This window comes from Cellulomonas sp. NPDC058312, assembly GCF_042880135.1.
Lineage (GTDB): Bacteria > Actinomycetota > Actinomycetes > Actinomycetales > Cellulomonadaceae > Cellulomonas.
Window position 1 is genome coordinate 576642 of the sequence record NZ_JBHVZE010000001.1, and the last position, 55717, is coordinate 632358.

A 55717-nucleotide genomic window follows, 5' to 3' on the forward strand; every position below is an offset into this window, starting at 1 on the left:
TCGTTCTGGGGACGACGCCCGGGCGCGTGCGGGCCACGGGTGCACGGTGGGCCGCATGCCGATCACCGACCGCGTCCCGGTCCCCGCCCCCACCGCCGGACCCGACCAGCCCGACCAGCCCGACCAACCCGACCAACCCGACCAGGTGCGGCTCCGCCCGGCCCTCGCGCTGCTCGACCTCGTCCTGCCGGTGACCTGCGCCGGCTGCGGGAGGCCCGGGCCCGCGCTGTGCCCACGCTGCCTCGGCCGCTGGTCCGGGCCGCCCCGGCGCTGCGAGCACGGCGCCGCGCGCCTCGACCGGATGGACGGCACGGTGCTCCCGGTGTGGGCGCTCGCGGCCAACGACGGGCCGGTGCGCCGGGCGGTGGTCGCCTGGAAGGACGGCGGGCGGGCGGACGTGACCCCGTGGTTCGCAGAGCTCGCGGGCCGGGCGGCGCGATGGCTCGTGGCCGGTGCCCCGGGCTCGGGCGTCGATCCAGCCGGCGGGGCGTTGCGCGGCCCGGTCGTCGTGGTGCCCGCCCCGCCGTCCCGTCGCGGGCACGCGGCGCGCGGCGAGGACCTGGTGGCGGCGCTCGCCCGAGCGTGCGCCGCCCGCGCGTCGCCGGGCTCGACGACGTCGCGCGCGCTGCGGCTCGCCGGGCGGGGGCGGGACCAGGTCGGGCTGGGGCTGCGCGCCCGCGCGGCCAACCTCGACGGCCGGGTCCGCGTGCGTCCGCGGGTCCGCGCGGCGCTCGTCGGGGCCCGCGTCCTGGTGGTCGACGACGTGCTGACGACGGGCGCGACCCTCGCCGCCTGCCGCACCGCCCTGGAGCGGGTGGGTGCGCAGGTCGCGGGCGGTCTGGTGCTCGCCGTCACCCGTCCGCCCGGCTCGCCGACCGCCTGGTTGGTCCGCGCGACGGACCCGGGCTAGCGTGGGGTCCCAGAGCAGTCGGGCGGCACTGTCGTCGCCCCGCTACGAGCACTCGGTGGGCCTGCGCCCGCACGAGGAGGTGGTGCCGGCAGTCCGCCCCACGAGGGCGTGAACAGCATGCTGCCGGGCGGGCAGGGTCCCGCCCCCGGACCTCCAGGAGGTATCCCATGGAGATCGTCGTCGCAGGTCGTCACACCGACGTCCCCGAGCGGTTCCGACGCCACGTCGAGGACAAGCTCGCCAAGCTCGAGCAGCTGGCGCCCCGCGCCCAGCGCATCGACGTCGAGGTGACCCACGAGCCCAACCCCCGGCAGGCCGCGGCCGCCGAGAAGGTGGAGCTGACCGTGGTCGGCAAGGGACCGGTGATCCGGGCCGAGGCGTGCGCGGACGACCGCTACGGGGCTTTCGACCTGGCGATCGACAAGCTGTCGGAGCGGCTGCGCCGAGCGCGCGACCGCCGCAAGAACCACCGCCGCACCCCGGTGCCGCCCACCGAGGCGCTGCCGCCGCTTCCGGAGCCGGAGCCCGAGGTCGAGCCCGCACCGCAGCGCTCCGAGGACGGCGTGCTGGAGACCACGCTCGGCGACTCGCCGGTCGTGATCCGCGAGAAGATCCACCTCGCCGAGCCGATGACCATCGACGACGCGCTCTACGAGATGGAGCTCGTCGGCCACGACTTCTTCCTGTTCGTCGACGCCGAGACGGCCCAGCCGTCCGTCGCGTACCGGCGCCGCGGCTGGAGCTACGGCGTCATCAAGCTCGACGCCGCCGTCACGACGACCGGCGGCACCGGCGGGGCCGCACCAGCGGGGGCCGCGGCCCAGCGCTGACCACCTGACCCGTGGGCCCTGCCCCACGGGCGCCGCGCCCGTCGACCCCCGTGGTCGGCGGGCGTGGTCGCGCGTGGACCCGCGCGCCGGCGGGCCGGTGCGTGTCGGTGCCCCGGTGCACGATGGGGCGATGACCAGCAGCCCTGTCGTCGCGCGGACCGGCACCGCGCACCGTCCCGCGGGCACCCTGTCGCTCGCCCAGGCGCGGCGGGTCGCCCTGCGCGCCCAGGGCCTGGACCGCCCGCGCGCGGAGCGACGCGGCCCCGCCACGATGCGGCACCTCCAGCAGGTGGTCGACCGCGTCGGGCTGCTGCAGATCGACTCGGTCAACGTGGCCGCACGCGCGCACCTCATGCCGACGTTCTCGCGGGTCGGCCCCTACGACCCGGCCCTGCTCGCCCGGGCGTCCGGCACGGCACCCCGGCGGCTCGTCGAGACCTGGGCGCACGAGGCCTCGTACGTCCCCCCGGAGACCTACGCGCTGCTGGGCTGGCGCCGGCGCGCCTACCGCGAGCACGCGTGGGGGGTGATCCGCGACGTCCCGCTGCGGCACTCGCCGCTGGTGGACGACGTGCTGGCGATGATCGCCGAGGACGGCCCACTCACCGCCAGCGAGGTGCACGCGCGCGTCGAAGGGCCGCAACCCCGGGACCGGACCGAGTGGGGCTGGAACTGGACCGCGGCGAAGCGGGTCCTGGAGTACCTGTTCTTCACCGGCCAGGTCGCCTCCGCTCGGCGGAACGCGCAGTTCGAACGCTGCTACGACCTCGTCGAGCGCGTGCTGCCCGCGCACGTGCTGGCGGCGCCGGAGCCCGACGACGACGACGCCCTGCGTGAGCTGCTGCGGATCGCGGCGCGCGCGCACGGCGTCGCCACGGAACGCTGCCTGCTCGACTACTTCCGGCTGCGCGGCCCGCGTGCGAAGGGGCTCGTGGCGGACCTCGTCGAGGAAGGCACGCTCGTGCCGGTCGCGGTCGCCGGGTGGGACCGACCCGCGTACCTGCACGCGGCGGCGGACCTCCCGCGCCGGGCCACGGGCCGTGCGCTCCTCAGCCCCTTCGACCCCCTCGTGTTCGAGCGGCGCCGGTTGGAGGAGCTGTTCGGGCTGCGGTACCGGATCGAGATCTACGTGCCCGAGGCGCAGCGGGTCCACGGGTACTACGTGCTGCCGTTCCTCCGCGGGGAGCAGGTCGCCGCCCTGGTCGACCTCAAGGCCGACCGCCGGGCCGGCGTGCTGCGCGTGCACGCCGCGCACCTGCCCGACGCCGTCGGCGGCGCGCGGGGCGCCGGGGACGGGACTCCCGCCGAGGTCGCACGGGACCTCGCGGCCGAGCTGCGCCTGATGGCCGGGTGGCTGGCCCTGGACGACGTCGTCGTCGGGGACAGGGGCGGGCTGCCGCGCGGGACGCTCGCACCGGATCTCGCCTCGGCGCTCGCCGCGGGCTGACTGCGCACCGGGCCGGACCGACAACGGGGCGCCGCGCACCGCCCGGGTACCTACCTGGGTGTCCACGGCCACCGTGGCTCACCTACGATGGTCCGGGCTCGGCTGTGCGGTCGGGCTGCCAGGACGACGCACGTGGCCACGTGCGGCGCAGCGAGTCGGGAGTGCACGTGCCTGCGATCCTCGAGAAGGTCCTCCGCCTGGGCGAGGGACGGATCCTCAAGAAGCTGTCGGGCATCGCCCAGCAGGTGAACGCGCTGGAGGACAGCTTCACCTCGCTGTCGGACGCCGAGCTGCGCGAGGAGACCGACCGGTTCCGGGCCCGCCTCGAGGACGGCGAGAAGCTCGACGACATCATGGCCGAGGCGTTCGCCGCGGTCCGCGAGGCCGCACGACGCACCCTCGGTCAGCGTCACTTCGACGTCCAGCTCATGGGCGGCGCGGCGCTGCACCTCGGCAACATCGCCGAGATGAAGACCGGTGAGGGCAAGACGCTGGTCGCCACCGCCCCGGCCTACCTCAACGCGCTCACCGGCAAGGGCGTCCACGTCGTCACGGTCAACGACTACCTGGCGAGCTACCAGGCCGACCTCATGGGTCGCGTCTACCGGTTCCTCGGCCTGACCACGGGCGTCATCGTCAGCGGGCAGACGCCCGCCGAGCGCCGCGTGCAGTACGCCGCCGACATCACCTACGGCACGAACAACGAGTTCGGCTTCGACTTCCTGCGCGACAACATGGCGTGGAGCACCGACGAGCTCGTGCAGCGCGGCCACCACTTCGCGATCGTGGACGAGGTCGACTCGATCCTCATCGACGAGGCCCGCACGCCGCTCATCATCTCCGGCCCCGCGTCGGGCGACGCGAACCGCTGGTACGCCGAGTTCGCCAAGGTCGTGCGCCGGCTGCAGCCCGAGCGCGACTACGAGGTCGACGAGAAGAAGCGCACCATCGGCGTCCTCGAGCCCGGCATCGAGCGCGTCGAGGACTACCTCGGCATCGAGAACCTCTACGAGTCCCTCAACACCCCGCTGATCGGCTTCCTCAACAACGCCATCAAGGCGAAGGAGCTGTTCAAGCGCGACAAGGACTACATCGTCGACAAGGGCGAGGTGCTCATCGTCGACGAGCACACCGGCCGCGTCCTGCCGGGCCGCCGCTACAACGAGGGCATGCACCAGGCCATCGAGGCGAAGGAGGGCGTGACGATCAAGGCGGAGAACCAGACGCTCGCCACGATCACGCTCCAGAACTACTTCCGCCTGTACGACAAGCTCTCCGGGATGACCGGTACCGCCGAGACCGAGGCCGCCGAGTTCCAGGGCACCTACAAGCTCGGCGTGGTCCCGATCCACCCGAACCGCGGCATGCAGCGCATCGACCAGCCGGACCTCGTCTACAAGGCGGAGGAGGGCAAGTTCGACGCGGTCGTCGCGGACATCGTCGAGCGGCACGCGAACGGCCAGCCCGTCCTGGTCGGCACCACCAGCGTCGAGAAGTCCGAGCTGCTGTCCCGCAAGCTCCGCAAGGCGGGCGTCCCGCACGAGGTCCTCAACGCCAAGCAGCACGCCCGTGAGGCGTCGATCGTCGCGCAGGCCGGCCGCAAGGGCGCCGTCACGGTCGCCACCAACATGGCCGGCCGTGGCACCGACATCATGCTCGGCGGCAACGCCGAGTTCATGGCGGTCGCCGAGATGGCCTCGCGCGGGCTGGACGCGAAGGAGAACCCCGAGGAGTACGAGGCCGCCTGGCCGGAGGTCCTCGAGAAGGCCAAGGCCGCCGTCGCCGCGGAGCACGAGGAGGTCACCGAGCTCGGCGGTCTGTACGTGCTCGGCACCGAGCGGCACGAGTCCCGCCGGATCGACAACCAGCTCCGCGGCCGCTCCGGCCGTCAGGGCGACCCAGGCGAGTCCCGGTTCTACCTGTCGCTCCAGGACGACCTCATGCGCCTGTTCAACTCGGGTCTCGCCGAGTCGATGATGACCCGCGCGGGCTTCCCCGACGACATGCCGCTCGAGTCGAAGATCGTCACCCGCGGCATCCGGTCCGCGCAGTCGCAGGTCGAGTCCCGCAACTTCGAGATCCGCAAGAACGTGCTCAAGTACGACGACGTGCTGTCCCGGCAGCGCGAGGTCATCTACGAGCAGCGTCGCCGCGTCCTCGAGGGCGAGAACATGCAGGACCAGGTCGGGCACTTCCTGGACGACGTGCTGGACGACTACGTCACCGCGGCGACCGCGGGCGGGCACCCGGAGGACTGGGACCTCGAGCAGCTCTGGACCACGCTGAAGACGGTCTACCCGGTGTCCATCGAGGTCGACGAGGTCGTGGAGCAGGCCGGCGGCATCGGCCGGCTCACCCCCGAGCTGCTGAAGACCGAGCTGCTGTCCGACGCCCGCATCGCCTACGCGGAGCGGGAGGCGTCGCTCGGCGAGGACAACATGCGCCAGCTCGAGCGCCGCGTCGTGCTCTCGGTCCTGGACCGAAAGTGGCGTGAGCACCTCTACGAGATGGACTACCTCAAGGAGGGCATCGGCCTGCGCGCGATGGCCCAGCGCGACCCGCTGATCGAGTACCAGCGCGAGGGCTACCAGCTGTTCCAGGCGATGACGGACTCCATCAAGGAGGAGGCCGTCGGCTACCTGTACAACCTCGAGGTCAAGGTCGCCGACCCGGCAGCCGCCCAGGCCGAGGGCGCCGCCCCCGTCGCCGGGGGTGCGGCCGACGGCGGTCCGGTGCTCGTCGCGAAGGGGATCGACGGCCCGGAGCGGAAGGTCCCGCTGCAGTACTCCGCGCCCAGCGTGGACGGGGACGCCGGCACGACGGTGAGCCGGAGCGGCCGTCGTGCCGCTGCGCCCACCGGTGGTGCGGCGCCCGTCGCCGGTACGTCGGGTGAGGACGGCGCCGTCGAGGACGCCGGCAACCGCGAGGCGCGCCGCAAGGCCGCCAAGCAGCGCCGCCGCGACTGACGACCGCCGCCGCGGACTACGGCGCCCGTCCCTGCTCCGCGGGGACGGGCGCCGCTGCCGTGCGCGGCCGGACAGCACCGGCGGCTCGAGACAGCGCCGCCACGCCGAGACCGGCCGCCACGCCGAGACGGGGCCGTTGCGCCGAGACCGGACTCCCGCGGGCCCTGCCTCGGTGCGCAGGCCCTGCGTCGGCGGCCGACTGCGGGCGGCGGGACGCCTCAGCCGACGACGAGCGCGGCGGCGCGCCACCGCCCGCTGGCTCGGGTGAGCCGGACGGCCACGGCCCGCACACGGTCCAGGTGCGCGACGACCACCGACGCCTCGACGGCGTGCTCGTCGACCGGGCACGTGCGCAGGCGGCGCACGCTGGGCCTGCGAGGCCCGGAGCGTGCGGCCACGGCTCCGTCGCCGTCCGACGTCCCGGGTCGGGCGAGCGGGACGGACGCAGGGTCCCGTGGCGCGGCGAGCGCAGCGCGTCGGCTCAGGGAGTCGTAGACCTCCGGCGTCACCCAGCGCGCCAGCTGGGCGAGCGGGCGCGTCCCGGCGAGCACCTCGACCGCGGCGATCGCCACCATGCAGCACGCCTGCCGGACGTCGAGGGTGCCGGCGCCGCCCGGGGCGGTCCCCGGCGGCAGCGCCGGGAGCGGGACCGGAGCGCGGACGTCGCCCATCTCGGGCGCCGCGTGGCTGTACGCCGCGAGCCTGGCCGTACCGAGTCGCACGACCTCGGGGGCGCAGGCGCCGACCCCGGCGTCGACCGCGAGAGCGGTGGGACGCGCGCGACGCGCGGGCCGGGGGCGCACGCGGGGGCCCGGCGGCGACGCGCTCCCGGGTGCCACCCTGCGCGGGTCGCCCTCGGGCGAGGGGGCACGCACGGGCGCCACGGCGGCGGGCCGTGCGGGTTCGGCCGGCAGCACGGCACCGGGCAGCACGGCACCGGCCAGAACGGGCTCGGGCAGCACGGGCGCCGGCACCTTGGGCGCCGGCACCACGCGGACGTCCACCGCGGTGCTCATCGGCGGGTGCGCGGGTTCGGGGGCGGCAGGTGGGGGGTCCTCATGGTGTCCTCCGTCGTCGGGTGGTCCGCAAGCGTGGGGCTGGTCTACCGGTCCCGCACCCGTCCGTCCAGACCGACTTCGTCGCCTGTGGACGACGCTCGGCGTGTCTCGCTGCGACCTACGGAGATCGCCCCGGTTGGTCCCGAAGTGCGCCGATGGCATCGCCGACCGGGCACACTGGACCCGTGCGCCTCTACCTGCCTGCGACCCTGGACGAGCTCGACGACCTGCTGCGCGACCGCGCGCCCCTCGCCGCGCCTCGACGCGCGCACGCGGTGACCCCCGCGCTCGTCGCGCTGCTGCCCGAGGAGGACGAGGAGGGCGTCGAGTTCGCCGCCCAGCTGATGGCCGCCGACGACGCCCTGGTGCTGCTGGCCTCTCGTCCCGACGCGCCCGGCCTGCGCCTGGTCGTCACGGTCGAGGTGCCGGACGACGCCGTGGGGGAGGCCGTGGCCGACGACGGCGGCGACGTGGACGACGAGCCCGCGACCCTGGTCACGCTCACGGCCCCGGTGACCCGTGCCGAGGTCGTCTGCGCGCACGTGGACGAGCCCGAGGCGCGGGCCGAGGTCGCCCGGGCGCTCGACGGGGACGACGCCGCGCTCGACGCGCTGGCCGAGCGCGACCTGCTCTGGTACGACGCGACCGAGCTGGACCGCATCCCGCGCTGACGTGGACGGCCGCCCGGCGGTCAGGCCTCCAGCAGCGGATCCAGCGCCTGGAGCGCCGCGTGGTGCAGGAGGCCGTTGGAGACCAGCGCGGACCCGCCGAACGGACCGTCCACGCCCTGCACCGAGGTGAACCGGCCGCCGGCCTCGGTCACGATCGGCACCAGCGCGGCCATGTCGTGCAGCGCGAGCTCGGGCTCGGCCGCCAGGTCCACGGCGCCCTCGGCGACCAGCACGTACGACCAGAAGTCGCCGTATCCGCGGGTGCGCCAGACCCGGCGGGTCAGGTCGAGGAAGTGGTCGAGCCGGCCGCGCTCCTCCCAGCCGCTCAGGCTGGAGTAGGACAGCGACGCGTCCTGCAGCCGGCCCACCTCGGAGACCTGGAGCCGGGTCGCGGCCGCGAGCGACCGCCCGGTCCACGCGCCGGAGCCCTGGGCCGCCCACCAGCGCCGCCCGAGCGCGGGGGCGCTGACCAGGCCGACGACCACCTCGTCGCCGTCGAGCAGCGCGATCAGCGTGGCCCACACGGGCACGCCGCGCACGAAGTTCTTGGTCCCGTCGATCGGGTCGACCACCCAGCGGCGCGGGCCGTGGCCGGTGTCCGCCATCTCCTCGCCGTGCACCGCGTCACGCGGGCGGGCGCGCGCCAGCTGGCCGCGGATCAGCTCCTCGGCGGCGCGGTCCGCGTCCGAGACGGGCGTGAGGTCGGGCTTGGTCTCGACGCGCAGGTCCTGCGCCTTGAACCGCGACATCGTCAGGTTGTCGACCTGGTCGGCGATCACGTGGGCGAGGCGCAGGTCGTCGTCGTACCGGGTCATGGGCACCAACCTAGCGTCGCCGTTCGGCCTCCGAGGCCTCGGCCACCGGGTCGGCGGCCCCCGTGCGGCTGACCAGCAGCCGCCGGAACGAGTCGAGCCGCGCGGACCGGGCCTCGCGGGTCACGTCGTCCTGGGCGGCCCGGACCCAGTCGTCGAGCGCGCAGTCGGGGGCGTCGGAGGCGTGCGTGCAGCCGCGGGGGCACTCCTCGGCGACCTCCGCGAGGTCCGCGAACGCCCCGAGCAGGTGGTCCGGGTCGACGTGCGCCAGGCCGAACGACCGCACGCCGGGCGTGTCGATCACCCAGGTCCCCGGCGGGCCCGGGACGCGCAGCGCGACCGCGGACGTCGAGGTGTGCCGGCCGCGCCCGGTGACGTCGTTGACGACCCCGGTGGCGCGGTAGGCGTCCGGGACCAGGGCGTTGACCAGGGTGGACTTGCCGACGCCCGAGTGCCCGACGAGCACGGACGTGCGGCCGGCGAGGGCGTCGCGCAGGGTCTCGAGCCCGTCGATGCCCTCGGGTGCGCCGCCGCTCGCCGCGCCGTCCGCCGCCCAGCGGGTGACCACGACGCGCACGCCGATCGGCTCGTACATCTCCCGCAGCTCGGCGGGGTCGGCGAGGTCGGCCTTGGTGAGCGCGAGCAGCACCTGCATGCCGGCGTCGTAGGCGGCGACGACGCAGCGGTCGATCATCCGGGTCCGCGGTTCCGGGTCGGCGAGCGCCGTGACGACCACCAGCTGCTCGGCGTTGGCGACGATGACGCGCTCGACGGGGTCGGTGTCGTCCGCGGTCCGGCGCAGGACGGTGCTCCGGTCGGTGATCCGGACGATCCGCGACAGCGAGCCCGTCGACCCCGAGGTGTCGCCCACCAGGTCCACGAGGTCGCCGGGCACGACGCGCTCGCGCCCGAGCTCGCGGGCCTTCATGGCGATCGCCACGCGCTCGTCGGGCCCGTCGGGGTCGACCAGGACCGTGTAGCGGCCGCGGTCCACACCGGTGACCAGCGCGCGGTCGGCGTCGGCGTGCTCGGGCCGGGTCTTGGTGCGGGGTCGCGAGCCCCGGCGGGTGGGCCGGACCCGGATGTCCGACTCGTCGAGCGCCCGGCGCGCCACCGTCAGCGCCGCCCGGTCATGCGAGCATCCCGGACCACAGGCCGACGAAGTCGGGGATGGTCTTGGCGGTCGTCGCGACGTCCTCGACGAGCACGCCCGGCACCGCGAGCCCGATCATCGCCCCGAACGTGGCCATCCGGTGGTCGGCGTACGTCCGCACGGTCCCGCCGTGCAGCGGGCGCGGGGTGATGACGAGGCCGTCGGCGGTCTGCTCGGCCTGGCCGCCGAGCCGGGTGATCTCGGCCGACAGCGCGGCGAGGCGGTCGGTCTCGTGCCCGCGCAGGTGCGCGATGCCGCGCAGGCGGGTGGGGGAGTCCGCGAGGGCCGCGAGGGCCGCGACCGTCGGGGCGAGCTCGCCCGCGGCGTGCAGGTCGAGGTCGACGCCGCGGACCGAACCGGTCCCGGTGACGGACAGCACGTCGCCGTCGAGCCGCGTGGTCGCGCCCATCCGCTCGAGGATCCCCGGCAGCAGGCCGCCCGGCTGGGTGGTCGCGGCGGGCCACCCGGGAACGCGCACGGTGCCCCCCGCGATCAGCGCGGCGCACAGGAACGGGGCCGCGTTCGACAGGTCGGGCTCGACGCGGACGTCGCGCGCGGCGACGGGCCCCGGCTCGACCTGCCAGATCGTCGGCCGCGAGTCGTCGACCTCGACGCCAGCGGCCCGCAGCAGCGCGACGGTCATCTCGATGTGCGGCAGGCTCGGCAGCGTCGGGCCGGTGTGCCGGACGGTCAGCCCGCGCTCGAACCGCGCGGCGGCGAGCAGCAGGCCGGACACGAACTGCGACGAGCCGGACGCGTCCACGTCGACGGTGCCGCCCGCGACCGCGCCGGTGCCGGTGACCGTGAACGGCAGGTGCCCCGGCTCGCCGTGCTCGGCGACGTCGACGTCGAGCGCGCGCAGCGCCGTCAGGACCGGTCCCATCGGGCGGACCCGGGCGCCGGCGTCGCCGTCGAACCGCACGGCCCCGTCGGACAGCGCGGCGACGGCCGGCAGGAACCGCATCACGGTGCCGGCGAGCCCGCAGTCGACCGTCACGGGACCGGCGGCCGTCCCCGGGGTGACCAGCCAGTCGCCGGGGGCGGCGGGGTCGTCCTCGATGCGGGTGCCCAGCGCCCGCAGCGCGCGTGCCATCAGCAGGGTGTCCCGCGACCGCAGCGCGCCACGCAGGCGACCGGGCCCGTCGGCGAGCGCGGCCAGCACCAGGTACCGGTTGGTGAGCGACTTGGAGCCGGGCACCTCGACGGTCGCGTCGAGCGGCCCGTCGGCGGTGGGGGCGGGCCAGTCGGGGGCGGCGTCCGGCACGGCGACGTCGGGGGAGGTCATGCCCACCAGGTTATCGGCCCGGCCCGCACGCCCGCGGCGGCGTCCAGGGCGCGCGGGTGGTGCGTGACCGGCTCAGTGCACGGCGTCGGTGAGCTTCTGCTTCGCCGACCGCTGCGCCGCGGCAGCCGTCGCGGCAGCCGACGAGGCGGCGGCTGCCGCGGCCCGGGTCGCCCGGGCGTGCTCGACGCGCCACCGCATCCCGGGTCGCCCGGCGGTGTCGGCGGCGGCGATCAGCGCGCCGCCGGACAGGGACAGCCCGCGCAGGAACCGCGCCTTGCGGTCCTTCTTCTCCTGCTCGGTGAGGTGCGCCTTCTCGGAGCGCGACGGCGGGGCGTCGGCAGCGGCGAGCGGGAGCGTGAGCGCGGCGAGGGCGAGCGCACCCGTCCGCGGTGCCCGGCCGGTGGCGAGCAGCAGCGCCGCCAGCGCGGTCGCGCCGCCGTGCACGCGCACGACGAGCCGGAGCTGGGAGTCCGAGGGGTGCCGGTACGCGTCGAGCGCCCCGCCGAGCGCCCCCGCGGGCACCCGTGCCTCCAGGCGGCCGATCGCGTCGCGCGCGACGGCGACGTGCGGGGCGGGGCGGCGCAGGGCGTCGACGCCCTGGGTCAGGAACCACGACGCGAACAGCGGTCGGGCGATGCGGCGCAGCAGCATGACGTCCTCCTCGGGGTCGTCCGCGACGTGCGGACACCTGCGGATCAACCTAGCGGGGCGTGCCCGCCGCGTCCTGCCCGGGCGCTCTCGGGGCTCGACCGGGAATGCGCCGGGGGCCGGGCCGTGTTGGGACGACCATGAGCTGTTCCACCCTCGAGCGGCCGCTCGCCCCGGCCGCCTCCGTCGCCGTGCTGCCCCCACGGGCCGCCGGCGGCGCACCGCCCGTGCTCGGACTAGGCTCGGGGGTGATGAGCGAGGACACGACACGCGCCCCGGAGTCCGAGGACGACGCGGCGCGCAGCGAGCGGTTCGAGGCCGAGGCGCTGGTCTACCTGGACCAGCTGTACGGCGCCGCCCTGCGCATGACGCGCAACCCCTCGGACGCCGAGGACCTGGTCCAGGAGACGTTCGCGAAGGCGTTCGCCGCGTTCCACCAGTACCGCCCGGGGACCAACCTCAAGGCGTGGCTGTACCGGATCCTCACGAACACGTTCATCAACACGTACCGCAAGAAGCAGCGCGAGCCGCAGCAGTCCCAGGCCGACGACATCGAGGACTGGCAGATCGCCCGCGCCGAGTCGCACACGTCGACCGGCCTGCGGTCGGCCGAGGCCGAGGCGCTGGACCACCTGCCGGACTCCGACGTGAAGGACGCGCTCGCGCGGCTGCCCGAGGACTTCCGGATGGCGGTGTACCTCGCGGACGTCGAGGGCTTCGCCTACAAGGAGATCGCCGAGATCATGGGCACGCCGATCGGGACGGTGATGTCCCGGCTGCACCGCGGGCGCGGGCAGCTCCGGGACATGCTGGCCGACTACGCCCGCGACCGCGGGCTCGTCGCGGCGACGCCGTCGGCACGGGAGCAGGGCACGGGAAGCGCAGGGGGGACGCGATGAAGGGGGACGACGCGGCAGCGGTGGCGCCGGGAGCCGAGGCGGGCTGCGGCCCGAACTGCGAGCAGGCCCTCGGCCGGCTCTTCGCCTACGTGGACAGCGAGCTGCCCGCCGACGACGCCGCCCAGGTGCGCGCGCACGTCGAGGACTGCCGGCCCTGCCTGGACGAGATGGCCGTCGAGACGATGCTCAAGGAGCTCGTGAAGCGGTGCTGCCAGGAGCAGGCGCCCGCGGACCTGCGGCTGAAGATCCACGCGCGGCTCACGGAGATCCGGGTCACCCGGACGGTCTGACGCCGCGGACGCGGACACGGCTGCGGACACGAGGAAGGGCCCGGTGCAGGTGCACCGGGCCCTTCGTCGTCGCTACGGCTGCGCCGGTGACGGTCAGGCGTTGGGACGCTTGCCGTGGTTGGCGGAGCTCCCGGCGCGGGAACGGCGCTTGCGGCCACGCTTGCTCATCGATCTCTCCCTGGTCAGGCTTCCGGCCGGACGGAGGATGCCCCGACGGCCCAGTGACTCCCCATCGTCCCACATCCGGGCGGGGTCGCCCGCACCGGTGCCTCAAGGACGGCCGCGTTCCGGCCGATGGGAGAGGGGTGACCGACCAGCCGCAGTCCGTGGTGCCCCTCCTGCACGCCCTCTCCCAGGCGGGCGGGTCCGACCTGCACGTGAAGGTCGGCTCCGAGCCGCGCGTGCGCGTCGACGGCCGCCTCCGCCGCCTCCAGGTGCCCAGCCTGACGCCGCGCGACACCGAGCACATGCTCGGCGAGGTGCTGCCCGACGAGCTCACGGAGACGTTCGTCCGCACCCACGAGGCGGACTTCGCGTTCTCGCTGTCGGGCGTCGGCCGGTTCCGCGTGAACGCCTACCAGGCCCGCGGCACCTACGGCATGGTGTTCCGCCTGGTCGCGATGGGCGCCGAGTCGCTCGCGGAGCTGGGCCTGCCCGAGGTGCTGGGCGAGCTGGCGCTGGAGCCCCGCGGCCTGGTGCTCGTCACCGGCCCGACCGGCTCGGGCAAGACGACCACGCTGGCGTCGATGATCGACCTGATCAACACGACGCGCGAGGCCAACATCGTCACGATCGAGGACCCCATCGAGGTCCTGCACCACGACAAGCGGGGGATCGTCTCGCAGCGCGAGGTCCGGCAGGACACGGCGGACTTCACCGTCGCGCTCCGCGCCGCGCTGCGCCAGGACCCGGACGTGATCCTGGTCGGCGAGATGCGTGACCTGGAGACCGTGCGGGCTGCGATGTCGGCCGCGGAGACCGGGCACCTCGTGCTGTCGACGCTGCACACGATCGACGCCGCGGAGTCCGTGAACCGGATCGTCGACTTCTTCCCGCCGCACGAGCAGCAGCAGATCCGTGTCGCGCTCGCGCAGTCGCTGCGGGGCATCGTCTCGCAGCGCCTGGCCCGTCGCGCCGACGGCCAGGGGCGGATCGCGGTGGTCGAGGTGCTCGTCAACACCGGGCGGACCGCGGAGGCGATCCTCGACCCCTCGAGCAGCGAGCCGCTGATCGACCTGATCCGCCAGGGCGACTACTACAAGATGCAGACCTTCGACCAGCACCTCGTCCGGCTCGTCGTGGACGGCACGGTGACGTTCGACGAGGCGCTCGCCGTGGCCACCAACCCGCAGGACCTCACGGTCGAGCTGCGGTCGGTCGGCCTCGTGTCCTGACGCCCGGGCCACGCCCGTGGGCGCCGGTCCCCTCGGGGGTCCGGCGCCCTTGTGCTGCCCGGGGCGGCGACGTACGGTGTCGGGACGCGATATATCTCGACACGGAGGAGCGCGGCATGGCCACGGAGTCTTGGGTCGTCCTCGGCCCGCAGGTGATCGACGTCGACGACGTGCGCTCGGTGCGCGTCCAGGTGAACGGCGGGCGGGTGGACGTCGTGGCGCACGAGGACCCTGCGCGGACCGACGTGCGGATCGAGGTGCACCGGGTCGACGGGCTGCCGCTGGAGGTCACCTACGCCGACGGGGCGCTGTGGGCGGGGGTGCGGTCGGTGACGGGGCTCGACGGCTTCCTCGACCGGCTCCGCGGCCCCCGACAGCGTGACGGCGTCGACGTGCACCTGGCGGTCCCGCGCGCGGTCGCCGCGTCGATCTCCTCGGTGAACGCCGACCTGCTGCTGACCGGGGTCCAGCAGGACGCGTCGGTGTCGACGGTCGGCGGGAGCGTGCTCGTCGACGGGACCCGGGGCGCGCTGACGGCCAAGAGCGTGTCGTCCGACGTCGTCGTGCGGGACCACGCGGGCGACCTGAACGTCGCCACCGTGTCGGGGGCGGCGACCGCAGCCGGGGCCCTGTCCCGGGTCACGGTCACGACCGTGTCGGGCGAGGTCACGCTGGACTGCCTCGCCGCGACGTCGGTGTGCCACGCACGCACCGTCTCGGGCGACGTCGCCGTGCGGCTCCCCGCAGGGCACGGCGTCGCCATCGAGGCGCGCAGCGTGTCGGGCCGGGTCGTGGTCGACGGGGTGGAGCACGGCGACCGGCGCCCCGGGCGGACCAGCCTCGACCTGCGCGACCCGCAGGCGACCTGCTACGTCTACGCCCAGACGGTCTCCGGGCACCTCACCGTGCTGCACGGTGCGCCCCTGGCCGAGCCGGTCGTGCCGCCCGCCGCGGGCTGATGGCGGTCTTCGGGCACGGGCAGCTGCGGCTCTACCTGCTCTCGCTGCTCGCGACCGGACCGCGGCACGGGTACGAGCTCATCACCGCGCTGTCGGACCGGTTCGGCGGCACGTACCGGCCGAGCGCGGGGACGATCTACCCCCGGCTGGCCCGCCTCGAGGAGGAGGGCCTGGTCGAGCGGACCGCGGCCGGGCGCAAGACGCTCTACGCGCTCACCGAGCGAGGGCACCGGGAGCTCGCCGACCACGGCGAGGAGCTGACGCTCCTGGAGCGCGAGCTCGCGGCCACCGTGCGGGACCTCGCCGCACGGGTGCGCGCCGAGGTGGCGGGGTCGATGGCGGGGATGCGCGCCGACGTCGCCGCGGCCGCCCAGCAGGCGCGGGCCGTGGCTGCCCAGCAGGCGCGGTCGGACGAGGGTCACGCGGGGGAGACCCCGACCGCGCGTGCGCGGCGCCGGTCGCAGTCGCGCGACCGTCGGGTGCAGGTCGAGACCGAGCTGGCGACGTTCCGAGCGGAGGTGCGCGCCGCGCTCCGCGAGGCCGACGCGCGCGGGGAGGTCCCGGCGCTGACCGTGGACACCGTGCGGACCGTGCTCGCCAGCGCCCGGTCGGCCATCACGGCGACCCTGCCCCGCTGAGCCGGGTGCTGCCGCGCGGGGCCGGGTGCTGCCGTGCCAGGCCGTCAGACCACGTCCTCCGGCAGGCCGAGCCAGGCGTTCCAGTGCGAGTGCAGGACCAGCCACGCCATCAGCCCGTAGCCGGCCTGGCCGGGGAGCGACCCGTCGCCCGCGGCGAGGTCGGCGAGCCACTGCTCGTGCCCGGCGAGCGGGCTGAACGTGTCGACGTAGGGCACGCGGCGCCGGGTCGTGACGTCGGCGAACGCGGCGGACAGGTCGGCGAGCACCGTGGGGTCGACGCCGGCGCCGGGCGGCGGGCCGACGACGAACGCGGGCACGCGGCGCTGCTCGGCGGCGTCGAGGATGTTCGCGAGGTTGAGCCGGCTGCGGGCCAGCGAGAGCCCGGTCAGCGCGTCGGCGCGGCCGAGGGCGACGACGAGGCGCGTGTCGGCCTCGGGGGAGACGCGACGCAGGACCTCGTCCTCCCACCGGGCGGACAGGCCGGAGGTCGACTCGCCCGGCACCGCGAGGGTGAGGACCGTCGGCGGCACGGGGGTCGTCGTGCGGGCTGCGACCCGGCCCACCCACCCGAGCGCCCGGGGGTCTCCGGCTCCCGCGGCCAGCTCGTCGCCGACCACCACCAGCCGCAGCGGCAGCTCGCCCACCTCGGTACCTCGTCCCTCGTCCGTCGTGCGTGCGGCGCGGCCCGGCGGGAGCGCCCGGCCCAGTGTCGCAGGGCCGTGCCGCCGACGCGCAGCCGCCCCGCCGTGCGGGTGGCGAGCGGACGGGTTCAGCGGAGGTACGCGTCGGTGTCCTCGGTCCAGTCGTGGTGCGAGGCGGGTGGGCGGCGGGTGCCGGCGCCGTCGAGCCGGATCCAGTCGGCGAGGCGTGCGGCGAGCCACACGGTGAGGGTCAGCAGGGCCAGGGCGATCAGGAGTGCGGTCATGGCAGAAATCATGTGCCGGTCGAATACGCGCCACGAGTGGCAGGACAGCCGCACCCCATCGAGATCCCGCCAGTTCCGTGGCAGACTGCCCAGATGCTGCAACGCGTCGCCGCCATCGCGGTCCCCGGGGTGTCCGCCTTCGAGCTCGGGCTCGTGTGCGAGGTCTTCGGCATCGACCGGTCGGGCACGGGCGGGCCGACGTTCGACTTCACGCTCTGCACCCCCGAGCCCGGCCCGTTGCCGATGGACCCGGGTGGCCTGACCATCGAGATCGCCGCCGGGCTCGAGGCCGCGGCCGACGCGGACCTCGTCGTCGCCCTGCCGTTCAAGGCGCCCTACGTGCTGCCCGACGGCGTGGTGGACGCCCTGCAGGCCGCGCACGCACGCGGTGCCTGGGTGATGAGCATCTGCTCCGGGACGTTCGCGCTGGGGGAGGCCGGACTGCTCGACGGTCGTCGGTGCACCACCCACTGGATGTACGCCGACGACCTCGCCCGCCGGTTCCCGACCGCCGAGGTCGACCCCGCGGTGCTCTACGTCGAGGACCGCGGGGTGATCAGCAGCGCCGGAACGGCGGCGGGCATCGACGCCTGCCTGCACCTGATCCGCCGCGAGCTCGGGGCCCAGCAGGCCGCCGCCGTCGCCCGGCGGATGGTCGTGCCCCCGCACCGGGACGGCGGCCAGGCGCAGTACGTCGACACGCCGCTGCCCTGCGACGCCGACACCCTCGCGCCGCTGCTGGCGTGGATGACCGACCACCTCGACGAGGAGCTGACGGTCCCGGACCTCGCGTCGCGGGCGCTGATGTCCGAGCGGACGTTCGCCCGGCGGTTCCGCGCCGAGACCGGCACCACGCCCGCGGCCTGGGTGACCCGGCAGCGGCTCGTGCGCGCGCAGGAGATGCTCGAGCGCACCACCGTCGGCGTCGACGAGATCGCCCGCGCCAGCGGGTTCGGCAGCGCGGCGATCCTGCGGCACCACTTCAGCCGGGTCCTGGGCACCAGCCCGCAGGCGTACCGCCGCCAGTTCACCTGCGCGGACGACCCGGCCACGACTTCGGTCGCCTGACCCGCGCGCCGTCCAGCAGGCGCCGTCGCGCGCACCGAGACAGGACCGCCGCGCCGAGACAGGACTCCCGAAGGTCCTGACTCGACGCGGCGGTCCTGTCTCGGCGGGGCCGGCGAGGCCGGGTGGGGCCGGCGGGGTCGACGCCCCGCCGTCAGCGCTCGAACGCCGCCCGCAGCAGCTCGGCCTGCTCGGCCTGGTGCGCCTTCGCGGAGCCGGCGGCGGTGGACGCCGACGCCGGGCGGGACACCGCGCGGACCGGGGCGCCGACGACCTGCGGCATCGCGAGCGACACGTAGCCCCACGGGCCCTGGTTGCGGGGCTCGTCCTGCACCCACACCAGGTCGGCCCCGTCGAACGGCGCGAGCGCCGCCCGCAGGCCCTCGTGGTCGAGCGGGTACAGCTGCTCGAGCCGGACGATGGCCGTGCGGTCGTCGCCGAGCTTGTCCCTCTGGGCGACCAGGTCCCAGTAGAGCTTGCCGGAGCAGAGCAGCACCCGGTCCACGCGTCCGGCGTGCTCGGAGGCCACGGGGTCGCCGACCACCGGGCGGAACGTGCCGGAGGTGAACTCCTCGACCTTCGACGCGCCGGCCTTGAGGCGGAGCATCGACTTCGGGGTGAACACGACCAGCGGGCGCCGCGGTCGGGTGTAGGCCTGGCGGCGGAGCAGGTGGAAGTACGACGCGGGCGTGGTCGGCTGCGCGACCGTCATGTTGCCCTCGGCGCACATCTGCAGGAACCGCTCGATGCGGGCCGACGAGTGGTCCGGCCCCTGGCCCTCGTAGCCGTGCGGCAGCAGCAGCACGACGGAGGAGTGCTGGCCCCACTTCTGCTCGGCGGAGCTGATGAACTCGTCGATGACGGTCTGGGCGCCGTTGACGAAGTCGCCGAACTGCGCCTCCCAGAGCACCAGGGCGTCCGGGCGCTCGACGGAGTAGCCGTACTCGAACCCGAGCGCGGCGTACTCCGACAGCGACGAGTCGTAGACCCAGAACTTCGCCTGGTCCGCCGACAGGTAGAGCAGCGGCGTCCACTCGGCGCCGGTCTCCCGGTCGTGCAGGACGGCGTGCCGCTGCACGAACGTCCCGCGCCGGGAGTCCTGCCCGGCGAGCCGCACCGGGGTGCCCTCGATCAGCAGGGAGCCGAACGCGAGGATCTCGCCGAAGCCCCAGTCGATGCCGCCCTCGCGGGACATCTGCTCCCGCTTGGCCAGCAGCTGCGCGAGCTTCGGGTGGATGGTGAAGCCCTCGGGGGCGCGCACGTGCGCGGCCCCGATCCGCTCCAGCACCTTGCCGGGCACCGCGGTCTGCCAGCCGATGATGACGCCGGCGTCCTCGCGCTGGGACTCCGGGCGCTCCAGGCCGGCGACGGGCTCCGCGTCCGGGGACGGCGGCGTCCAGCCCTCCTCGCGGGTCTCCGCGAACACCCGCTCGAGCTGCGCCTGGTAGTCGCGCAGCACGTGCTCGGCCTCCTCCAGCGTGATGTCCCCGCGGGACACCAGCGCCTCGGTGTAGAGCTTGCGGACGGACCGCTTGGCCTCGATGAGGTTGTACATCAGCGGCTGGGTCATCGAGGGGTCGTCACCCTCGTTGTGCCCGCGGCGGCGGTAGCAGACCATGTCGATGATGACGTCGCGGTCGAACTGCTCGCGGTACTCGAACGCCAGCTCCGCGACCCGGACGCACGCCTCGGGGTCGTCCCCGTTGACGTGGAACACGGGCACCTGCAGGCCCTTGGCGATGTCGGTCGCGTACTGCGACGACCGCGAGGACGACGGGCCGGTGGTGAACCCGACCTGGTTGTTGATGACCAGGTGGATCGTGCCGCCGGTGCGGTAGCCGCGCAGCTGCGCGAGGTTGAGCGTCTCGAACACCACGCCCTGCCCCGCGAACGCCGCGTCGCCGTGCAGCAGGATCGGCAGCACGGAGAACCCGTCGCCGCCGAGGTCGATCCGGTCCTGCTTGGCGCGGACGATGCCCTCGAGCACCGGGTCCACGGCCTCCAGGTGCGACGGGTTGGCCGCCAGGTACACGCGGGTGCTGGCGCCCGACTCGGCGGTGAAGACGCCCTCGGTGCCGAGGTGGTACTTCACGTCGCCGGAGCCCTGCACCGACTTCGGGTCCTGGTTGCCCTCGAACTCGCTGAAGATCTGCCCGTAGGACTTGCCGGCGATGTTCGCGAGCACGTTCAGCCGGCCGCGGTGCGCCATGCCGATCGCGACCTCGTCCAGACCGCCCTCGGCCGCCCGGGACAGGATGGCGTCGAGCAGGGGGATCGCCGACTCGCCGCCCTCCAGGGAGAACCGCTTCTGCCCGACGTACTTGGTCTGCAGGAAGGTCTCGAACGCCTCGGCGGCGTTGAGGCGGCGCAGGATGCGCAGCTGGTCCTCGCGCGGGGTGGGGGCGTAGCCGGCCTCCAGCCGCTCCTGGAGCCAGCGGCGCTGGCGCGGGTCCTGCAGGTGCATGTACTCGATGCCGGTGGTGCGGCAGTAGGAGTCGCGCAGCAGCGCGAGCACCTGGCGCAGCGTGGCGCGCGGCTTGCCGGTGAACCCGCCGGTCGGGAACGTGCGGTCCAGGTCCCACAGCGACAGGCCGTGCGTCTGGACGTCCAGGTCCGGGTGCTTGCGCAGCCGGTAGGCCAGCGGGTCGGTGTCGGCCATGAGGTGGCCGCGCGACCGGTAGGCGTGGATGAGCTCGGCGATCCGGGCCGGCTTGATCGCCTCGGCGTCGGGGTCGTGCGACGCCTCCTTGACCCAGCGGATCGGCTCGTAGGGGACCCGCAGCGAGGCGAACACCCGGTCGTAGAAGCCGTCCTCGCCCAGGAGCTTGCGGGACAGGATGCGCAGGAAGTCGCCGGACTGGGCGCCCTGGATGACGCGGTGGTCGTAGGTCGACGTCACCGTCAGGACCTTCGACACGCCCATCCGGTTCAGCTGCTCGTCGGACGTGCCCTGGAACTCGGCGGGGTAGTCCATCGCGCCGACGCCGATGATCGTGCCCTGGCCCTGCATCAGGCGCGGGACGGAGTGCACGGTGCCGATGGTGCCGGGGTTGGTCAGCGACAGGGTGGTGCCGGCGAAGTCGTCCACGCCGAGCTTGCCGCCGCGGGCGCGCCGGACGACGTCCTCGTAGGCGGTCCAGAACTGCGCGAAGTCGAGCGTCTCGGCCTGCTTGATGCTCGGCACCAGCAGCTGGCGGGTGCCGTCGGGCTTGGCGAGGTCGATCGCCAGGCCGAGGTTGACGTGCGCCGGCGTGACGTAGCCGGGCTTGCCGTCGACGAGCGTGTAGGCGCTGTTCATCGCGGGCATCTCACCGACCGCCTCGACCAGCGCGAAGCCGATCAGGTGGGTGAACGAGATCTTCCCGCCCCGGCCGCGGGCCAGGTGGTTGTTGATGACGATGCGGTTGTCCACCAGCAGCTTCGCGGGGATCGCGCGCACCGACGTCGCGGTGGGGACCTCGAGGCTGGCCTCCATGTTGGTGACCACCCGGGCGGCGGGGCCGCGCAGGCGCTGCACCTGGTCCTCGCCGGTGGGGACCTGCTGCTCGGCCTCGCGCGCCGCCTTCGCCGCGGGGGCGTAGGGCGCGGTCGCGGGCTGGGCGGTCGCCACGGGCGACGCGGCCGGCACGGCCTGCTCGGGGTCGCGCGGGGCGGGCTGCTCCTGGGGTCGACCCGACTGCGGGGTCGGCGCCGGGGGGACCGGGTCGCCGGGCGCGGTGTGCGCGGGGCGCTCGGCCGCCGCCGGGGCGGGTGCCGTGACCGCCGGGGCGGAGGCAGCCGCGGGGGCGGCCGGCGCGGGGGGCGTCGGTGCGGGCGCAGCGGGTGGCGTCGCGGCCGCCCCGTCGTTCCCGGGTGCGCCGTCGCTCCCGGCGGCTCCGTCGGTCGCCACCGCGCCGTCGCCGCCCGGTGCGCCCGAGGTCGTCGCCGCGGGGTTCGACGGCTTGTAGCCCTCGAAGAAGTCCCACCACGCGGGGTCGACCGCGGTCTTGTCCTGGAGGTACTGCTCGTACAGCTCGTCCACCAACCACGCGTTCGCGCCGAAGTCGGCCCGGTTCACGTCTGGCTCCGCATGCTGGGACACGCGAGGATCGCCCACTTCCTCCGCGGCCGTGACCGCGTCTTCGCCGGATCAGTACGCGCCCAACCCTACGTCCTGACCGGACGTCATCTCCCCTCGGGAGCGGCGCGCCGCGGGTGGTTCACACGGTTGTCACACGACGGGTCGCCGGGGGGTGTCCCGCGTCCCATCTGCACGTCTACCCCGGGCATGGATCTGACCAACTCGGTCATGGCGGGGTCTGCGGGGCCCGGCGCCGGACGACGACGCCCCCGCCACCGGACCCGCGCGGGGTGGTGACGGGGGCGTGCGTCGACGGGCCGGGCGCTCAGGTGATGTCGCGCTTCAGCGTGGTCAGCCGGCCGAGCAGGGCCAGCAGCAGCGCGTAGCCGACGAGCACCGCGGCGCCCGCGACCGGACCGAGGATGTCCCCGGCGCCGCTCGCGGAGTAGAACGACCCGCCGCTGACGGCCTCGCCCGCCGCGCCGGGCAGGAACTTGGCGATCGGCGCGGTCGCGTCGCTCAGGGCCAGGCCCACGCGGGCGATCGGCTCGACGAACTGCGTGAACGCCAGGACCACCACGATCGCGACGACCTGGTTCGGCATCGCGAACCCGAGGCCGACGCCGAGCACGCACCAGACGGTCAGCGCGAGCGCGGTCCGGGCGATGATCGCCCAGATGCTCCCGTCGCCGAGCGAGGCGGGCGTGTCGGTCAGCGCGAACACCACCGCGCCGGCGCCGACGGTCGCGAGCGTCCCGAGGACGCCGTAGATCAGCCCCATCGGCACGCCCGCGGCGAGCTTGGCCGCGACGAACCGGGTCCGGTCCGGCTGCGCGAGCAGCGTCGGGGTCAGCGTGCGGTGCCGGAACTCGGCGGTGACCGACAGGACGCCGACCAGCAGCGGCAGCACGTAGCCGAGCGACGCGGGCAGCGTGTACACCGCGATCGCGACGTCCCGGTCGGCGAGGCCCTGCGGCGTGCCGGTCGTGGTCGGGCCGCCGGTCGCGGCGCCGCCGTCGAACGTGAACACGAACGCCATCAGGGCGCCCAGGAACACCATGTAGCCGACCATCACGATCAGCAGGACCCACCAGGTGCGGGTCGTGACGATCTTGCGGTACTCGGAGACCAGCGTGTCCTTCATCGCGCACCTCCGGCGGGCGTCGTCGTGGTGGCGTCGGGGCCGGCGGGCGCTCCGGGTGCTGCGGGCGCCGCGTGCGCGCCGTGCGGGCGGTCCGCGGGCCGGGGCGCGGTCAGGCGGAGGAACACGTCCTCGAGCCCGACCGCGTGCGGGGCGAGCTCGTGCAGCTCCAGGCCGGCGGCGAACGCCGCGTGGCCGACGGTCGACACGTCGGTGCCGACCAGCTCGGCCAGGCCGGGGCCCTGCGGCAGCGCCGCGCGCTGCCAGCCCGACCGGGCGACGAGGGCGTCGAGACCCGCGGCGTCGGGGGAGGCGACGCGGACCCGGGACTCCGCCAGGCGGCTGAGCTCCTCGAGGGTCGAGGCGTGCACCAGCCGGCCGCCGGCGATGATCACGACGTCGTCGACGGTCTGCTGGACCTCGGACAGCACGTGGGACGAGACCAGCACGGTGCGGCCCTGGGCGGCGAGGGCGCGCAGCAGGTCGCGCAGCCAGCGGATGCCCTCCGGGTCCAGGCCGTTCGCGGGCTCGTCGAGCAGCAGCACCGGCGGGTCGCCGAGCAGCGTCGTGGCGAGCGCGAGCCGCTGGCGCATGCCGAGCGAGAACCCGCCCACGCGGCGCTTCGCGGCGGCGCCGAGGCCCACGAGGTCGAGCACCTCGGCCGCCCGGGCGTCGGGCACACCGGCCTGCGGCGCGTAGACGCGCAGGTGGTCCAGGGCGGTGCGGCCGGGGTGGAAGTCGGCGGCCTCGAGCGCGGCGCCGAGCGTGCGCATCGGCCGGTCGAGCTCGGTGTAGCGGCGGCCCTGGATCGTCGCGGTCCCGCTGGTCGGCTGCACGAGCCCGAGCAGCATCCGCAGGGTCGTGGTCTTGCCGGCACCGTTGGGGCCGAGGAACCCGGTGACCCGGCCCGGGCGGACCGTGAAGCTCAGGTCGTCGACGGCTCGGACCTGGCCGAACGTCTTCGTGAGGTGCGAGACCTCGATGGCGTGCGTGGCGTCGGGTGGCATGCCTCGACCCTAGGAGGCGCGGGTGCGCCCCGACCATCCGTCGCGAGACGGGTCCTGCGGCTCCGTCCCGAGGGGGAGCGGTCAGAACGCCCCGGTAGCCGGTCGCGACGTGCGCCGGGACGGGAGCATCACCCGCATGGTGCACCCCGTGGGGGTGTCGGCGACCTCGACGGTGCCGCCGTGCAGCGTGACCGCCCAGCGGACGATCGACAGCCCGAGCCCGGTGCCCCCGGTCGAGATCTGCCCGGTGATCGCCGGGCTGTTGCCGCGGGCGAACCGCTCGAAGACCCGCTGCCGCTGGTCCGCGGCGATGCCGGGGCCCGCGTCCACGACGTCGAGCTGCACCCAGCCGCCGGCGCGGCGCGCCTCGAGGCGGACCTCGGACCCGCGGGGGGAGTGCCGCACCGCGTTCTGCACGAGGTTCGCCACCACCTGGTGCAGCCGCTCCCGGTCGGCGGGCAGGGTGAGGTCCGGCGGGTCGACGACGACGGGGAACGTCAGGTCCTTGGACGACCCGACGAGGCGACCCTCCTGGGCGGCCTCCTCGAGGAACTGCTGCATCGGGACGTCGGCGACCCGCAGGTCCACGGCGCCCGCCTCGAGCCGGGACAGGTCCAGGAGCGTCGCCACCAGGCGGCTGAGCCGCTGCGTCTGGGCGAGGGCGGCCCGCATCGCCTCCGGGTCGGGGTCGTCGACCCCGTCCACGATGTTCTCCAGCTGCGCCTGCAGGGCCGTGACCGGGGTGCGCAGCTCGTGGGACACGTTCGCGACCATCTCGCGGCGCACCGTGTCGGCCTGCTCCAGGTCGTCCGCCATCCGGTTGAACGCCTCGCCGAGCTGGCCGACCTCGTCGCGGCTGGTGGCGCGGACCCGCCGGCTGTAGTCGCCCGCGGCCATCGCCCGGGCGGCCGACGTCATCTCGCGCAGGGGCGAGGTCATGCCGCGGGCGAGGATCTGGGTCATCAGCAGGGCGATGACGATGACGATCGGGAACGTCCGCGTCGGTCCGAGGGCGTTGTTCAGGCCGAGCCAGGTGAGCATCGCCGCGACGAACACCGCGGCGGCCACCAGGACGCCGAGCTTGATCTTGATCGAGCGCAGCCGGTCCAGCGGGCGCACGTCGGGCAGGCGGCCCATCCGCGCCGCGCGCTGGTGCCGCGGCACGGTCACGAAGGCGCCCCCGACGCGCCCCCGGCCGGCTCCAGCGCGTAGCCGACGCCGTGCACGGTGCGGATCAGGTCGGCGCCGAGCTTCCTGCGCAGAGCCTTCACATGGGAGTCGACGGTGCGGGTCCCGGAGGCGTCGACCCAGTCCCAGACCTCGGCGAGCAGGCGCTCGCGGGTCAGCACGGTGCGCGGGGAGGCGGCCAGCGCGAGCAGCAGGTCGAACTCGGTGGGCGTGAGGTGCACCTCCTCGCCGGCGCGGTGCACGCGGCGCTGCGCGCGGTCGATGACGACGTCGCCGACCACGACCGGCGGCTCGGCCTCGGGGGCGCCCGCGGCGCGCTCGGCGACCAGCGCGGCGCGCTGCTGGCGGCGCAGCAGGGCCTTGACCCGGGCGACCAGCTCGCGCATCGAGAACGGCTTGGTCATGTAGTCGTCGGCGCCGACGCCGAGCCCGATCAGCATGTCGGTCTCGTCGTCGCGGGCCGTGAGCATGAGCACCGGGACCGGGCGGTCGGCCTGGATCCGGCGGCACACCTCGAGCCCGTCGATGCCGGGCAGCATGACGTCCAGCACGACGACGTCCGGGGTGAGACGCGCGGCGGCCTCGACCGCCTGGAGGCCGTCGCCGACGGTCTCGACCTGCCAGCCCTCGGCGGACAGCCGGCGCGCGACGGCGGTCGCGATGGCCGGCTCGTCCTCGACGACGAGCACCGAGGTGGACGCGGCGCCGGGGGCGCCCGCGGGGCTGCCGGCGCCGGCGCCGGGGCGGGATGCGAAGGACATTCCCTCAGCGTAGGACGCGCATGTGGAGGTTTCGTATGATCGAGCCACCATGAGCAGCTCAAGTCGCTGCCGGCGGACGCCCCGGGCCACCGAGCCCGGGGTCGACCATGCCGGCCCCCCTGTTCACCTGACGACCCTCCGCGCGGGCGGTGGGCCGTGCTGACCGAGTGGCTGCTCGTCGCCCTCGGCGTCGCGCTCACGGCCGGGACCGCGGTGTTCGTCGCCAGCGAGTTCTCCCTCGTGACGCTCGACCCGGGCCTCGTCGAGTCGCAGACCGGCCCGGACGACCGTCGCGGGCGGAGCGTGCTCGCCGCGCTGCGCCGGCTGTCGACCGAGCTGTCGGGCGCCCAGGTGGGCATCACCGTCACGACGGTGCTGCTCGGCTACACGACCCAGCCCGCGGTGAACCGGCTGCTGTCCGGACCGCTGCAGGAGTCGGTGCTCGGCGTGGCGGTCGGCGGCGCCGTGGCCGTGGTGCTGACGCTGGTGCTCGTCAACGGGTTCTCGATGCTGTTCGGCGAGCTGGTGCCCAAGAACTTCGCGATCAGCCACCCGCTGGGCACCGCGCGCCAGGTCGCGCCGCTGCAGCGGGGGTTCACCTCCGCGCTGCGGCCCCTCATCACCGTGTTCAACGGCAGTGCCAACTGGCTGCTGCGGCGCGTCGGCGTCGAGCCGCGCGAGGAGCTGTCGGGCGGCCGCTCGCCGCAGGAGCTCGCCGCGCTGGTGCGCCGGTCCGCGCAGGTCGGCACGCTCGACGTCACGACGGCCACGCTGCTGACGAACTCGATCGAGTTCTCCGACCTGACGGCGGTCGACGTCATGACGGACCGCCAGCGGGTCGTGGTGCTGCGGCGCGACGACACCGCGACGGACGTCGTGCGGCTGTCCCGGGAGACCGGGCACTCGCGGTTCCCGGTGATCGGCGACGACTCGGACGACATCGTCGGGCTGGTGCACCTGCGCCGCGCCATCGCCGTGCCGTACGAGCGGCGCGGGGAGGTGCCGGCGGCCGCGCTCATGGTCGAGGCCCCGCGCGTGCCCGAGACGGTGCACCTGGGACCGCTGCTCGTCGAGCTGCGGGACCACGGGCTGCAGATGGCCGTGGTCGTGGACGAGTACGGCGGCACGTCGGGCGTCGTCACGCTGGAGGACGTCGTCGAGGAGCTGGTCGGCGACGTGGCGGACGAGCACGACCGCCGCCGGACGGCCGCGTCCCGGCGGGCCGACGGCGCCTGGGTGGTGTCCGGGCTGCTGCGCCCCGACGAGCTGACCGAGACCACCGGGCTGGTCGTGCCCGAGGACGGCCGGTACGAGACGCTCGGCGGCCTGGTGATGGCCGCCCTGGGCCGCGTGCCGCAGGCCGGCGACGAGGTGCAGGCCGGGGACGTCCGCCTGCGGGTGGAGTCGATGGCGCGCCGCCGGGTCGAGCGGGTGGTCGTCCAGCCGGGCGCCCCGGCCCCGGCCGCGCCGGACGCGGGGGGTGCGGCATGAGCAGCGGACTCGCCCTGCTGATCGCCGGCGCGCTCCTGGCCGGCAACGCGTTCTTCGTCGCGGCGGAGTTCGCGATCATCTCCGCCCGGCGCTCCTCGATCGAGCCGCTGGCCCAGTCCGGCGACCGCCGGGCGGTCACGGTGCTGTGGGCGATGGAGCACGTGTCCCTGATGCTGGCGTGCGCCCAGCTCGGCGTCACGGTGTGCTCGACCAGCCTCGGCCTGGTCGCCGAGCCGGCGATCGCGCACCTGATCGAGGACCCGCTGCACGCCCTCGGCGTCAGCACGTCGCTCGCGCACCCGATCGCGTTCGTCGTCGCGCTGCTCGTGGTCGTCTACCTGCACGTCGTGCTGGGGGAGATGGTCCCGAAGAACCTCGCCGTGTCCGGGCCCGACCGGGCGGTGCTCGTGTTCGGCCCGCCGCTGGTGTGGCTCGCCCGGGTGGTGCGGCCGGTGATCCACGCGCTCAACTGGGTCGCGAACCACGTGCTGCGGCTGTTCCGGGTGGACCCGCGCGACGAGGTCGCGTCCGCGTTCACCGCGCGCGAGGTGCAGTCGATCGTCGAGCAGTCCCAGGCGGAGGGGCTGCTGGACGACGACCAGGGGCTGCTGTCGGGTGCGCTGGAGTTCTCCGACCGGACCGCCGCCGACGTGATGGTGCCGCTGGCCGAGCTGCGTTCGGTGCCGTCCGACGTCACGCCCGACGACGTCGAGCGGCTGGTCGGCCGGACGGGGTACTCCCGGTTCCCGGTGCGGGGGCGCGACGGCAGCCCGACCGGCTACCTGCACGTGAAGGACGTCCTGTACGCCGACGACGAGACCCGGCGCCTGCCGGTGCCGACGTGGCGCGTGCGGGCGATGGCCGTGGTCGCACCGGGGGACGAGGTCGAGGACGCGCTCGCCGCCATGCAGCGCTCCGGCGTGCACCTGGCGCGGGTGGAGGACGACGGCGCCGCGGTCGGCGTGGTGTTCCTCGAGGACATCCTGGAGGAGCTCGTCGGCGAGGTGCGGGACGCGATGCAGCGCGGGGCGATGCGCCGGTGAGGGCCGGTGTTAGCACGCCTCCCGCTGGTCCGCACGTGGGACGTAGGTCACACGTCCGGGTGATCCCGGTGGGTGATCTGCGGCGACACGCCGATGATCCGTCACCTACCACCCGGCAGGGGGTTGGAGCGGGCGCCTGAGCCCGTTATGGTTTCGTGATCGTCCTCCCCGGAACGCCGGCAGCAGCGGTGACGCGCGCCCGCCGACCGCGGAGGTAGCCCTCGTCCACGTCATGACTCCCGGAGGTTCCGTGGCGCAGCACCGCGTGCAGCCCGCCGCCACGGGCAACCCCACCCGCCGCCAGCTGCGCGAAGCCGGGAACGCTCCCACCGCCGCGCCGGCCGCGACGGACGCACCCGTGGCCCCCGCCGACCGCCGGCGCGGCAACCCGCTGGCCCGCTGGGGCACCCGCGCCGGCGTCCTGGTGACCCTCGCCGCCGTGACGGTCGCGATCCCGCTGTCCCAGCGCCCCGCCGCCAGCGACGAGACCTTCACCGACGCCCAGGCCGACGCGACCCTGCCGAGCACGGTCGAGGCGCTGACCTCCTCGGCGTCGTCCGTGCTGCCGCCCGCGTCGCTGCTGTCCAGCGACGCGACCGCGGTGCGCGCGCAGGTCGACGTCAGCCGCAGCGAGGTCCGCGAGATCCTGCCGGGCTGCGACGGCGAGGCCGGCACCGCCAGCGCCAACGGCCAGCTCCCGCAGGGCGACCTCTGCTACCTCTGGGACGGCAAGACCGAGATCCGTGCCGACGCCGCCGAGGCGCTCGCCGAGCTCAACGCCATGTGGGTCACCCGGTTCGGCACCGACCTGTGCCTGTCCTCGGGCTACCGCACCCTCGCGGAGCAGCGGGCCGTCAAGGCGCAGAAGGGTGGCCTCGCCGCCCCCGCCGGGCGCAGCAACCACGGCTGGGGCCTGGCGGTCGACCTGTGCAGCTCGCAGACCACCGGCGCGCAGTGGGAGTGGCTGAACGAGAACGCCCCCGTCTTCGGCTGGGAGAACCCCGCGTGGGCGCGCCCCGGCGGCAGCGGCCCGTACGAGCGCTGGCACTGGGAGTTCACCAAGGGCGTCATGGCCGACGGCGAGTACTACGGCTGACGCAGCCTGCTGACGACGAAGGGCCCCGCCGACCGGCGGGGCCCTTCGTGCGTCCGGCAGCCCGGGTCCGGGCGGCGCGGGCCTACACCAGCGTCATGCCCCAGGTGACCTCGTGGGTCGTGCCGGGCTCGAGGCGGACCAGGCGCTCGCCGGTGCGGAACGCGTCCGCGATGCAGCTCATCGGCTCCGCGGCGACGCCCAGGCGGTCGATGCGGGGGATGCCGTTGCCGGTGCAGACCTGCCAGGTGTCCATCGACCCGTCCATCCACAGCGCTGCCCCGCGGCCGTCGGGGGCGCCGAGCACGATCCAGGACAGCCCGTCGGCGTCGCGCGTGACGTCCACGAACGCGTCGTCGAGCGCGACCCCGGCCAGCGGCTGCGGGGTGCGACGGTCCTCGGCGCCGGACAGCGGGCGGGTGCCGGTCGGCAGCAGGCGCGCGTCGACGGTGACCTGCGACGTGGCGTCGACCCGCAGGGTGCAGTCGTCGACGGCGGCGCCGCCGGGGGACAGCCAGGGGTGGAACCCGATGCCGTAGGGCGCGGCGGTCGCGTCGAGGTTCGTGGTCGCGACGTGCACCCGCAGGCCGGCGTCGGACAGCGAGTACGTCACGTCGACGCGCAGCGACCACGGGTAGCCCGGGGTGGGGACCAGGTCGTGACGCAGGGTCACGGAGGTGTCGCCGTCGGGGCCGGACTCGCCCGCGACCTTCTCGTACCGGACCTGGGCGACCAGCCCGTGCAGCGCCGTCGACCGGTCCGGCTCCGTCACCGGGACCTGGTACTGCGTGCCGTCCCAGGTGTACTGCCCGTCGCGCAGCCGGTTCGGCCACGGCGCGAGCACGGCGCCGGAGTAGGCGGGGGCGAGGGTGTCCTCGGCGAACGGCAGCACGACGTCGCGGCCGTCCACGGCGTAGGTCCGGACGCTGGCGCCGACCTCCGCGATCGTGGCGCGGTGCGGGCCGTGCGCGAGGTGGTGCTGACGTCCGGAGGGTGCAGGCGTGTTCACGCTCACACCGTAGTGGGTGGGCGGGTACGGAGGGCCGGGTCCGCGGTCCCGCCCCGCAGCCGGTAGCCTGGACCGTCGTGGCAGCCACCGACTTCCCCGCCGAGATCCGCGACCTGCGCAGCACGCTCGAGTCGATCCAGGCGGTGTCCGACCCCAGCGCCCTGCGGGCGAAGATCGCCGACCTCTCCGAGCAGGCGTCCGTGCCCGACCTCTGGGACGACCCCGACGCGGCGCAGAAGATCACCAGCGCCCTGTCCGCCGCCCAGTCCGAGCTCGACCGGGTCGACCGGCTCCGCGGCCGGATCGACGACCTCGAGACGCTGGTCGAGATGGCGACGGAGGACGGCGGTGACGCCGACACGCTCGCCGAGGCCGACGCCGAGCTCGTCGGCATCCGCAAGGACCTGGGCGAGCTCGAGGTCCGCACGCTGCTGGGCGGCGAGTACGACCAGCGCGACGCGGTCGTGACGATCCGCGCCGGCGCCGGTGGCGTCGACGCCGCGGACTTCGCCGAGATGCTGATGCGGATGTACCTGCGCTGGGCCGAGCGGCACGGCTACGGCACCGCGGTGCTCGACACGTCCTACGCGGAGGAGGCCGGCCTGAAGTCGGCGACCTTCGAGGTCAAGGCGCCGTACGCGTTCGGCCACCTGTCCGTCGAGGCGGGCACGCACCGCCTCGTGCGGATCTCGCCGTTCGACAACCAGGGCCGCCGGCAGACGTCGTTCGCCGCGGTCGAGGTCATCCCGCTCATCGAGCAGAGCGACGACAACATCGAGATCCCCGAGTCGGAGATCAAGGTCGACGTGTTCCGCTCGTCCGGCCCGGGCGGGCAGTCGGTCAACACGACCGACTCCGCGGTGCGCATGACGCACATCCCGACCGGCATCGTCGTGTCGATGCAGAACGAGAAGTCGCAGATCCAGAACCGCGCCGCCGCGCTGCGCGTCCTGCAGTCCCGCCTGCTGCTCGTCCGCAAGGCCGAGGAGGACGCGAAGAAGAAGGAGCTCGCGGGCGACATCAAGGCGTCCTGGGGCGACCAGATGCGCTCCTACGTGCTGCACCCGTACCAGATGGTCAAGGACCTGCGCACCGAGCACGAGGTCGGGAACACCGCCGCGGTGTTCGACGGCGACATCGACGGGTTCATCGAGGCCGGCATCCGGTGGCGGATGGGCACCGACGCGGAGTAGGACCGGGACGAACCGGGCACCGTCGCCCGGTTCGCCCGCCCGTGGGCCGACTCACAGGTTCGCGGGCGGCGTGTCACGGTCGGGTCACGGCCGGCGGCTGCCTACGCTCGATCCGGCCCGCGTGAACCACCCCTCCGATCCCCGACCGCCGGCCACCTCCCGCCTGTGATCAGATTCGAGAACGTCACCAAGGTCTACGCGCGCGGCGCCCGCCCCGCGCTGGACCACATCTCCCTCGACGTCGAGCGCGGCGAGTTCGTGTTCCTCGTGGGCGCGTCCGGCTCCGGGAAGTCGACCTTCCTGCGGCTCGCGCTGCGCGAGGAGCGACCGTCCGCGGGCCGGGTGTTCGTCGCGGGCAAGGACCTCACCACGCTGTCGTCGTGGAAGGTCCCGCACCTGCGCCGCCAGATCGGCGCGGTGTTCCAGGACTTCCGCCTGCTGCACAACAAGACGGTCTTCGAGAACGTCGCGTTCGCGCTCCAGGTGATCGGCAAGCCGCGGCACCACATCCTCACCACCGTCCCGGACGTGCTGGAGATGGTCGGTCTCGCGGGCAAGGAGAAGCGCCGCCCGCACGAGCTGTCCGGTGGCGAGCAGCAGCGCGTGGCCATCGCCCGCGCGTTCGTGAACCGGCCGTCGATCCTGCTCGCGGACGAGCCCACCGGCAACCTCGACCCGACGACCTCCCTGGGGATCATGCGCCTGCTCGACCGGATCAACCGCACCGGCACGACCGTCGTGATGGCCACCCACGACGACGAGATCGTGGACCAGATGCGCAAGCGCGTCGTCGAGCTGTCGGGCGGCGAGCTCGTGCGCGACCAGTCGCGCGGCGTGTACGGCTCGGACCGCTGAGAGGGGACTGACGTGCGACTCCAGTTCATCCTCTCCGAGATCGGGATCGGCCTGCGCCGGAACCTCTCGATGACCATCTCGGTCGTCCTCGTGACGTTCGTGTCGCTCACGTTCGTCGGCGCCGCCGCGCTGCTGCAGCTGCAGATCGGCAAGATGCAGGACGACTGGTACGACAAGGTCGAGGTCACCGTGTACCTCTGCCCGGCCGGGGAGTCCTCCGAGCCGACCTGCGCCGGCGGCGAGGTCACCGCCGAGCAGAAGCAGGCCATCGAGGACGCCCTCGAGGCACCCGATGTGAAGCCGTACATCGCCGAGACCTTCGAGGAGTCGAAGGAGCAGGCGTACGAGACCTTCCAGCGGCAGTTCGAGGGGCAGTTCTGGGCCCAGGTGACGACCGTCGACGACATGAACGAGTCGCTGCGGATCAAGCTGACGGATCCCGAGAAGTTCGAGGTCGTCGCGGACGTGCTGCAGGGGCGGCAGGGCGTCGAGCGGGTGCAGGACCAGCGCGAGCTCTACAACACCCTGTTCCGGGTGCTGAACAGCGCGACGCTGCTGTCTCTCGGCCTGGCCGGCGTGATGCTGCTCGCCGCGGTGCTGCTCATCACGACGACCATCCGGCTGTCCGCGATGAGCCGCCGCCGGGAGACCGGGATCATGCGGATGGTCGGCGCGTCGAACCTGTTCATCCAGCTGCCGTTCATGCTCGAGGGCGCGATCGCCGCGACCATCGGCGCGGTGCTGTCGGTCGCCGGCCTGTGGGCGGGCGTCAAGTACCTGGTCACCGACTGGCTGGGCGGTCAGATCGCCTGGATCCCGTACGTGACCACGGGCGAGGTCTGGCAGGTCGCCCCGTTCCTGGTGGGCGCCGCGATCCTGCTCGCCGCGATCTCGTCCCTGGTCACCCTGAGCCGCTACACGAAGGTCTGAGATGACGACGCCCCGCACCCCGCAGCGCTCCCGGTCCGCCCGGCTGGTCGCCGGCTGCCTGGCCGGCGTGCTGACCGTCCTGGTCGGCCTCACCGCCGCCGGGCCGGCCGCGGGCGACGACCTGGACGACCAGAAGTCGGCCCTCCAGCAGCAGCAGGCCGCGAAGGAGCAGCAGCGCGCCGACGCGGACGCCGCACTGGAGGGGCTGAGCGCGCAGCTGCAGGCGGTGGCCGCGGAGCTGCTGGCCGTGCAGCAGCAGCTCCCGGTGGCGCAGGCCGCGCTCACCGAGGCGGAGACCGCGCTCGCCGGGTTCGAGCGGGAGGCGGCGCTGATCGCGGCGCGGCTGCAGGACGCGCAGGACCAGGAGACGACCATCTCCGCGACGATCGAGTCCGACTCCGCGCGCTACGCGCAGATCAAGGGCCAGATCGGCCAGATGGCCCGCGAGGCCTACCAGGGCGGCCCCGGGCTGTCCGGGCTGGACATCGTCGTCGGCGCGCAGACCGTCGAGGAGTTCACCCAGCAGTACGGCCTGGCCGCGTCCGCGCAGCGCGCGCAGGAGCAGGTGCTGGACGAGCTCGCGGCCATCGAGTCCGCGAACCGCAACAGCCAGGCGCGCCTCGGCGCGGTGCGCGACCGGATCACCGACCTCAAGGCGGAGGCCGACGCCAAGGTCGCCGAGGCCGAGGAGGCACGCCAGGAGGCCGCGGCCCGCAAGGCCGAGGTCGAGGACCTGATCGCGCAGCAGACCGCCAAGCAGGCGCAGATCGCGAGCCAGAAGGCCGCCGCGCAGGCCGAGGTCGACCAGATCGACGCCGAGACCGCGAGCATCCGCAGCCAGATCGAGCAGGTCGCCGCGCAGCAGCGCGCCCGGGCCGCGGCGGCCGGTCAGGCCCCGCCGGCGCCCAGCGGCTCGGTCGGCACCGGGACGCTGTTCGGCAACCCGACGTCGATCAACCCGATCTACGTCACCAGCGAGTACGGGATGCGCCTGCACCCGATCCTCGGCTACTACCGGCTGCACGCCGGCATCGACCTGCGCACCTACTGCGGCACGCCCATCTACGCCGCCAAGGAGGGCACGGTGCAGTGGGCGAAGTGGCGCAACGGGTTCGGCAACCAGGTGATGGTCGACCACGGGTTCGTGAACGGGAACTCGCTGATGACCTCGTACAACCACATGACGAGCTTCGTCGTCGGGGCGGGGCAGTCGGTCTCGCGCGGCCAGCTGCTCGGCTACTCCGGGAACACCGGGACGTCGGCCGCGTGCCACCTGCACTTCGAGACGTACGTCAACGGCGCGACCGTGAACCCGCGGCCGCTGCTCGGCCTGTAGCGGAATCAGGTGGGCGGTCCGCGGCCCGCCGGATAGGCTGCTGCGTCGCGTCCGCGCACCCGCGGACCCCCCGAACCGATCAGCAGGAGGAGTCATGGCCAAGCAGGGCGGCCGGTCGCTGGTGGCGTCCAACCGCAAGGCGCGCCACGACTACACCATCGAGGACGTGTTCGAGGCGGGTGTCGTGCTGAGCGGCACCGAGGTCAAGGCGCTGCGCGCGGGCCGGGCGTCGCTGGTCGACGGCTGGTGCTCGGTCGACGGCGGCGAGGCGTGGCTCGAGGGCGTGCACATCCCGGAGTACGCGCAGGGCACGTGGACGAACCACGCGCCGCGGCGCAAGCGCAAGCTGCTGCTGCACCGCGAGGAGATCGACCGGCTCGAGGCGAAGACGCGCGAGAAGGGCCAGACGATCATCCCGCTGTCCCTGTACTTCCTCGACGGCCGCGCGAAGGTCGAGATCGCCCTGGCCCGCGGCAAGCGCGAGTACGACAAGCGCCAGGCGCTGCGCGAGCGGCAGGACAACCTCGAGGCCGTCCGCGCGATGCGGGAGAAGCGCGACCGCTGACGCCGGGGCCGGGTCTCAGGCGGGGTCTCAGGCCGGGGCGGTGCCGTCCGGTCCGAGGAGCCCGGTGAGCACCGCGGGATCCGTGGTCGGCAGCGCGCACACGAACCCCCGGCAGGCGTAGGCCGCCGCGCGGCCACCGACCAGCGGTCGGTCCCGGAGCAGGCCGGGGGCGAGCGGGTCGTCCGCGAGCTCCGCCGGGTCGCCCTGCGCGAGCACCAGGCCCGGCGCGGGGGAGTGCACCGCCGCGCGCACCAGGGCGGCACGCGCCGGGTCGTCCGCCCGGCCGAGCACCGCGACCTCTCGCGGTCCGTCGAGCAGCGCCTCGGCCGCGGCCAGGGCCCAGCCGACCGCCCGCGGGTGCCGGTGCGCGATCGACAGCGGCGCGGCCAGCACGAGCTCCGCGGCCCGCCGGTCGGTGGCCGACCCGGTCAGCGCCGCGCGGGCCAGCAGCGCGGCCGCCGCGGCGGACTGCCCGCCGGCCGACGGCCCGTCGGCGACGTCGGGGCGACCCGACAGCCGGGCCACGACCGGGTCGGTCTGGTCGTCCGCGGTGTCGCGCAGCGCGTGGTCCGGCGCGCGGAACCGCGCCAGCACGGTGTCGAGCAGCGCCGAGCCGCGCGCGGTCCACGCGTGGTCGCCCGTGACCCCGCCGAGCACGCCGAACGCCTCCGCGACGTCCGCGTAGTCGGCGAGGACCCCCGGCGCGGTGCCGACCGCGCCGTCCCGGGACGTGCGGACCAGCCGCGCCAGGCCGTCGCCCCCGTGCAGGGTGTGCACCTCGGCCAGGACCCGCGCCGCGTCGACCGCCGCCGCCACCCAGTCGCGGCGGTCCAGCACGGTGCCCGCCTCGGCCAGCGCGGTGATCGCGAGGCCGTTCCAGGCGGCCACCACCTTGTCGTCCCGGCCCGGCTGCGGCCGCCTGGACCGCGCCGCCAGCAGCGCGCGGCGCACCCGCTCGAACCGCCGCTCCTCGCCCGGCGCGGGGTCGGCGCGCAGCTGCAGCACGGACGTCCCGGCCTCGAACGTGCCCGCCGTCGTCACGCCGAGCAGCTCCGCCGCCCACGCCGCGTCCTGCGGGTCCAGCGCGTCCGCGAGCGTCCCGGGGGTCCACACGTACGTCGCGCCCTCGACGCCGTCGGTGTCCGCGTCCGACGACGAGGCGAACGCGCCCTCGGGGGTGCGCAGGTCGCGGAGCAGGAACCCGGCGGTGCCCTCGACGACCCGCAGCGCGAGCGGCGAGCCGGTCTGGCGCCACCACCGCGCGTAGACGCGCAGGAGCAGGGCGTTGTCCTCGAGCATCTTCTCGAAGTGCGGCACCGTCCAGGTGGCGTCCACCGCGTAGCGGGCGAACCCGCCGCCGACCTGGTCGGCCATCCCGCCGCGGGCCATCGCCTCCAGGGTGCCCGTCGCCATCGCCAGCGCGCGCTCGTCCCCGGTGCGCGCGTGCCGGCGCAGCAGCCACTCCAGGGTGGTCGACGGCGGGAACTTCGGGGCGCCGCCGAACCCGCCGTGCTCGGCGTCGTACGTGCTCGCGAGGGCGTCCACCGCCAGGGCGGACACCTGGCGGACGGCGTCGAGGTCGAGGGCGGGGGTGTCGGACCCGGTGCCGGCGGGCGAGTCGGCCGGGGGTGTGTCGGCTGCGGTTGCGTCGGCCGGGGGCGTGCCCGTCCCGCCGAGCGCGGCCAGCAGCTCGGCGGCCCCGCCGCGCACCTCGTCCCGGCGCTCCCGCCACGCCCGCGACAGGGCCTCGAGCACCTGGCCGAACGCCGGGCTGCCCCCGACCGGCACCGGCGGGTAGTAGGTGCCGCAGAAGAACGGGTCGCCCTCGGGGGTCGCGAACACCGTCATCGGCCAGCCGCCCTGCCCGGTCATCGCCTGGGTCGCGGCCATGTAGGCGGCGTCGAGGTCGGGGCGCTCCTCGCGGTCGACCTTCACGTTGACGAACCGGCTGTTCATCAGCGCGGCCGTGGCGGGGTCCTCGAACGACTCGTGCGCCATCACGTGGCACCAGTGGCACGCGGCGTACCCGACCGAGACCAGCAGCGGCACGTCCCGGCGCCGCGCCTCGGCGAACGCCTCCTCGCCCCACTCGAACCAGTCGACCGGGTTCTCCGCGTGCTGGCGCAGGTAGGGGCTGGTGCTGCGGGCGAGGCGGTTGGGCATGGACCCACCCTGCCGCCGCCCCGGCCCGGTCGCGACCGCACCCCTCGGCGTGCGGCCGGGTCCCGGCGGGCGGGGTCGGGTCCCGGCGGGCGGGGTCGGGGCGCAGCGGGTAGACAGGGCGGGTGACCGAGGACCTGCTGGACCCCCTGCCCGGCATCGTCCTCACCGAGACCGGGCCCGCGGACGGCCCCGTGGTGGTGCTCGTGCACGGCATCGGGATGTCGGAGCGGTCGTTCCGGGCGCTGACCGCCGACCTCGCCCGCGACCACCGGGTGCTGGTGCCGGACCTGCCGGGGTTCGGCCGCAGCCCGCGCCCCCGCCGGGTGCCGGGCATCGAGGACCTGGCCGACGCGGTGCTCGCCGCCGTACGCGACCGGGGCGTCCAGCGGGCCGTGCTCGTGGGCCACTCGATGGGTGCGCAGGTGGTGGCCGCCGCGATGCTGCGCGCCCCCGACCTGGTGGAGCGGGTCGTGCTGATCGGCACGGTCGTCGACGACGGTGCGCCCGACGCGCTCCGGCAGGCGCTCCGGCTCGCCCGGGACGGGTGGCACGAGCCCGCGCGGGTCAACGCGCTCGTCGTCGCGGACTACCTGCGCGCGGGACCGTTCTGGTACGGCGCGGTGCTGCCCCACATGCTGCGGTTCGACACGGCCGCGGCGGTCGCCCGGCTGCCGGGGCCGGCGCTGCTGGTGCGCGGCGAGCACGACCCGGTGTGCACGCGGGCGTGGAACCGGCGGCTCGCGGCGCTGGCCCCCGACGGCACCGCGCGGGAGGTGCCGCGCGCCGGGCACGTCGCCCAGGCCACGCACGCGCCGCTGGTCGCGCGCTGGGTGCGGCACGGGGTCGCTGTCGAGGCAGCGCGGGTGTGACCGCGACCCCGGAGGCCGCCCTGGCGGCGTGCGTCCCGGCCGGCCGGGTCCGGCACGCGCTCTGGTGGGCCGCCGACTACGCCTACGCCGCCGGTCGTCAGGTCGCCGGGCTGCTGTCGCGCACGTCGCCGGAGTCGTACACGACTCCGCCGGTCCGGGGCAGCGCGGCGCCCGGCAGCCCGGTCCGGGCGCCGGTTCTGCTGCTGCCCGGCGTCTACGAGTCGTGGCGGTTCCTCGAGCCGCTGGCACGCGCGCTGCACCGCCGGGGGCACGCGGTGCACGTCGTCGCGCCGTTCGGCCTGAACCGGGGGAGCGTGCCCGAGATGGCCGAGCTCGCGGCGACCTACCTGCGGGACGCCGACCTGCGCGGAGCCGTCGTGGTCGCGCACTCCAAGGGCGGGCTGATCGGCAAGTCGCTGCTCGGGCGCGCGGACGTCCGCGACCGGCTGCTCGGCCTGGTCGCCGTGAACACGCCGTTCGCGGGGTCGCCGTACGCGCGGTACCTGCCGCTGCGGGCCGTGCGCGCGTTCCTGCCCGACGACGAGGTGCTGACCGCGCTCGCCGCCCAGCGCGCCGACCACGGGCGCATCGTGTCGGTGGCGACCTGCTACGACCCGCACATCCCCGGCGGCAGCGAGCTGCCGGGCGCGAGGTTCGTGCGGCTGGCGACGCCGGGGCACTTCCGGTCGCTCACCGACCCGGCGCTGGTGCCGCTGCTGGCCGCGGAGCTGGCGCGGCTCGCGGCGTGGCCGCCCGCCGGACCGGCCGCGGGGCCCCCGACCGCGGGGCCCCCGACCGCAGGGCACCCGACCGCGGGGTGACCCGGGCGGGGCGTCAGCCGCCGGCGACGTCGCCCGTCGGCCGGGTGGGGCGGTCGGCGCCGCGGCTGCGCAGGGCCCCGCGGCCGACCACCTGCTGCCAGGTCGCGGCGCGCTCCGACCGACCGCGGCCGATGAAGCTCACGGCCCAGTGCAGCAGCGTCGTCACCCGGTTCTTGAACCCCACGAGGTACACGATGTGCACCCCGAGCCACAGCAGCCACGCGCCGAACCCCGCGGACTGCACCGGACCGATCTTCGCCACCGCCGCGAACCGGGAGATCGTCGCGAGGCTGCCCTTGTCCCGGTAGACGAACGGCCGGCCGGTGGGCTCGCCGCGCACGTGCCGGACGATCTCCTGCGCCGCGTACCGCCCGGACTGCATCGCCGCGGGCGCGACGCCGGGCACGCCGGGGCGGGACGCCATGTCCCCGACGACGAACACCTCGGGGTGGCCGGGCAGGGAGCCGTTCGGCTCGACGGCGACGCGGCCCGCGCGGTCCACCTCCGCGCCGGTCTGCTCCCCGAGGCTGCGGCCGAGCGGCGACGCGGCGACGCCCGCGGCCCAGATCTTCGTCTGCGCGGGGACCCGGGTCCGGGTGCCGTCGGAGTCCTCGAGCGAGACGCTGCCCGCGTCGACGTCGACGACCTTGTGCCCCGTCAGCAGCTCGACGCCCAGGCCCTCGAGGGTGCGGGCGGCGGCGGCCTGCAGCCGCTCGGGGTAGCCGGGCAGCACCTGCGGGACCGGGTCGACCAGCAGGATCCGGGCCTGCGCCGGGTCGAGGTGCCGGAAGTTCCCGCGCAGCGACCGGTGCGCGAGCTCGGCGAGCTGGCCGGCCATCTCGACGCCCGTGGGGCCCGCGCCGACGACGACGAACGTGGTCAGCCGGGCGCGCTCCTGGGGGTCGGACGTCAGCTCGGCGAGCTCGAAGGCCCCGAACACCCGACCGCGGATCTCCAGGGCGTCGTCGATGCTCTTCAGGCCGGGCGCGAAGTCGGCGAACCGGTCGTTGCCGAAGTACGACTGCCCCGCCCCGGCCGCGACCACGAGGCTGTCGTAGCGGGTCCGGGTCTCGCCGAGCGGGGAGGACGACACCACGACCCGGTGCGCCAGGTCGATCTCGGTGACGACCCCGAGCAGCACCCGGGCGTTGCGCTGCCGGCGCAGCACGTCGCGGGTGGCCGGGGAGATCTCGCCGACGGACAGCACCCCGGTCGCCACCTGGTAGAGCAGCGGCTGGAACAGGTGCGTCGCGGTCTGGTCGATCACCGTGACACGCACGGGGGCGTCGCGCAGGGCCTGCGTCGCGAACAGGCCGCCGAACCCGGAGCCGATCACCACGACGTCGTGGGGCGTGCCGGGGCGAGCGGGGGCGGTGTGGCTCATCAGGGGTCCTCCCACGGCGGTGAACGGGGCCCATCCGACCCTACGAGCGGCGCCCCGACCGCGCGCGTCAGGCCGGGGGGAGGATCTCCGACAGCCGGAACCCGACCGGCTCCTCGAGCTGCGCGTAGGTGCAGGACGCGGGGTCGCGGTCGGTGCGCCAGCGGCGGAACTGGGCGGTGTGCCGGAACCGGTCGCCCTCCATGTGGTCGTACGCGACCTCGACGACCAGCTCGGGGCGCAGCGGCTCGAACGACAGGTCCTTGGTCGCGTTCCACCGGCTGACCGCCCCCGGCATCCGCTTGTCGCCGTGGGCGGACTGGTCCGCCCAGTCGCCCCACGGGTGGTCGGCGAGGTCGGGGTCGCGGTAGGGCGCGAGCTCGTCCAGCAGCGAGGCCCGCCGGGCCATCGGGAACGACGCCGCGACGCCGACGTGCTGCAACCGGCCGTCCTCGGTCCACAGCCCCAGCAGCAGCGACCCGACCACCGGCCCCGACTTGTGCCACCGGAAGCCCGCGACCACGCAGTCGGCGGTGCGGGCGTGCTTGATCTTGGACATCGCGCGCTTGTCGGGCAGGTACAGCCCGTCGAGCGGCTTCGCGACCACGCCGTCCAGCCCGGCGCCCTCGAACTGCGTGAACCACTGCCGCGCCTGCTCGAGGTCGGCGGTCGCGGGGGTCACGTGCACGGGGGCGTCGGGGCCGCCGCGGGCCGCGTCCAGGGCGTCGACCAGCCGCGCGCGGCGCTCGCGCAGCGGGGTGCCCATCAGGTCGTCGTCGCCGAGCGCCAGCAGGTCGAACCCGATGAACGACGCCGGCGTCTGCCCCGCGAGCAGCCGCACCCGGCTCTCGGCGGGGTGGATCCGCTGCTGCAGCGCGTCGAAGTCCAGGCGGTCGTCGGTGACGACGACGATCTCGCCGTCGAGCACGCACCGCGGCGGGGTGTGTGCCCTGATCTGCTCGACGAGCTCCGGGAAGTAGCGGGTCAGCGGCTTCTCGTTGCGGCTGCCCAGCACCACCTCGTCGCCGTCCCGGAACACGATCGAGCGGAACCCGTCCCACTTCGGCTCGGTGTGCCCCAGGTCGGGGATCTCGGGGACCGCCTTGGCCAGCATCGGCTTGACGGGGGGCATCACGGGGAGGTCCATGCGCCCCATCCTGCTCGGACGCGGCCGTCGCGGCCAGGGGTGGCTCAGCCGGCGTCGGGCCGATCCGGGGACCGCACGGGCTCGCCCGAGTCCGGCACCGGCAGCCCGGGTGCGCCCTGCGCGGTCGGGTCGAACCCGAACGTCCGCACGGTCCGGTCGCCGTCCGGGCCGATCCGCACGGTCGACACGCTCGCGTTCGGCAGGGCCTCCATCGGGACGGTGCCGGCCATCGACAGGTAGGCGAGCAGGGTGACGCCGTGGCTGACCACGAGGACGTCGCCGCCGCCGGGGTGCGCCTGCTCGATGCGCCCGAACGCGTCCGCCACCCGGTCGAGGTAGTCCCGGGTCGGCTCCGCGCCGGGGAACCCGCCCCACGTGCCGGTGAGCACGCCGCCGAAGATCGCGGCCGGGTCGCCGAGCGCCAGCAGCTCGGCCTCGGGCCTGGCCTCCAGGTCGCCGAAGTGCAGCTCGCGCAGGCCGTCGTCGCACGCGAGGTCCACGCCCGGGTGCGCCGTCAGGAGCTCGCGCGCCGTGGCGACCGTCCGGCCGGAGGGGCTGGCGTACGCCGCGGCGAAGCTCCGGCCCGCCAGGACGCGGGCCGTGGCGCGCACCCCCGCCAGCCCGGCCGGCGTCAGCGGCGAGTCCGACCAGCCCTGCAGCAGGCCGGCGGTGTTGTACTCGGTGCGCCCGTGCCGGACGAGGTAGAGCGTCGTCGCGCCGTCCGGGGTGGGCTCGTCGTCGAGCGCGCCGAGGACGACGCCGCCGGGGCCGTGCTCCGCCGGGTCGGCGGTGGTCGCGAGGAAGGGCATGCCCGCGATCCTAGGCACGGTCCCGGCGGTCGGGCCCGGTGGCCGGGCCCGGTGGCCGGGCTCCCTGCGGGTGGCGCGCGGTCAGGCCCGACGGCGCAGCGCCCACGTCGCGCCGGCCACCGACGCCACGCACCACACCACCAGCACGACCAGGGAGCGCAGCGGCAGGCTGAACGTGTCCTGCACCAGCCCGGCGCGGACCAGCTCCGCCATCGGCTCGATCGGCAGCCAGCCGTGCACCGCCTGCAGCCAGTCGGGCATCCGCTCGGCCGGGTAGGACACCGGGGAGAACAGCAGCACGACGAACACGAGCGCCTGGGTCACCAGGCTCGCCAGCGCCGGCGCCAGCAGCGAGGCCATCGCGTACCCGACGGCCGCCGCGGTGAGCGACACCAGCAGCGAGCCGGGTACCAGCCAGGGCGCCACCGACAGGTCGACGTCGTACCGCAGCACCCCGGCCAGCACGCCGAGCAGCATCCCGGGCAGCGCGAGCAGGGTCCACACCAGCAGGTCGCTGACCAGGAACGCGGTCCGCGGCACCGGGAGCGTGCGCATCCAGTCGAGGCTGCCCTCGGTGCGCGACTGGGACAGCAGCTGCGGGGTGATGACCAGGCCGATCGTGATGAGCGTGACCGTCGGCGCCCCCGTCGCGAGGTAGAGGGCGGTGGTCGGGTCGGGGTCGCCGACCAGCAGGCCGTAGCCGATCACGGTGGCGACGGCCATGAACACCTGCACGACGACCATCAGCGGCAGGTAGGTGGACTGGCGGCGGAACTGCCACTGCGCCAGCAGGAGGGTCTGGCCGACGGTGGTCACGCGGCCTCACCGACTGGGGCGGTCGTGGCGTGGTGCTCGTCGCCGACCAGGGACACGTAGACGTCCTCGAGGGACGCCGGGGTCAGCGCGTAGCGCTCGAGGCGGCCCGCGCCGACCTCGTCCTGCGCCCAGCGCACGACCTCGGCGGCGTCCTGGGCCCGCACCGTGCCGGTGGCCCGGCCCCGGGCGTCCGTCCCGGGCCGCACCGCGGGGTGCCACAGCAGCGGGGTGCCGGGGGAGAGGTCGACCTCGACCGTGAGCGAGCCCTGCAGCGGCGCGGTCAGGCCGGCGGGGGTGTCCTCGGCCAGCACGACGCCGTGGTCGAGGACGGCGAGCCGGTCGACGACGCGCTCGGCCTCCCGGACGTTGTGGGTGACGAGCAGGACGCCGCGTCCGGAGTCGGCGAGCGCGCGGATCTGCTGCCAGAGCAGCCGGCGGCGCACGGGGTCGACGTCGTTGGTCGGCTCGTCGAGCACGACCAGGCGGCCGGGCTCGACGACGGTCATCGCGAAGGCGGTGAGCCGGGCGATGCCGCCGGAGACCTTCTCGGCCGGGGTGTCCGCCCACGGGCCGAGGTCGAGCGCCTCGATGAGCGTCGCGGCGCTGCGGCGCACCGCGGTCCGGTCACCGCCGCGGATCCGGCCGACCAGCTCGATCGCGCGCCGCGGGGTGAGCCCGGTGATCGGGACGTTCGCCTGGGCCTGGATCGACACGCGCTGCCGGGCCTGGTGCGGGTCGGCGACGGCGTCGATCCCGTCGAGGTGGATCGTCCCCGCGTCGGGGAGCACCAGGCCGACCACCTGGTTGACCAGCGTCGTCTTGCCCGCGCCGTTGTGGCCCAGCAGACCCACGACCTGGCCGGCGGCCACGTCCAGGTCGATGCCGTCGTTCGCCTGCACGCCCCGGCGTCCGCGGTAGCGCTTGCGCAGCCCGCGGACGGTGAGCACGTCGTCGGAGCCCATCGTTCCCCTCCCTCGTCACGTCCCGACCGGCACATTCCGATCGGTACGTGCAGGACGGTAGCAGGGTTCGGCGGTCGGATACCAGGGGGTACATGACGGCGAGTTCGAACGTTGGCGCAGGTGGGGGACGTGTGCGAGCGAGGCGCGTACCTCGGGATACCGATCGGTACGTCGCACGCCTAGGATGGCCGCATGTCCCGCCACGAGCCCGACCCGCAGGAGACGATCGGCGCCGCCACGCGCGCGCTCGCCGACGCCACGGCCGCCCTCACCCGGATGATCGGGAGCCACGTCAACCAGGTCGTCCCCGAGGTGGGCGAGGCGCTCGCGGCCAGCCTGCGCGAGGCGTCCCGCGGGCTCGCCGACGCCTCCGAGAACGTCGCGAAGCGCGCCGGGACCGGCCGCGCGGAGGAGCGCCGGCGCGAGCGCGTCGACCGGACCCGCGCCGACCTGCTCGACGCCGCGGCCCGGGTGATCGCCGCCCAGAGCTACGAGGGCGCGTCGGTCGGGGACATCGCCGCCGAGGCCGGGTACACCAAGGGCGCGCTCTACGCGCACTTCCGGTCGAAGAGCGACGTGATGCTCGCGCTCGCGCGGGAGCGGCTCGGGATCGCGCTGGAGTCGCCCGAGCTGGACCTGCCCGGGCTCACCGACGACGGCGTGGACGTCGAGGTGCTCGCCGCCTGGCTCGCCGCCGCGCGCGAGGACCCCCGGCTGCTGCTGCAGCTGGAGTTCCTCACCTACGGGCTGCGCCACCCCGACGCCGCCGGGGAGCTCGCCGAGCTGCACGTCCGGTCGTTCGAGCTCGCCGCCGAGCAGGTCGCCCGCGTCCGGCTCGTCCAGGCCCACGGCGTCGCCGCCGGGGACGTCGTGCCCACGCAGGACGACCGGGACACCGCCCTCGCCATCATCAGCGTGCTCAACGTCGCGACCCTCGAGGGCAAGCTCACCGGCTCGCCGGACATGTCGCCCGCCGCCGGCGCCCGGATCATCGCCCGGCTGCTCGCGGACTGACGCGCGCCGGGTCGTGCCCGGGTCGTGCCCGGGCCGGGCCGTGCGGGTCGGGTCAGGCGTCCTCGCGGCGGGCGGCTCGGGCCAGGCGCAGCGGGACCGCGACCCACACCAGCGCCAGCCCCGCCAGCACCACGCCGCCCGCGACGTACCCCGCCGTCCGGTCCACCACCACGTCGAACAGCAGCATCGTCGCGCCCGCGAGCACCAGCGCGAGCATCGCCAGCCCGGTCTGCGCGAGCGTGTCGGCGGAGTCCACGAGCTCCCGCTTCAGGCCGCGGCGGAACAGGATCCGGTGCAGCGACACCGGCGCCACGATGAACCCCGTCGCGGCGACCGACAGCACGACCAGCACCAGGTAGAGGCCCCGCTGGTAGGCGTCGAGGTCGCCGAACCGCTGCTGGAACGGCACCGTCAGCAGGAACCCGGTGAGGATCTGCACGCCCGTCTGCGCCACCCGCAGCTCCTGCAGCAGCTCGTTCCAGTTCCGGTCCATCCGCTCGTTCGCGGTCTCGTCGCGCCCGTCGGCGGGGTCGGCGTCGGCGTGCAGGTCGGTCATGGTGCGTCCTTCGTCCACGGGCGTCCGGCCGGGGGGTGCCGGACGCTCAGGCCCGTATGGTGCCGCGCCGGGGCGGTCCGCGCGCGGCGACGGGAATCATCGTGCGTCCGCGGTCGTTGGAGCCCTATGCTGGACCTGCTGCGTGCGGTGCACGCGGTGGTCGGCAGTGGTTGACAACTGAACAGCATGATCACTGGGGGTGATCGGTTTCGACGGTGATCGTCGAACCAGGAGAAGCGGGCCGAGGACGCACGGTTATCTCGTCAACGCTCCGTGCAAACCCATAGGTGCCGATAACAAGCGCACCGACTTCGCCCTCGCCGCCTGAGCGAGCCTCGAAGTCCGTCAGCCTGAGCTAGCTTCCGACTCAGATCCTGGCGTCATCTAGGGAGCCACTGCTCGCAGCCTTCGTCACCGGGGCTGCGGGGACTTTTAGGTGACTGAGCCCGTCCACCGCTCGTCTGCGTGACGGTGGGGGCCGAGAAAAGCGCAGCAGACTGCGCCCGGAGAAGTCCTGGTCCCACGTCATCGGACGCGGGTTCGATTCCCGCCACCTCCACAGTGCACGAGGCCCGTCCCTTCCGAGGGGCGGGCCTCGTCGTGCGTCCGGGCCTGCGCGTCCGGGCCTGCGCGTCCGGACGTGCTCACCCCGGCGCGCTCAGCCGGAACACCGGCCAGCCGATCTCGGTCCGCCACGCCGCCGGGTCGGGCGTGTCGCGCGGACCGACGAGGTAGGTCTCGCGCACGGGGCCGGCGACCGCGAGCGTGTGGGCGACCACCCACGCGCCGAGCGCGCCGTAGGTGACGTCGATGTCGTCGTGCGCGCCGACGTGGGTCGTGACCGCCAGCTCCACGGTGGGCAGCGTCGTCGGTCGCACCCTGCCGGTGCGTGGCGGCCGGGTCGTGCGCCGGTACACCAGCACCCGGCCCCGGCCGTCCTCGAACAGGGCGTTGTCGTAGAGGCCCCCGGGCGCGCCGGTGGGGTCGGCGACGGCGGCGTCCAGCTCGGCCGTGGCCCCGGCGTACCAGGCCAGGACGTCGTCCAGGTCCACCTCGTCCTCGACCGCCGCGACGGTGGCCTCCGGCTCGACGCGCAGCGCGACGTCGAGGGCGGCGGGCTCGGGATGCAGCAGCCGGCGCAGCGACGCGACGGCGCCCCGGGTCCGGTCGAGCTCGCGCTCCAGGCGACGCAGGTGCTCGGCGACCAGGCGGGCGCGCGTGCCCGGGTCGGGGGATCCGAGGATCCGCCGCACGTCGGCGAGCGGGACGTCGAGCTCCCGCAGCCGGTGCACGACCTGCGCGGTCGGGATCTGGTCGGGGCTGTAGGAGCGGTACCCGGTCGCGGCGTCCACGGACGCGGGCTCGAGCAGACCCGTGTCGTGGTAGCGGCGCAGCGTCCGCACGCTCAGGTGGGTCAGCCGGGAGAACTCACCGATGGCCAGCACGCCGCCATCGTGCACCCTCTCCCCGGGGGAGGGTCCAGTCCTTGACCCTCCCGCCGCGGGAGCGCGCAGGGTCGCGGCATGACCACACCGACGAGCATCTCCCCGAACGGGCTCCCCGCCCCCGTCCGCGCCTACCTGGCGGCGCGCACCGCCGAGGACGCCGACGCCGCGCTGCGCGTGTTCACCCCGACGGCCGTCGTCGTCGACGACGGCACGACCTACCGCGGGGCGGACGAGGTCCGGCGGTTCCTCACCCGGGCCGGCGCCGAGTTCCGGTACACGAGCCGGCTGCTCGGCGCCCGGCGGGCGGATGACGGCCGCTGGGTCGTCACCCACCGGCTCGAGGGCGACTTCCCGGGTGGTGTCGTCGACCTGGACTCCTCGTTCGCGGTGGCCGGCGACCGGGTGTCCGCGCTGGTCATCGCTCCGGCGGGCTGAGGTCAGCGCCCCTGCGCCGCGTCCTCGTACCAGCGGACCCAGTCCCGTCCGGCGTCGCCCGCGCGCCGGCGCAGCGCCGAGCGGCGCAGGTCCAGCGGGCGCAGGTCGACCCAGCTGTCCGCGCGCAGCCCGGGGAGGCGGCCCGGCGGGCGGGTGTACTCCGGGCGGCGGTCCTGGTCCTGCGAGGTGAGGCGCGCGACCCGGCAGGTGCGGCCGCTGACGGACAGGACCACGACGGGTCGGTCCTTCGCGCCGGTGCCGTCGCGGTAGGGGACCATCGCGAACCACACCTCGCCGGGCCGGACCGTCGGCCGCCCCGCGCGCGACAGCAGCCGCAGCACGAGCAGCACGGCGCCGGCGCCGACGACGAGCAGCCAGGGGCGGTCCGCGATCAGGTCGGCGAGCGCGGGGGGCAGGAGCTGGTCGGTCACGGGACGCGAGCATGCCAGGACCGGGCCCCGGACGCCTTGCCCGGGACGGGACGATCGTCCCGTTGACGATGTGTCAATGAGTCCTACGGTCGTGCTGTGAGCGAGTCGGAGGACGCCGAGCCGGCGGGTCAGCAGCGGACGACGCGCACGGTGCTCGAACCGGAGCGCCGGCGCGCCGAGCTGCTCGACGCCGCGGAACGGGCCTACGCCGAGCGCGGGATCAGCCGCACGACGGTCAGCGACGTCGCCCGCGCCGCCGGGGTCACCCGCGGTCTCGTCTACCACTACTTCCCGACGGCGCAGGACCTGCTCGACGGCGTGCTCGACCGTCGCGTCGAGGCGTTCGCCGGATCCGTCCGCGACTGGGACGCCCACCGGACCGTCGGCGACGTCGCGGGTGCGCTGCGCGACGTCATCGCCCTGTTCCGGGCCCAGACCCGGCCCGACGACCCGCTGCGCGCCGACCTGCACCGGGTCGAGAACGCCGCGCTGTACCAGCGGTTCCTGGACCGGGCGGTGCTCGCCGTCGTCGACACCCTCCAGCTCACGACCGTCGAGGCCTACTCCGCCCGGCACGGGCTCGCGATCGAGCACGTCCGCGCGACCTTCGTCGTCCTCGTGCACGGACTCGTCGGGCTGGTCCGCACCGAGCCCGACGTCCCGGACGAGGTCCTGGCCGCGCTCGTGCGCCAGACGCTCCGGCTCGACATGGTCGGGCGCCTGCCCGCGCCCGACCCGGCCGGGTAGACCCCGCGCCCCACCGACCACGCCGCCGCACGACGCGACGGCGCCGTTCCGCAAGGAGGCAGCACCGTGTTCCTGTTCGAGTCGATCCCCTGGTACTCGGGGGTCATGTGGTGCGTCGTGCTCGCGGCGCTGATCGGGCTCAACGAGGTCACCCGACGGTGGCGCGCCGCCGGGCTCGCGTTCTTCGTCGCGCTGCCCCTGGTGCTGACGATCTTCGTGTGGCCGCAGACGGCCGGCGCGGGGTCGAGCACCGGCACGTGGTTCCACTGGGTCAAGGTCTACTCGGCCCTCGCGGGGTGCCTCGGGTTCATGGCGCTGCGGTACCACCCGAGGCTCGCGGCCAAGCGCTGGGCGCTGGCGTTCCCCGCCGCGATCCTCGCGCTGAACATCGCCGAGGCCGTGCTGCGCGACTTCCAGGTCGCCGGCATGACCGAGGGCATGCACGACGGCGTCTACATGGTCCCCGGGCCCTGGAACGTGATGAACGGCGTCGCCGGGATCCTCAACCTCGTCACCATCTGCGGCTGGGCCGGGATCATGATCAGCCGGTCGCCGAGCCGCGACATGGTGTGGCCCGACATGCTGTGGTTCTGGATCATCCCGTACGACCTGTGGAACTTCGCGTACGTCTACAACTGCGTCGGCGACCACGCCTTCTACGCCGGGGCGGCGCTGCTCATCTCGTGCACGATCCCCGCGTTCCTGCTCAAGCGGGGCGCGTGGCTCCAGCACCGGGCGCACACGCTGGCCCTCTGGATGATGTTCACGATGGCCGTCCCGACCTTCGTGACCTCGTCGCGGTTCGCCGTCGAGGCGTCGCACGACACCACCGCGCTGTTCGTGGTGAGCGCGATCTCGCTGCTGTCCAACGTCGCGCTCGCCGCCTACCAGGTGCACCGCGTCGTCACCACGCGCCGCAACCCGCTCACCGGCACCGAGCTCTACCCGGAGCTCGCCGCGTACCAGCGGGTCGTCGCCGAGGAGGGCGCGGGCGGGGAGCGGCCCGTCCGGGAGACCGTGCCCGCCTGAGCCGGCTCGTCGGCCGTCCGGGCGACGGGGCTCGTACCCTGGCGCGATGGAGCTGCGGTTCGAGGGCGAGGTCGTCCACTGGCGGGGTCCCGCCCCGTACCACTTCGTGCGCGTCCCCGACGACGCGGCCGCAGCCCTGCGCGCCGCGTCGTCGCTCGTCTCCTACGGGTGGGGCGTGATCCCCGTCCAGGGGCTGCTCGGGCAGACCCCGTTCACGACGTCCCTGTTCCCGCGGGAGGGCGGGTACCTCGTGCCGCTCAAGGACGCCGTCCGGCGGGCCGAGGACGTCGAGCTCGGGGACACCGTCGCGCTGGTGCTGACGGTCGACGTCTGAGTCCGGCGCGCGCGGGCCTGCGGGCGCTCCAGCAGCGGGTGCCGACCCCTGCACAGGCGGGGGAGGTGCGTGTCGTCCCCAGGTCGGGCGGCGGGGATGCCCGGAGCGCCGGCGACGTGTCCTAGCTTCGGGCGCATGGCCGACGACCCGCAGGGACACCCCGAGGAGGCGCCGCCCGACGTGACCTCGGGTGCGGCGCGGATCGGCGCGTGGAGCGTGGGCACCGACCCGGGCGAGCGTCGACCGGGGTTCAGCGTGGGCGCACGGCTCGTGGACGCGGGCACGCCCGCCGCCCCGGACTGGGACGCGCTGCCGGTGCCGCCCGAGGTGCGTGCCGCGTGCCTGGCGGCGCTCGCGGAGGTGCCGGCGGGGTCGGCCGAGCGGGTCCTCGTGGAGCAGCGGTGGGAGGTCGCGCTGCTGGAGGCCGCGGTCCCGGGTGCCGCGCTCGCGCAGTGGCTCGACGGGCTCGACCCGGGGTCGCTGTCCGCGCGGGGCGTCGTGGAGGCGGTCGCCGCGTCGGCGCGCGTCGAGTCCTGGGCGCACGCACGCACGGCCCGGTGGGCGGGCGTCCTCGCCCGGGAGCCCGAGATGGAACCGCACTGGAGCCGCCTCGCGGGACCGCCCCCACGGCAGCGCTCGGTCGCCGGCGACGAGCTGGCGATGCGGCTCGGGGTGTCGCGGATCGCCGCGAACCGGCTGGTCCGCGAGGGGATCGCGTACGAGGAGGTGCTCCAGGCCACCGGCGAGGCGATGGCGGCCGGCCGGGTCGACGCCTCCCGGGCGCGGGTCCTGGTCGACCGCCTCGCCGAGCTGCCCTGGGACGTCGCGACGCAGGTCGAGGACCGCGTGCTCCCGGGCGCAGGCCGGCGGACCGTCGCCGAGCTGGAGCGGGACGTCGCACGAGCGCTGCTCGAGGTCGACCCGGACGGCGTCGCGGAGCTCCACGACCGGGCGTACGCGAGCCGTCGGGTGTCGCGCCCGCGCATGCTCCCCGACGGGATGGCATCCCTGTCGGTGCTGCTGGCTGCGCAGGACGCCGTCCGCGTGGACGGAGTGCTGCGGCACCAGGCGCTGGCCGCGAAGAACCTCGGCGACCCGCGCACGCTCGACCAGCTGCGCGCCGACGGGCTGCGCGACCTCGTCGTCGGCACCGACCTGCCCGTCGACGGTCCGGCCTGGGAGGTCGGGTCGAGCACCGTGGTGCTCGACGGGGAGCGGGTCGGCGTCACGGTGTACCAGCGGGTGCCGGAGGGCGTGGCCGAGGTCGGTGCGGAGCGCGGGGCGGGCGGCGTCGTGGCGGACGGCGTGGCGGGTGCAGTCCATGCGGACGACGAGACGGCTGACCGGCCCGCTCGGAGCGCCGGCGGGATGCGACCCGGCGCCCAGGTCTTCATCACGATCTCGGCCGCGACGCTCCTGGGGATCGACGACCAGCCCGCGGAGCTGCACGGCTACGGCCCGATCGACGCCGTGCGAGCGCGCGCCCTCGCGGCGGGCGGGGTGTGGCGGAGGATCGTCACGGACCCGCGGTCGGGGACCGTCCTGGACGTGGGACGCACCCGCTACCGACCGCCGGCGGCGCTCGCGGAGCACGTCCGGCTCCGGGACCGGACGTGCGTGCGCCCGGGGTGCACGGTGCCGGCCGAGCACGCCGACCTCGACCACACCCGCTGCTTCCACCAGCAGCCGGGCGACCCGCCCGGCACCGAGCCCGGCACCACCTGCGCCGCGAACCTCGCGCCGCTGTGCCACCGCGACCACCGGCTCAAGACCGACGGCGGCCACACCCTGCACCAGTACGCCCCCGGTCTGTTCGAGTGGATCACGCCCACCGGGCAGCGCTACCGGTCACGGCCCGGGACCCGGGACCACGTCCGGACCACGAGCGACGACGCCGGCCGGCCGCCGCCGTTCTGACGCCGGTGCCGACGCTGACGGGTCCGGTTCGCCGGGCTGACACGGTGCCGAGCCGGTGCAGCCCGGGCGCCGCTCGCTCTGGCCTCCTAGGCTCGGGGAGCGCCACGGCTCGTGGCCGCGCCCCTCGCCGTCACCGTCGACCGAAGGACCAGCATGAAGACGTTCACCCTGCCCGGCACCGACATCGTCGCCCCCAACGTCGTGCTCGGGCTGATGCGCATCCAGGACAAGTCAGACGACGAGGTCCGCGAGCTCGTGCGGACCGCCCGGGACGCGGGGATCACGTTCGTCGACCACGCCGCCGTCTACGGGGACGAGAAGCACGGCTGCGAGGCGCGGTTCGCCGAGGCACTCGACCTGACCCCGTCGCAGCGGGACGAGTACGTCATCCAGACCAAGGTCGGCATCATCAAGGACGGTCCCTACTTCGACTTCTCCTACGAGGAGATCGTGTCGTCCGTCGAGGGTTCGTTGCAGGCGCTGCGGACCGACCACGTCGACATCCTGCTGCTGCACCGCCCGGACGCGCTGGTCGAGCCGGACGAGGTCGCGCGGGCGTTCGACGAGCTCGCGGCCGCGGGCAAGGTGCGGGCGTTCGGCGTCTCGAACCACACGCCCCGGCAGATCGACCTGCTGAAGAAGTCGGTCACGCAGCCGCTGGTCGTGAACCAGGTGCAGCTGAGCATCACGCACGCCCCGCTGGTCGCCGCCGGGGTGTCCGCGAACATGGCCGGGCTGGACCAGTCGATCGACCGGGACGGCGGGCTGCTCGACTACTGCCGGCTGCACGACATCACGCTGCAGGCGTGGTCGCCGTTCCAGAAGGGCTTCTTCGACGGCGTGTTCCTCGGCGACCGGGAGCAGTACGCGGAGCTCAACGACGTCGTCGACCGGCTCGCCGCCCGGTACGGCGTCACCCCGATCGGTATCGCGACCGCCTGGATCACCCGGCACCCGGCGCAGATGCAGGTCGTTCTCGGTACGACTACCCCGTCCCGCGTGACCGAGGCCGCCGCCGGGTCGCAGATCCCGCTGACCCGGGCCGAGTGGTACGAGCTGTTCCGTGCGGCAGGTCACCGGGTGCCCTGACACCTGGACCCGAGGGGGCAGACACGAGCGCCGCACGCCTGTACGTTTTGCTGCAACGCTCGGCAAGTCGTTGCAACCGTCGAGCGGGTGGGACGTCCCGGCACCGTCGCCGGGGCGGGCACGCGTCCCGCGCAGGGGGCGCTCGACGACAGGAGCAGGGCAATGACGCTCGTCCGATCACGCACGCACACCGCAGCCGGAGACCGCCGCCGACGGCGCGAGTCACCGGGCAGTGCACGGCGGTGGCTCGGCATCCGCCGGACCGTCGCCGGCCTGGCCGCGTTGACGCTCGGCGCCTCTGGGCTGCTGGCGGCGGCCGTCCCGGCGACGGCGACCGCACCGACCCCCTCGCCCGTGGTGACGTCGCCGAACGGGCGCGGCAACGTGGTGCTGAACCTGTTCCAGTGGACCTGGGACTCGGTCGCCGCCGAGTGCACCAGCACGATCGGCCCCGCCGGGTTCGGGTACGTGCAGGTGTCCCCGCCCCAGGAGCACGTCCGGGGCACGGCGTGGTGGACGTCCTACCAGCCGGTCAGCTACCGCATCGAGTCGAAGCTCGGCACCCGTGCCGAGTTCCAGCAGATGGTCGCGGCCTGCCGCACTGCGGGTGTCGGCGTCATCGCGGACGCGGTCATCAACCACACCACCGGCGCGGACCTGGGTAGTGGGACCGGTGTCGCCGGTTCGTCGTTCGGAGTCGACTCGTTCCCGGGCATCTACGGCTACGCGGACTTCAACGACTGCCGCTCGAACATCGCCAGCTACCAGGACCGTTACCAGGTGCAGAACTGCCGACTGGTCTCGCTGCAGGACCTCCGCACCGGGTCGACCTACGTGCGCGACCGGATCGCCGCGTACCTCAACGACCTGCTGTCGCTCGGTGTCGCGGGCTTCCGGATCGACGCCGCGAAGCACATCCCGGCCGCGGACCTCGCCGCGATCCGGTCCCGCCTGACGAACCCGAACGCCTACTGGGTGCAGGAGGTCATCGGCGCCGCGGGCGAGCCCGTCCAGGAGTCCGAGTACGTCGGCAACGGTGACGTGCACGAGTTCGACTACGCCCGGACGCTCAAGGCGCGGTTCGACGGGCAGATCAAGGACCTGGCCGGGATCGCGAACGGGCTGCTGCCGTCCGCGCAGGCGGGGGTGTTCGTCGACAACCACGACACCGAGCGCAACGGCGAGACGATGACGTACCAGTGGGGCGCCAAGTACGTGCTCGCCAACGCGTTCCTCCTGGCGTACCCGTACGGATCGCCCTCGGTGTACTCCGGGTACCGGTTCACCGACCACGACGCCGGCGCACCGGGCGCCACCGCCACGAGCGTCCCGGACGCGAGCTGCACCTCCGGCCAGTGGACGTGCACCCAGCGCTGGACCGAGGTCGCCGGGATGGTCGGGTTCCACAACGCGGTGGAGGGCACCGCCGTGACCCGCTGGTGGGACGACGGCGCGAACCACATCGCGTTCGGCCGTGGGAGCAAGGGCTACGTGACGATCAACAACTCCGCGGCGCCCGTGACCCGGACCTACCAGACGTCGTTGCCCGCCGGCACGTACTGCGACGCGGTCGCGGCGGCGGACTGCTCGCGCACGGTGACGGTCTCCGCGTCCGGGACGTTCACCGCGACGGTCCCGGCGTACGGGGCGCTCGCGCTGCACGTCGGGCGCACGACCACCGGTGGCGGTGGACCGGTGCAGGGCGACGCGTCGTTCAACGTCACGGCGACGACCGTCTGGGGGCAGAACGTGTTCGTCGTCGGCAGCATCCCCGCGCTCGGCTCGTGGGCCCCGGCCTCGGCGGTCCCGCTGTCCTCCGCGACCTACCCGGTGTGGCGGGCGACCGTCGACCTGCCCGCCGGGACGACCTTCGAGTACAAGTACGTGAAGAAGGACGGCTCAGGGAGCGTCGTGTGGGAGTCCGGCGGCAACCGGACGGCGACGGTCGGGGCCGACGGGTCGGTCGTGCTGGACGACACCTGGCGCTGACGCGCTCGGGGGACGCCGGGGTCGGGGGGGGGGGCGGGGGGGGAGGCGGCCCCCCCCCCCCCGGCGGGGGGGGGGGGCCGCGCCCGCCCCGAACGCGCCGCGGGGGGGACGGCCCACTCGGAGAGGACACCCGCCCCC

52 protein-coding genes and 1 other RNA gene are annotated in these 55717 nt (G+C 74.8%); 30 read left to right on the plus strand and 23 right to left on the minus strand.

All coding sequences use genetic code 11. The annotated features are described in order from the left end of the window. Window positions 1-55 precede the first annotated feature (55 nt). From ACFVXN_RS02635 to secA, 4 genes are all read left to right on the plus strand, one after another. The gene (locus ACFVXN_RS02635) at window positions 56-910 is read left to right on the plus strand and encodes a ComF family protein (RefSeq protein WP_389226806.1); all 855 of its coding nucleotides are present in this window, start codon (window positions 56-58) and stop codon (window positions 908-910) included. Between the two features lie 167 nt (window positions 911-1077). After that, on the plus strand, window positions 1078-1740 hold the full coding sequence (gene hpf, locus ACFVXN_RS02640) for a ribosome hibernation-promoting factor, HPF/YfiA family (protein WP_389226809.1): 663 nt from the start codon (window positions 1078-1080) through the stop codon (window positions 1738-1740). 130 nt (window positions 1741-1870) lie between these two features. Next, window positions 1871-3187, plus strand: a complete 1317-nt coding sequence (locus ACFVXN_RS02645) for a winged helix-turn-helix domain-containing protein (protein WP_389226812.1) — start codon at window positions 1871-1873, stop codon at window positions 3185-3187. Window positions 3188-3354: 167 nt separating this feature from the next. After that, window positions 3355-6153 carry a preprotein translocase subunit SecA gene (gene secA / locus ACFVXN_RS02650; RefSeq protein ID WP_389226815.1) on the plus strand — a complete coding sequence of 933 codons (2799 nt, stop codon included), beginning with the start codon at window positions 3355-3357 and terminating at the stop codon, window positions 6151-6153. 218 nt (window positions 6154-6371) lie between these two features. On the opposite strand, the gene ACFVXN_RS02655 is transcribed toward secA, so the two are convergent. Continuing rightward, window positions 6372-7169, minus strand: a complete 798-nt coding sequence (locus ACFVXN_RS02655; RefSeq protein WP_389226818.1) for an Rv3235 family protein — start codon at window positions 7167-7169, stop codon at window positions 6372-6374. A 227-nt stretch (window positions 7170-7396) separates the two neighbouring features. Here ACFVXN_RS02655 and ACFVXN_RS02660 point away from each other — a divergent pair, with 227 nt between their 5' ends. Beyond that, on the plus strand, window positions 7397-7882 hold the full coding sequence (locus ACFVXN_RS02660; protein WP_389226821.1) for a DUF6912 family protein: 486 nt from the start codon (window positions 7397-7399) through the stop codon (window positions 7880-7882). 20 nt (window positions 7883-7902) lie between these two features. Here ACFVXN_RS02660 and hisN read toward each other — a convergent pair whose 3' ends face one another. From hisN to ACFVXN_RS02680, 4 genes are all read right to left on the minus strand, one after another. Next, a complete protein-coding gene (gene hisN / locus ACFVXN_RS02665) occupies window positions 7903-8697 on the minus strand; it encodes a histidinol-phosphatase (RefSeq protein ID WP_389226824.1) in 795 nt (264 codons plus the stop codon). A 10-nt stretch (window positions 8698-8707) separates the two neighbouring features. Beyond that, the gene (gene rsgA, locus ACFVXN_RS02670) at window positions 8708-9808 is read right to left on the minus strand and encodes a ribosome small subunit-dependent GTPase A (protein WP_389226827.1); all 1101 of its coding nucleotides are present in this window, start codon (window positions 9806-9808) and stop codon (window positions 8708-8710) included. 16 nt (window positions 9809-9824) lie between these two features. Further along, the gene (gene aroA, locus ACFVXN_RS02675; protein ID WP_389226830.1) at window positions 9825-11132 is read right to left on the minus strand and encodes a 3-phosphoshikimate 1-carboxyvinyltransferase; all 1308 of its coding nucleotides are present in this window, start codon (window positions 11130-11132) and stop codon (window positions 9825-9827) included. Window positions 11133-11204: 72 nt separating this feature from the next. Continuing rightward, window positions 11205-11783: a DoxX family protein gene (locus ACFVXN_RS02680; RefSeq protein ID WP_389226833.1), complete on the minus strand. Its 579-nt coding sequence runs from the start codon at window positions 11781-11783 to the stop codon at window positions 11205-11207. Window positions 11784-11920: 137 nt separating this feature from the next. Between ACFVXN_RS02680 and ACFVXN_RS02685 the strand changes: the two genes are divergently transcribed. Together ACFVXN_RS02685 and rsrA are read left to right on the plus strand one after the other, a co-directional pair. Continuing rightward, complete coding sequence (locus tag ACFVXN_RS02685) at window positions 11921-12679, plus strand: sigma-70 family RNA polymerase sigma factor (protein ID WP_389226836.1); 759 nt, start codon at window positions 11921-11923, stop codon at window positions 12677-12679. Beyond that, window positions 12676-12969: a mycothiol system anti-sigma-R factor gene (rsrA, locus tag ACFVXN_RS02690; RefSeq protein WP_389226839.1), complete on the plus strand. Its 294-nt coding sequence runs from the start codon at window positions 12676-12678 to the stop codon at window positions 12967-12969. The genes ACFVXN_RS02685 and rsrA overlap by 4 nt, the downstream gene beginning before the upstream one ends. 93 nt (window positions 12970-13062) lie before the next feature. On the opposite strand, the gene ACFVXN_RS02695 is transcribed toward rsrA, so the two are convergent. Beyond that, on the minus strand, window positions 13063-13137 hold the full coding sequence (locus ACFVXN_RS02695) for a 50S ribosomal protein bL37 (RefSeq protein ID WP_123371254.1): 75 nt from the start codon (window positions 13135-13137) through the stop codon (window positions 13063-13065). 137 nt (window positions 13138-13274) lie between these two features. Here ACFVXN_RS02695 and ACFVXN_RS02700 point away from each other — a divergent pair, with 137 nt between their 5' ends. The 3 genes from ACFVXN_RS02700 to ACFVXN_RS02710 all read left to right on the plus strand — a co-directional run bounded on the left by ACFVXN_RS02700 (window position 13275) and on the right by ACFVXN_RS02710 (window position 15960). Beyond that, entirely contained in the window at window positions 13275-14363 is a 1089-nt protein-coding gene (locus ACFVXN_RS02700; RefSeq protein ID WP_389226842.1) for a type IV pilus twitching motility protein PilT, read from the plus strand. 116 nt (window positions 14364-14479) lie between these two features. Beyond that, complete coding sequence (locus tag ACFVXN_RS02705; RefSeq protein WP_389226845.1) at window positions 14480-15322, plus strand: DUF4097 domain-containing protein; 843 nt, start codon at window positions 14480-14482, stop codon at window positions 15320-15322. After that, the gene (locus tag ACFVXN_RS02710; RefSeq protein WP_389226848.1) at window positions 15322-15960 is read left to right on the plus strand and encodes a PadR family transcriptional regulator; all 639 of its coding nucleotides are present in this window, start codon (window positions 15322-15324) and stop codon (window positions 15958-15960) included. The genes ACFVXN_RS02705 and ACFVXN_RS02710 overlap by 1 nt, the downstream gene beginning before the upstream one ends. A gap of 44 nt (window positions 15961-16004) precedes the next feature. Here the strand turns inward: ACFVXN_RS02710 and ACFVXN_RS02715 are convergent, their stop codons facing one another. Together ACFVXN_RS02715 and ACFVXN_RS02720 are read right to left on the minus strand one after the other, a co-directional pair. Continuing rightward, entirely contained in the window at window positions 16005-16604 is a 600-nt protein-coding gene (locus ACFVXN_RS02715) for a GDSL-type esterase/lipase family protein (protein WP_389226851.1), read from the minus strand. A 125-nt stretch (window positions 16605-16729) separates the two neighbouring features. Further along, window positions 16730-16885 (minus strand): hypothetical protein, encoded by a 156-nt coding sequence (locus tag ACFVXN_RS02720; RefSeq protein ID WP_389226854.1) that lies wholly within the window; start codon window positions 16883-16885, stop codon window positions 16730-16732. Between the two features lie 93 nt (window positions 16886-16978). Between ACFVXN_RS02720 and ACFVXN_RS02725 the strand changes: the two genes are divergently transcribed. Further along, entirely contained in the window at window positions 16979-17953 is a 975-nt protein-coding gene (locus tag ACFVXN_RS02725; RefSeq protein ID WP_389226857.1) for a GlxA family transcriptional regulator, read from the plus strand. A 151-nt stretch (window positions 17954-18104) separates the two neighbouring features. On the opposite strand, the gene ACFVXN_RS02730 is transcribed toward ACFVXN_RS02725, so the two are convergent. From ACFVXN_RS02730 to ACFVXN_RS02750, 5 genes are all read right to left on the minus strand, one after another. Continuing rightward, on the minus strand, window positions 18105-22007 hold the full coding sequence (locus tag ACFVXN_RS02730; protein WP_389226860.1) for a multifunctional oxoglutarate decarboxylase/oxoglutarate dehydrogenase thiamine pyrophosphate-binding subunit/dihydrolipoyllysine-residue succinyltransferase subunit: 3903 nt from the start codon (window positions 22005-22007) through the stop codon (window positions 18105-18107). 328 nt (window positions 22008-22335) lie between these two features. After that, a complete protein-coding gene (locus ACFVXN_RS02735) occupies window positions 22336-23154 on the minus strand; it encodes an ABC transporter permease (protein ID WP_389226863.1) in 819 nt (272 codons plus the stop codon). Further along, window positions 23151-24158 (minus strand): ABC transporter ATP-binding protein, encoded by a 1008-nt coding sequence (locus ACFVXN_RS02740; RefSeq protein ID WP_389226866.1) that lies wholly within the window; start codon window positions 24156-24158, stop codon window positions 23151-23153. The genes ACFVXN_RS02735 and ACFVXN_RS02740 overlap by 4 nt, the downstream gene beginning before the upstream one ends. Window positions 24159-24239: 81 nt before the next feature. Continuing rightward, window positions 24240-25295 carry a sensor histidine kinase gene (locus tag ACFVXN_RS02745; RefSeq protein WP_389227843.1) on the minus strand — a complete coding sequence of 352 codons (1056 nt, stop codon included), beginning with the start codon at window positions 25293-25295 and terminating at the stop codon, window positions 24240-24242. Between the two features lie 29 nt (window positions 25296-25324). Then, window positions 25325-26107, minus strand: coding sequence for a response regulator transcription factor (locus tag ACFVXN_RS02750; RefSeq protein WP_389226869.1), 783 nt, complete (start codon window positions 26105-26107; stop codon window positions 25325-25327). 156 nt (window positions 26108-26263) lie between these two features. Between ACFVXN_RS02750 and ACFVXN_RS02755 the strand changes: the two genes are divergently transcribed. The 3 genes from ACFVXN_RS02755 (at window position 26264) to ACFVXN_RS02765 (ending at window position 29737) form a co-directional block, all read left to right on the plus strand. Beyond that, complete coding sequence (locus tag ACFVXN_RS02755) at window positions 26264-27598, plus strand: hemolysin family protein (protein ID WP_389226872.1); 1335 nt, start codon at window positions 26264-26266, stop codon at window positions 27596-27598. Next, the gene (locus tag ACFVXN_RS02760; RefSeq protein ID WP_389226876.1) at window positions 27595-28641 is read left to right on the plus strand and encodes a hemolysin family protein; all 1047 of its coding nucleotides are present in this window, start codon (window positions 27595-27597) and stop codon (window positions 28639-28641) included. Before ACFVXN_RS02755 ends, ACFVXN_RS02760 begins: the two co-directional genes overlap by 4 nt. Window positions 28642-28891: 250 nt before the next feature. Further along, the gene (locus ACFVXN_RS02765; protein WP_389226879.1) at window positions 28892-29737 is read left to right on the plus strand and encodes a M15 family metallopeptidase; all 846 of its coding nucleotides are present in this window, start codon (window positions 28892-28894) and stop codon (window positions 29735-29737) included. An 82-nt stretch (window positions 29738-29819) separates the two neighbouring features. Here the strand turns inward: ACFVXN_RS02765 and ACFVXN_RS02770 are convergent, their stop codons facing one another. Beyond that, the gene (locus ACFVXN_RS02770) at window positions 29820-30743 is read right to left on the minus strand and encodes an aldose 1-epimerase family protein (RefSeq protein WP_389226882.1); all 924 of its coding nucleotides are present in this window, start codon (window positions 30741-30743) and stop codon (window positions 29820-29822) included. A 77-nt stretch (window positions 30744-30820) separates the two neighbouring features. Between ACFVXN_RS02770 and prfB the strand changes: the two genes are divergently transcribed. From prfB to smpB, 5 genes are all read left to right on the plus strand, one after another. Then, window positions 30821-31936: a peptide chain release factor 2 gene (gene prfB, locus ACFVXN_RS02775; RefSeq protein ID WP_389226885.1), complete on the plus strand. Its 1116-nt coding sequence runs from the start codon at window positions 30821-30823 to the stop codon at window positions 31934-31936. Window positions 31937-32101: 165 nt separating this feature from the next. Further along, window positions 32102-32791, plus strand: coding sequence for a cell division ATP-binding protein FtsE (gene ftsE / locus ACFVXN_RS02780; RefSeq protein ID WP_389226888.1), 690 nt, complete (start codon window positions 32102-32104; stop codon window positions 32789-32791). 12 nt (window positions 32792-32803) lie between these two features. Beyond that, a complete protein-coding gene (gene ftsX, locus ACFVXN_RS02785; protein WP_389226892.1) occupies window positions 32804-33721 on the plus strand; it encodes a permease-like cell division protein FtsX in 918 nt (305 codons plus the stop codon). A 1-nt stretch (window position 33722) separates the two neighbouring features. Continuing rightward, entirely contained in the window at window positions 33723-35057 is a 1335-nt protein-coding gene (locus ACFVXN_RS02790) for a peptidoglycan DD-metalloendopeptidase family protein (RefSeq protein ID WP_389226895.1), read from the plus strand. Window positions 35058-35151: 94 nt separating this feature from the next. Then, complete coding sequence (gene smpB, locus ACFVXN_RS02795; protein ID WP_389226898.1) at window positions 35152-35622, plus strand: SsrA-binding protein SmpB; 471 nt, start codon at window positions 35152-35154, stop codon at window positions 35620-35622. 27 nt (window positions 35623-35649) lie between these two features. On the opposite strand, the gene ACFVXN_RS02800 is transcribed toward smpB, so the two are convergent. Then, window positions 35650-37785, minus strand: a complete 2136-nt coding sequence (locus ACFVXN_RS02800; protein ID WP_389226902.1) for a thioredoxin domain-containing protein — start codon at window positions 37783-37785, stop codon at window positions 35650-35652. Between the two features lie 122 nt (window positions 37786-37907). On the opposite strand from ACFVXN_RS02800, the gene ACFVXN_RS02805 reads away from it, so the two are divergent. Then, the gene (locus tag ACFVXN_RS02805; protein ID WP_389226905.1) at window positions 37908-38654 is read left to right on the plus strand and encodes an alpha/beta fold hydrolase; all 747 of its coding nucleotides are present in this window, start codon (window positions 37908-37910) and stop codon (window positions 38652-38654) included. Next, window positions 38651-39475 (plus strand): esterase/lipase family protein, encoded by an 825-nt coding sequence (locus ACFVXN_RS02810; protein WP_389226908.1) that lies wholly within the window; start codon window positions 38651-38653, stop codon window positions 39473-39475. Before ACFVXN_RS02805 ends, ACFVXN_RS02810 begins: the two co-directional genes overlap by 4 nt. Before the next feature lie 13 nt (window positions 39476-39488). Here ACFVXN_RS02810 and ACFVXN_RS02815 read toward each other — a convergent pair whose 3' ends face one another. The 5 genes from ACFVXN_RS02815 to ACFVXN_RS02835 form a co-directional block, all read right to left on the minus strand. Then, window positions 39489-40859, minus strand: a complete 1371-nt coding sequence (locus tag ACFVXN_RS02815) for an NAD(P)/FAD-dependent oxidoreductase (RefSeq protein WP_389226911.1) — start codon at window positions 40857-40859, stop codon at window positions 39489-39491. Window positions 40860-40926: 67 nt separating this feature from the next. Next, window positions 40927-42003 (minus strand): ATP-dependent DNA ligase, encoded by a 1077-nt coding sequence (locus ACFVXN_RS02820; RefSeq protein ID WP_389226914.1) that lies wholly within the window; start codon window positions 42001-42003, stop codon window positions 40927-40929. A 44-nt stretch (window positions 42004-42047) separates the two neighbouring features. Then, window positions 42048-42812 (minus strand): histidine phosphatase family protein, encoded by a 765-nt coding sequence (locus ACFVXN_RS02825; RefSeq protein WP_389226917.1) that lies wholly within the window; start codon window positions 42810-42812, stop codon window positions 42048-42050. Window positions 42813-42893: 81 nt separating this feature from the next. Next, on the minus strand, window positions 42894-43628 hold the full coding sequence (locus ACFVXN_RS02830) for an ABC transporter permease (protein WP_389226920.1): 735 nt from the start codon (window positions 43626-43628) through the stop codon (window positions 42894-42896). Next, the gene (locus ACFVXN_RS02835; protein WP_389226923.1) at window positions 43625-44590 is read right to left on the minus strand and encodes an ABC transporter ATP-binding protein; all 966 of its coding nucleotides are present in this window, start codon (window positions 44588-44590) and stop codon (window positions 43625-43627) included. The genes ACFVXN_RS02830 and ACFVXN_RS02835 overlap by 4 nt, the downstream gene beginning before the upstream one ends. 192 nt (window positions 44591-44782) lie before the next feature. Between ACFVXN_RS02835 and ACFVXN_RS02840 the strand changes: the two genes are divergently transcribed. Continuing rightward, on the plus strand, window positions 44783-45604 hold the full coding sequence (locus ACFVXN_RS02840) for a TetR family transcriptional regulator (RefSeq protein ID WP_389226925.1): 822 nt from the start codon (window positions 44783-44785) through the stop codon (window positions 45602-45604). Between the two features lie 52 nt (window positions 45605-45656). Here ACFVXN_RS02840 and ACFVXN_RS02845 read toward each other — a convergent pair whose 3' ends face one another. Beyond that, window positions 45657-46160 carry a DUF6328 family protein gene (locus ACFVXN_RS02845; protein WP_389226928.1) on the minus strand — a complete coding sequence of 168 codons (504 nt, stop codon included), beginning with the start codon at window positions 46158-46160 and terminating at the stop codon, window positions 45657-45659. 195 nt (window positions 46161-46355) lie between these two features. Here ACFVXN_RS02845 and ssrA point away from each other — a divergent pair. Then, window positions 46356-46722: a transfer-messenger RNA gene (ssrA, locus tag ACFVXN_RS02850) on the plus strand. Between the two features lie 82 nt (window positions 46723-46804). On the opposite strand, the gene ACFVXN_RS02855 is transcribed toward ssrA, so the two are convergent. Continuing rightward, window positions 46805-47605, minus strand: a complete 801-nt coding sequence (locus tag ACFVXN_RS02855; protein WP_389226931.1) for a MerR family transcriptional regulator — start codon at window positions 47603-47605, stop codon at window positions 46805-46807. Window positions 47606-47683: 78 nt separating this feature from the next. Here ACFVXN_RS02855 and ACFVXN_RS02860 point away from each other — a divergent pair, with 78 nt between their 5' ends. After that, window positions 47684-48043 carry a nuclear transport factor 2 family protein gene (locus ACFVXN_RS02860; protein ID WP_389226934.1) on the plus strand — a complete coding sequence of 120 codons (360 nt, stop codon included), beginning with the start codon at window positions 47684-47686 and terminating at the stop codon, window positions 48041-48043. 2 nt (window positions 48044-48045) lie between these two features. On the opposite strand, the gene ACFVXN_RS02865 is transcribed toward ACFVXN_RS02860, so the two are convergent. After that, window positions 48046-48474 (minus strand): type II toxin-antitoxin system PemK/MazF family toxin, encoded by a 429-nt coding sequence (locus ACFVXN_RS02865; protein WP_389226937.1) that lies wholly within the window; start codon window positions 48472-48474, stop codon window positions 48046-48048. A 96-nt stretch (window positions 48475-48570) separates the two neighbouring features. On the opposite strand from ACFVXN_RS02865, the gene ACFVXN_RS02870 reads away from it, so the two are divergent. From ACFVXN_RS02870 to ACFVXN_RS02895, 6 genes are all read left to right on the plus strand, one after another. Further along, window positions 48571-49221 (plus strand): TetR/AcrR family transcriptional regulator, encoded by a 651-nt coding sequence (locus ACFVXN_RS02870; protein WP_389226940.1) that lies wholly within the window; start codon window positions 48571-48573, stop codon window positions 49219-49221. 66 nt (window positions 49222-49287) lie between these two features. Then, the gene (locus ACFVXN_RS02875) at window positions 49288-50250 is read left to right on the plus strand and encodes a DUF5692 family protein (protein WP_389226943.1); all 963 of its coding nucleotides are present in this window, start codon (window positions 49288-49290) and stop codon (window positions 50248-50250) included. Window positions 50251-50296: 46 nt separating this feature from the next. After that, window positions 50297-50584: a DUF1905 domain-containing protein gene (locus ACFVXN_RS02880; RefSeq protein ID WP_389226947.1), complete on the plus strand. Its 288-nt coding sequence runs from the start codon at window positions 50297-50299 to the stop codon at window positions 50582-50584. Window positions 50585-50719: 135 nt separating this feature from the next. Then, entirely contained in the window at window positions 50720-52501 is a 1782-nt protein-coding gene (locus tag ACFVXN_RS02885) for a DUF222 domain-containing protein (protein WP_389226950.1), read from the plus strand. Between the two features lie 153 nt (window positions 52502-52654). Next, window positions 52655-53590, plus strand: a complete 936-nt coding sequence (locus ACFVXN_RS02890) for an aldo/keto reductase family oxidoreductase (protein WP_389226953.1) — start codon at window positions 52655-52657, stop codon at window positions 53588-53590. Between the two features lie 162 nt (window positions 53591-53752). Next, window positions 53753-55579 (plus strand): carbohydrate-binding module family 20 domain-containing protein, encoded by a 1827-nt coding sequence (locus tag ACFVXN_RS02895; protein ID WP_389226956.1) that lies wholly within the window; start codon window positions 53753-53755, stop codon window positions 55577-55579. Window positions 55580-55717 lie beyond the last annotated feature (138 nt).

Excerpts from the sequence above, each read along its gene's own strand:
- ACFVXN_RS02845 (WP_389226928.1), bottom strand. The coding sequence starts at position 46,160 with ATGACCGACCTGCACGCCGACGCCGACCCCGCCGACGGGCGCGACGAG.
- ACFVXN_RS02740 (WP_389226866.1), bottom strand. The coding sequence starts at position 24,158 with ATGCCACCCGACGCCACGCACGCCATCGAGGTCTCGCACCTCACGAAG.
- ACFVXN_RS02725 (WP_389226857.1), top strand. The coding sequence starts at position 16,979 with ATGCTGCAACGCGTCGCCGCCATCGCGGTCCCCGGGGTGTCCGCCTTC.
- ACFVXN_RS02745 (WP_389227843.1), bottom strand. The coding sequence starts at position 25,295 with ATGGGCCGCCTGCCCGACGTGCGCCCGCTGGACCGGCTGCGCTCGATC.
- ACFVXN_RS02840 (WP_389226925.1), top strand. The coding sequence starts at position 44,783 with ATGTCCCGCCACGAGCCCGACCCGCAGGAGACGATCGGCGCCGCCACG.
- ACFVXN_RS02860 (WP_389226934.1), top strand. The coding sequence starts at position 47,684 with ATGACCACACCGACGAGCATCTCCCCGAACGGGCTCCCCGCCCCCGTC.
- ACFVXN_RS02760 (WP_389226876.1), top strand. The coding sequence starts at position 27,595 with ATGAGCAGCGGACTCGCCCTGCTGATCGCCGGCGCGCTCCTGGCCGGC.
- aroA (WP_389226830.1), bottom strand. The coding sequence starts at position 11,132 with ATGACCTCCCCCGACGTCGCCGTGCCGGACGCCGCCCCCGACTGGCCC.
- ACFVXN_RS02885 (WP_389226950.1), top strand. The coding sequence starts at position 50,720 with ATGGCCGACGACCCGCAGGGACACCCCGAGGAGGCGCCGCCCGACGTG.
- ACFVXN_RS02825 (WP_389226917.1), bottom strand. The coding sequence starts at position 42,812 with ATGCCCTTCCTCGCGACCACCGCCGACCCGGCGGAGCACGGCCCCGGC.
- ACFVXN_RS02705 (WP_389226845.1), top strand. The coding sequence starts at position 14,480 with ATGGCCACGGAGTCTTGGGTCGTCCTCGGCCCGCAGGTGATCGACGTC.
- ACFVXN_RS02820 (WP_389226914.1), bottom strand. The coding sequence starts at position 42,003 with ATGGACCTCCCCGTGATGCCCCCCGTCAAGCCGATGCTGGCCAAGGCG.
- ACFVXN_RS02720 (WP_389226854.1), bottom strand. The coding sequence starts at position 16,885 with ATGACCGCACTCCTGATCGCCCTGGCCCTGCTGACCCTCACCGTGTGG.
- ACFVXN_RS02645 (WP_389226812.1), top strand. The coding sequence starts at position 1,871 with ATGACCAGCAGCCCTGTCGTCGCGCGGACCGGCACCGCGCACCGTCCC.
- rsrA (WP_389226839.1), top strand. The coding sequence starts at position 12,676 with ATGAAGGGGGACGACGCGGCAGCGGTGGCGCCGGGAGCCGAGGCGGGC.
- ACFVXN_RS02890 (WP_389226953.1), top strand. The coding sequence starts at position 52,655 with ATGAAGACGTTCACCCTGCCCGGCACCGACATCGTCGCCCCCAACGTC.
- ACFVXN_RS02655 (WP_389226818.1), bottom strand. The coding sequence starts at position 7,169 with ATGAGCACCGCGGTGGACGTCCGCGTGGTGCCGGCGCCCAAGGTGCCG.
- ACFVXN_RS02635 (WP_389226806.1), top strand. The coding sequence starts at position 56 with ATGCCGATCACCGACCGCGTCCCGGTCCCCGCCCCCACCGCCGGACCC.
- hisN (WP_389226824.1), bottom strand. The coding sequence starts at position 8,697 with ATGACCCGGTACGACGACGACCTGCGCCTCGCCCACGTGATCGCCGAC.
- ACFVXN_RS02790 (WP_389226895.1), top strand. The coding sequence starts at position 33,723 with ATGACGACGCCCCGCACCCCGCAGCGCTCCCGGTCCGCCCGGCTGGTC.
- ACFVXN_RS02710 (WP_389226848.1), top strand. The coding sequence starts at position 15,322 with ATGGCGGTCTTCGGGCACGGGCAGCTGCGGCTCTACCTGCTCTCGCTG.
- ACFVXN_RS02815 (WP_389226911.1), bottom strand. The coding sequence starts at position 40,859 with ATGAGCCACACCGCCCCCGCTCGCCCCGGCACGCCCCACGACGTCGTG.
- ACFVXN_RS02685 (WP_389226836.1), top strand. The coding sequence starts at position 11,921 with ATGAGCTGTTCCACCCTCGAGCGGCCGCTCGCCCCGGCCGCCTCCGTC.
- smpB (WP_389226898.1), top strand. The coding sequence starts at position 35,152 with ATGGCCAAGCAGGGCGGCCGGTCGCTGGTGGCGTCCAACCGCAAGGCG.
- ACFVXN_RS02835 (WP_389226923.1), bottom strand. The coding sequence starts at position 44,590 with ATGGGCTCCGACGACGTGCTCACCGTCCGCGGGCTGCGCAAGCGCTAC.
- ACFVXN_RS02895 (WP_389226956.1), top strand. The coding sequence starts at position 53,753 with ATGACGCTCGTCCGATCACGCACGCACACCGCAGCCGGAGACCGCCGC.
- ACFVXN_RS02680 (WP_389226833.1), bottom strand. The coding sequence starts at position 11,783 with ATGCTGCTGCGCCGCATCGCCCGACCGCTGTTCGCGTCGTGGTTCCTG.
- ACFVXN_RS02735 (WP_389226863.1), bottom strand. The coding sequence starts at position 23,154 with ATGAAGGACACGCTGGTCTCCGAGTACCGCAAGATCGTCACGACCCGC.
- ACFVXN_RS02800 (WP_389226902.1), bottom strand. The coding sequence starts at position 37,785 with ATGCCCAACCGCCTCGCCCGCAGCACCAGCCCCTACCTGCGCCAGCAC.
- ACFVXN_RS02750 (WP_389226869.1), bottom strand. The coding sequence starts at position 26,107 with ATGTCCTTCGCATCCCGCCCCGGCGCCGGCGCCGGCAGCCCCGCGGGC.
- hpf (WP_389226809.1), top strand. The coding sequence starts at position 1,078 with ATGGAGATCGTCGTCGCAGGTCGTCACACCGACGTCCCCGAGCGGTTC.
- ACFVXN_RS02880 (WP_389226947.1), top strand. The coding sequence starts at position 50,297 with ATGGAGCTGCGGTTCGAGGGCGAGGTCGTCCACTGGCGGGGTCCCGCC.